The following is a 55300-nucleotide window of genomic DNA, read 5'->3' on the forward strand; positions in this document are numbered from 1 at the left end:
GACGCCGACGACGCCGCCGAGGACACCGGCGCGAACCCGCTGGTGTGGATCGTCCCCGCCGCGCTCGTCGTGCTCTTCGCGGCCGCCGCGATCACCGTCGCCCTCGTCCAGCGCGCCAAGCGCAACCGCGCCGCGCAGGGCGACCCCCAGACCACCGTCGAGGAGGCGAAGGCGACCGACAACGCCCCGGCCGACACGGCGGCACCCTCGGAGCCCACCCCCTCCGAGACCGAAGGCCCCGCAGACCAGGGGCCCGACCCCGCCGCGTCCTCCACTGAGGACCCGGAAGCAGACAAGGAGTCATAGCACCCATGAAGTCCCCCACCCGCAAGCGCCTCGCGGCCGCCGCCGCGCTCGCCCTGGGAGCCGGCGCCGCCGTGAGCCTCACCTCGCTGCCCGCGCAGGCCCAGGAAGTCGCCGCCTACCCCATCGTGGACGGCTCGATCACCTGGGGCGTCAAGGAGTCCTTCCGCTCCTACGTGACCGGCTCGTTCTCCCAGGGCACCATCTCGGTGCTCGACGGCGCGCAGCAGAACGACGACGGGACCTTCGAGTTCGGCTCCGCCACCGGCGTGAACGACCTCCCGAACCAGGCGCTCGACGCCGCGGCGGAGGGCGGCGTCAACTTCGCCGTCCCGATCCACGGCATCGACATCACCCTGGAGAACCTCTACGTCGAGATGGACCTCGCCGGGTACACCGGCACCCTCTTCGCCGACGTCGCCTACGGCACCACCGAAGCCGACGACGTCCCGATCGTCGACATCGACGCGGGCGGCCAGTGGACCCACGTCTCCGGGTTCATGACCCTCACCGACGCGCCCACCGCGCTCACCGCCGAAGCCGTCCCGATCTTCCAGAACTACGCCGCCGGCGCCGCCATGGACCCGATCACCATCGCCGTCAAGACGGACATGGCGAACCCGATCGACGACGAGCCCACCGACGACCCCACCAGCGACACGCCTTCGAGCGAGGCGCCCTCCGACGACCCGTCCAGTGAGGACCCGGCAGGGGACGCCACCGTGTACGCCGTGACCGGCGGCGCCGCCGACTGGGGCGTCAAGGAGTCCTACCGCCAGTACGTGGTCGGCCCGATCGCCAACGGCGAGATCACCCTCACCGACCCCGCCACCGAGAACGGCGACGGCACCTACCGCTTCCCCGAGGCCACGGGCACCTTCACCGCCGAGACCTGCGCCGTCGACGCCGCCTTCGCGGGCGGCGTCAACTTCTACGGCCACGAAGGCGAGATGGACCTCGACATCGCCGGGCTCAGCGTCAAGTCCACCGATGGGGCCCTCGCCCTCTACTCCGGCGGGACCCTCATCGCGAACGTCGCCGTCGCCGAACTCGCCGTCGAGGACGGAGCGATCACCGTGGACGGGGCCCCCGCCACCGTCAGCGCCGACGGCGTCGACTTCTTCGGCGGCTTCTACGAGGAAGGCGAAGCCCTCGACCCCGTCAGCTTCGACCTCGAACTCGCCGACGCACCCGACACCACCTGCGAACCCACCGGCAACGGCAACGGCGGCAACGGGAACGGTTCCGGCAGCTCCACGAGCACCCGCGCCGACGGCGCCGGAACGCCGAAACTCCCCAAGACCGGCAGCCCGCTGACGTTCGTGCTCGCCGCCGCCGCGGCGCTCCTGGCCGGCGGCATCGCGGTCACGGTCGTCGCCCGCCGCCGCGCGCTCCAGGCCGACGCCTAGCGAAGACTCCACTCCCAGCGAGGGGCCGCCCAGCCTGCAACCGGGGCGGCCCCTCATTTCGCGTTCCCAGGCGTCACACCCGGGCGGCGGCCCTCCCCCACGCCCGGTCGCCCATGAGCGACAGCGCCGCCGGGAGCAGCACCCCGCGCACCACGGTGGCGTCGATGAGGATCGCCAGCGCCATCCCGAGGCCGAGCATCTTGTACTCGATCGCCGAGAGGGTGACGAAGACGGAGAAGACGCCGGTCATGATGAGCGCCGCGCTGGACACGACGCCAGCGCTGGCGGCGATGCCGCCGACGATCGCGTCGCGGTTCCCGGCCCCGGCGAGGCGGCGTTCGGCGACGCGGGAGAGCACGAAGATGTGGTAGTCCATGCTCAGTCCGAACAGGATGATGAACATGAACAGGGGGATCCAGGAGACGACGCCGCCGTAGGAGGTGAAGCCGAGGAGGCCTTCGAGGTGGCCGCCTTGGAAGATCCAGGCGAGGGCGCCGCAGGCCGCGCCGATCGACAGGAGGTTGAGGACGATCGAGGCGAGCGGGATCGCCCAGGAGCGGAACGTGACGGCCAGGAGCGCGAAGGCGAGCAGCAGGATGAACCCCAGGACATAGGGGGTGCGGCTGAGCAGCTGATTTGTGAAGTCGTGCGGGAGCGCGGTCTTGCCGGTGACGGCTTGTGCGGTGTCGGTGCGGGCGAAGGCGTTCGGGAGGGCGTGGTCGCGGAGGTGGGCGAGGGCGGCGTCGGCTTCGGGGCCGGTGGTGGCTCCGGCGAGGGGGACGCGGACGACGAGGGCGTCGCCGACGGCGGTGGCGGTGATGGGTTCGAGGAGTCGGCCGTCGCTGGCGGCGGCTTCGCCGTGGAGGGCTTCGAGGGCGGTCTGCATGGCGGCCGGGTCGAGGGGTCCGTCGCCGTCGGGGGTGACGACGACGCGGGCGCTGGTGGCGGATCCGGGGAAGTGCTCGTGCATGGCGGTGGCGTTGTCGACGGCGGTGGAGGTGCCGGGCGGGAGGCTGTCGGTGACGGCGGCGTCTTGGAGGCGCATGCCGATGACGGGTGTGGCCGCGATGAGGAGGAGGACGGCGGCGAGGCCGCCGGTGGCGATGGGCCGCTTGACGACCGCGGCGGCGGTGCGGGCCCAGAAGCGGGAGGGTGCGGCGGTGGTGCGGCGTTTGCCGAGCCATGGGAGGCGGGCGGCGTCGACGCGGTGGCGGAGGGTGGCGAGGAGTGCGGGGAGGAAGGTCACGGAGCCGAGGACGGCGAGGGCGACGACGAGCGCGGTTCCGAGCGCGAGTCCTTTGAGGACGTCGATGCCGGTGATGAGGAGTCCGGCGGTGCAGACGACGACGGTGAGGCCGGAGGCGGCGACGACGTGCCCGGAGGTGCGGGCGGTGATGGCCAGCGCGGTGGCGCTGTCGTGGCCCGCGGCGCGTTCTTCGCGGTAGCGGCGCAGGTAGAACAGGGAGTAGTCGATGCCGACGGCCATGCCGATGAGGAGGACGATGGCGGAGCCGGCGCCGTTGAACGGGACCCAGTGGCCGAGGAGCTGGAGGAGGCCGAAGGCTCCGGCGACGCTGGTGGCGGCGAGGAGCAGCGGGAGTCCGGCGGCGACGAGGGAGCCGAAGACGGCGAGGAGGACGAGGACGGTGAGCGGCAGCGAGGTGGTCTCGGCGCGTTTCATGTCGTCTTTGATGCCGGCGTCGACGGCCCCGGAGAGGGTCGCGTCGCCCGCTTGGCGCAGTTCGGTTCCCGGGTGTCGGGCTTGGATCTCGGCGACGGTGTCGAGGACGGTGCCGTAATTGGCGTCGTAGGCGGCGTCGGGTCCGAGAACGGTGAAGGTGACGAGGGCGGCGTCGCCGCTGCGCCAGCGTTCGCCGTGTTCACTGAGCGGCGAGCCGATGTCGGCGACGGCGCCCGGGGCGTCGTGGAGCGCGGCGACGAGGTCGGTGACGGCGGCGTCGACTCCGGGGCCGGTGACGAGGACGTTCTCGCGGACGGCGTAGCCGCCTTCGGCGTCGATGCGGTGCTCGGCGACGCCCGCTTCGCCGGGGTCGGCGGCGCGGGCCTGTTCCCCGAGCGGGAGCGCGCCGGAGAGGACGGCGAGTGCGACGAGGGCGAGCCAGCCGCCGATGGCGAGGGCCCGGTGGCGGGCGGACCAGTCGGCGACGGCGGCTATGGCGCCGCGGCGGGTGTGCCGGGGGTCTTGGGTGCGGGGGTCTGCGGTGATGTCGTGCAGCACGGTCTGCTTTCCTCTTGGTACGGGGGCGTCCCTGCGGAACTCGCCGCGGCTTTGCGTGCGGCGAGGTGGTTCGTCTCCCTTGGGTGTGAAGCGCCGGGTTGCCGCCCGGCGATAGATGCCCGGGCCGGGGCCGTCGAGTTGCCGCTCGACGGCCCGGGCCGTTTCCGGGGCCTATTCCACGACTTTGAGGGTCTCCTCGATCGCGGCGTTGCTGGTCTCGATGCGGGCTATGCGCTCGTTGAGGGCGGCGAGCTGCTGCGCGAGCTCGGCCTGGTGGGCGTCGGCGCGTTCGGCGAGCTGCTTGTACCGGTCGTCCTGCCGGATCTGCATCTCGGCGCGCTTGAGGAACGCCTTGCGCCACAGGAGGGTGAGGACGACGGTGATGAGGAGGGTGAAGAGCCCGACGGTGCCGATGACTTCCTGCCAATCGTAGGGGCTGACCATGTGCGGTCCTTTCTAGAGGGTGAGCGTCGCCGAGGCGCGCTCGACGGTTTCGGGGGTGAGGTCGACCGCGAACGGGACGACCTCGTAGTAGTGCATGGCCTTGCCGTCCTCGGACACTTCGAGCGAGGAGGTGACCAGGCCGGATGCTTCCAGTTTCTTCAAGTGGACCTGGAGGAGCGCCCGGCTGATGCCGAGGTCCCGCGCCAGCTGGCTGACGTAGTTGCGCCCTCCCGCGAGGGCGGCCACGACGCGCAGCCGGTGCGGGCTGGCGAGCGCCGCCAGGAGCGCGACCAGGTCGTCCCCGGTCGGGATGCCTTCGTCCATACGGCCTCCAATACCTGCAAACAGATGTTAGCAGGTGCTGTCTGCAGTTTGCATGCCTTGGGCGGCGGGCACGCGAAAGGGCCGGTGGCGCTGCCACCGGCCCTTTTTCTGCGGGGGTCACCGCTCGTTCTTGAAGCCGTGCTTGAAGAACCGCGCCGTCTGGTACCGGCGGACCCACGCGACGCCCGCGAACAGGACGAGCAGGATCAGCGGGGTGACGACGGGGTAGTCGAGGATCGCGGCGTTGAAGATCGCGGCGCCGACCATGAGCAGGCCCAGGCCGGTCGCGGCCAGGCCGCAGACGCGCGGGATGAGCAGGCCGACGCCGCCCAGGACCTCCAGGGCCCCGATGGCGTACATGAACCAGTCGCCCCAGCCGATGGTGTCGAAACCGGAGGCGGCGGCCTCCACTGCGAACAGCTTCGGCACCCCCGAGGCGACGATCATGAACGCGCCCAGGAGGACCTGGAGCACCCAGGCGGTGACGTTCAGGGCCTTGCCGGGGCCTTCGGCGGTGGTGGTGAGGACGGTCTCGGTGCGGTCGTAGCTCGTCATGGCGGTGCCTCTTTCGGGGGAAGTATCGGGCTCTTGCCTGTACAGACGAGGTCCGCCGCGCGGATTCATCGCGCCCTCGGAGATTTCCCCAGACGATCGAACGGACCCCGCGTGTCGTACCCCGGCGCTACCGTGTGGGCATGATCGATCCCCAACAGGTCCGCCGCTACCGCGTCCGGACGCAGCAGCTCGACCGCGAGCGCGGCAGCGTCGCCGACACCGCGGTCCTCGACCTCGGCGTGCAGGACACCGGCCCCGACGGAGCCCTCTGGGCCCTCGAGGTGCGCGGCGTCGCCACCGCCGGGCTCGGGTCCGCCGCCGAGCACCACGACGACCTCGTGTGGCTGTGGACCCTGCGCGGCGCGCCCCACTGCTACCGGCGCACCGACGCCGCCCAGGTCGCCGCCGCCGTCGCGCCCTGGTCCGAGGCGGACGCGTCGAAGCGGATCTTCGACGCCTCCAAGCCGTTGAAGGACGCCGGCATCCCCGTCCTCGACGCATTGGACGCCGTCGCCGGGCAGATGCGCGCGATCGTCAAGGAGCCCATGGTCAAAGGCGAGATGTCGACCCGCCTCCACGAGGCCATGCCCGAGCCGTACCAGCGGTACTGCCGCTCCTGCGACGCCGTGCACCTCTACGAGATGCCGTTCCGGCTCTCCGCGGTGCAGGCCGGGCTCGAACTCGTGCCCGACACCTCCCCGCCCGTCCTCCGGCCCATGACCGGCTTCGCCGCCGCCGACGCCCACGAGGACCGGCTCGACCCCGTTCGCGCCTACCTGCACCTGCTCGGACCGGCCACCCACAAGCAGGTCGCCGAGTACGTCGACGCGCCCGTCCGCGAAGTCAAGGCCCACTGGCCCGAGGACGCCGTCGAGGTCGAAGTGGACGGCGAGACCCGGTGGATGCTCGCGGCCGACACCGAAGCGCTCCAGAGCGCCGAGGCCTCCGGGACGCGGCTCCTGGGCCCCTACGACCTGTACCTCCAGGCCCGCGACCGGGCCACGCTCGTCACCGACCCCGCCAAGGCCAAAGCGCTGTGGCCCGTCCTCGGCAGGCCCGGCGCCGTCCTCGTCGACGGCGAGGTCGCCGCGCTGTGGCGGCCCCGCAAGTCCGGGAAGAAGTTCACGGTCGCCGTCGAACCCTGGCGGGAGCTCCACGCGCCCGAGAAGAAGGCGATCGAAGCCGAGGCCGAGCGGCTCGCCGCGTTCCGCGGGATCGCCCTCACCGGCCTCGACTACGCCGCATAGGGGGTCAGCGGCTGCCGGCCGTCAGGTTGTCCACGAACAGGCCGTAGTCGCCGAACGCCTCGTCGATCATCGCCGGGTCCAGCCCGTAGTGCACCATCGAGTACTCGTGGCCGCGCTGGTCCCGGGGGCGGTGCAGCGCCTCGCCGAGGTTCCGCTCGTCGTCGTCCGTCCACTTCAGGTCGAGCTTCTCGAACAGCTCCGGCACGTACCGGTGCGGGTCGGCCATCATCGCGTGGTAGGCGACGTCCACTGTGGTCTCGCGCGGCATCTGGATCCGCTCGCGCCGGGCCCGCTCGACCATCTCCGGGAGGATCCGCAGCCACACCCGGCCGATCTCGTGCGGGTCCACCGCCTTCGCGTGGTTGTGCAGGTAGGCCAGCGACTCCGCCATCGAGCACATCGAGCCCATCACCGTGTGCGGGTCCCGGTGCGTCCACACGAACTTCGCGTCCGGGAACACGTGGTGGATCGCCGCCGTCTCCCCCAGGCAGTCCGGGTGCTTCAGCATCCAGCGCGGCGTCGGACGCCGGAACTGCAGGATCTGCAGCACGTCGCGGACGAACGCGTAGTCGGGCCGGGCGTCGTAGGAGCGCAGGAACTCCACGTACTTCGGCATGGGCGCCATCGTGTTGTGCAGGCGCGACTGGTTGAGCAGGAAGTAGATCTCCTCCACCCAGTCCGCGCGCACCGGGTGGATCCGCGACCACGACGGGCTCAGCAGGAGGACCTGGTCGAGCCGCTTCTGCGTCTGGCGGCGCAGCCTCGCCGACTCCTCGTCCGAGCGCGGCAGCCCGATGTTGTCCATCTCCCACATGTACGGCCCGCGCGCGCCCGTCGCGTTCGCCAGGATCTTGTGGGTCAGCGTGGTCGCCGTGCGCGGCAGGCCGATCACGAACACCGGCGCCTCGATCCGCTCCTCGCGGACCTCCGGGTGCTCGGCCTGCAGGCGGCGCACCAGGAACCGGTTGCGGATGCGGGTCTTCACCATGTCCTGCACCGAGAGCCAGCCGACCCCCGACAGGGACGGGACGTCCGCGATGAACCCGAGGAAGCGGCGCAGGTGCTGCAGCTCCGACTCGTCCACTTCGGTCAGCGACACGCCCGCGCTCGCGGCGCGCTGCGCGTCCAGGGCCCGGTCGAAGAACCGGTAGGGGTCGTGCCGCGCCCGCGCGGCGGGAGCGGTGAGGGCGTTGACAAGGCGCAGTCGTGCGGTGGTCCGGCGCATGAAAGGTCCTCTCTGCGTTGGCGTTCGGACGCCACAAGGGGTGACGCCCCCGGAGCGTAGCGCAACGGGCGCGTCCGCAGAAGGCCTGCGGGAGAACGGATCAGCGCCGCCAGGACAGCACGGCTGCGACCTCCATTTCAGACTGTTTCGGTCGGAATCGTCATTCGCCGGCTTCGCCGTCGATCGCCTCGCGGATGAGGTCGGCGTGGCCGTTGTGGCGCGCGTACTCCTCGATCATGTGGCACAGGATCCACCGCAGCGACGGACTGCGCCCGTCGGACCAGCCCCGCGCCGCCACCCGGCCCAGCCCGCCGTCCGCCAGCGCCTCGGCGGTGCAGGCGCGGGCGATCGCGATGCCGTTCTGCCACAGGGCGTGCAGGTCCTCCGGGGTGTCGTCGGCGGCGGAGTGCCACTCCCAGTCGCGGTCGGCGGTCCAGTCGACGGAGTCCCAGGGTTCGCCCATGGGGCGGCCGTGGAGGGATCGGGCGAACCAGCTGGTCTCCACATAGGCCATGTGCTTGAGGAGGCCGCCGAGGGTCATGGTGGACGCGGCGACGGTGCGGTCGAGGGCGGCGGCGTCGAGGCCGCGGGTCTTCCAGCCGAGGGTGGCGCGCTGGAAGTCGAGGAAGCCGATGAGGGTGGCGGCCTCGTCGCCGTCGTGGGGCGGTTCGGGGCGGCCTTGTGCGTCGATGACGGTCATAGCCGGACTGTACTCCGGCCCGGAAGTTCCGAGACCGTCCAGCCGAGGCATTTACAGGTGTCGATGTTTATCGATAACCTGTCCATGCGGTCACGATAATTCCGGAATCTCCTGAAACTTTCGGAATCCGGCGTGAGCGCCTTGTCCCCCAAGGAGAGAGACCATGAGCAATTCCATCCGAACACGGCTGCGGGCGGTGCGCGTCGCGCTGCTCGCCGTCGCGACGGCCGCCGCGATGACGTGGGGCCTCACGGCCCACGCCCAGGACGCGGAGGAGGACGCGGCCGCCCCGGTGCAGGCCGAAGCCCTCCCCGCGAGCTTCACGTGGAGCTCCAGCGGCATCCTCGCCGGGCCCAAACCCGATGCGGCGCACCCGAACATCGCCGGGCTCAAGGACCCGTCGGTGGTCTTCCACAACGGGAAGTGGCACGTGTTCGCGTCCATCGCCAGCTCGGCCGGGTACAACATGGTGTACTTCAACTTCACCGACTGGTCCCAGGCCGCGAGCGCGACCCACCACTTCCTCGACCGGTCCCCGATCGGCACCGGCTACCGGGCCGCGCCCGAAGTGTTCTACTACGAGCCGCAGGGCCTGTGGTACCTCGTCTACCAGGACGGCAACGCCGCCTACTCGACGAACGCCGACATCGCGAACCCGAACGGGTGGACCGCGCCGAAGCACTTCTACTCCGGGATGCCGCAGATCATCCAGGACAACATCGGCTCGGGCTACTGGGTCGACATGTGGGTCACCTGCGACGACGTCGACTGCCACCTGTTCTCCTCGGACGACAACGGGCACCTGTACCGGTCGCAGACGAGCGTGGCGAACTTCCCGAACGGCATGAGCGAACCCGTGATCGCCATGGAGGACGACGACAAGTACGCGCTGTGGGAGGCCAGCAACGTCTACAAGGTCAAGGGGAGCGACGAGTACCTGCTGCTCGTGGAGGCGTTCGGGACCGTGGGGCGGTACTTCCGCTCGTGGACCTCGACGAGCATCGCCGGACCGTGGACGCCCCTGGCGGACAGCAACGCCAACCCGTTCGCCGCGGCGTCCAACGTGACCTTCCCCGGCGGAGTGTGGACCGAGGACATCAGCCACGGCGAGATGATCCGGGCCGGAGTGAACCAGAAGCTCGAGATCGACCCGTGCAACCTGCGGTACCTGTACCAGGGCATGGACCCGAACGCCTCGGGCGACTACAACAGCCTGCCGTGGCGGCTCGGGCTGCTCACCCAGACCAACACCGGCCCCGGCTGCGGCACCCAGGAGCCGACCGACCCGCCGACCACGACCCCGCCGCCCGCGGGCGCGTGCACGGCGAAGATCACCGTGGTCGGCGACTGGGGCTCGGGCTGGCAGGGCCGCGTCGACATCACCGCCGGGAACGCCGCGATCAGCGGCTGGGACGTGCAGTGGACCTGGCCGGGCTCGCAGCGGATCACCTCCGCGTGGAACACGAGCTTCACGCAGGGCGGGGCGAACGTGACCGCCGGAGACGTGGGCTGGAACGGGACGGTCGCGGCCGGGCAGTCGCGGGAGGGATTCGGGTTCATCGCGTCCGGACCCGCCGCGACACCGCCGGTGACGTGCGGTTAGGAGCGGACGAGCCGGTGCCCGCTCCCCCGGATCTGGGGAGCGGGCACCGGAGTGTTCGGGGGACGGGGTCCAGTCGCGTTCACCGCGATGGTTTAACGCTATGGCCCCGTTCGGGACGCGGCAATACGTGCGCGGCAACGGTTTGGTAAATCAGCTGTTCAGTCGAGTCGGCCTGGCCCCATCGGCGGGCCCTGCCCCCGGGACCTGACCGCGACGATCGCGATGCGGATCCCGAACCAGGCCAGCGCGATCGAGCCGAGGACGACCACGGTCCGGTCGCTCACGTCGAGCAGGAGGAACGCGGCGGCGATGATCGCGAACGTCAGCGCCGCGACTGCGGCCTCGACCGGCCAGCGGGTGGGGAGCTTGGCGTAGAACATCGAGTTCTTGAACTCTTCGAAGGACATCGGATTCCCTTCTAGGCGCGGGGCTGCCAGCGGAACAGCCTGGCGGCCAGGAGCGCGGCGGCGGCGGCCACGGCGGTGGAGAGCAGGAGCGGTTCGAGGGCGGACGCGTAGGAGCCGCCGTCCCACGCCAGGCGGGTCAGCTCGGTCAGTCCGGCGCCGGGGACGGCCGACGCGAGGAGCGACTTGGGGCCCTCGAACTCGAAGAGCCCCAGGAAGACGCCGGCCATGAACAGGAACGTCCCGGGGATGACGGTGATCTGGGCGGCCTCGGGGGTCTTCGTGAAGGACGCGGTCAGGAAGCCCAGTGCGACCGACGTGACCGCGCCGTTCGCGAAGGCGAGCACGAGCAGTTCCGGGTGCGCGGGGCCCGCGCCGGTCTCCCACGCGGTGAAGGCGAGGACGACGACGGCTTGCACGGCGACGACGAGCACGAGCGGGCCGGTCAGCCCGGCCACGATCGACAGTGTGGACGCCGGGGAGCTGCGCAGGCGCTTGAGGTAGCGCTGCTGGCGGCGGGCGGCGAGGGTCATGGTGCTGGTCATGAGGACGCCGAAGATGAGCAGCATCGCGAGCTGCGTCGCGGCGAGTGCGCCGCCGGTGCCGGTCAGGGCGCCGATGTCGGAGCGGCTCAGGAAGAACGCCATGGCGATCGGGAGGATCGCGGCGGTCACGAGGACGGTGCGGTTGCGCAGGATCAGGCGGGTCTCGGCGACGGCGAGGGTCAGTGCGGTCATGTCAGGGCTCCGTTCGGGGAGGGGTTCAGGCGGCGGTCTGGGTCTCGAGTTCGGCGAAGATCTCGTCCAAGGTGGCGGGTCCGGCGGTGAGGTCGCCGAGGTCGACGCCGGTGCGCGCGGCCCAGTCGAGGAGTCGGTGCAGGTCGGCCTGGAGCTCGGTGGTGCGGATCGTCAGGCGCCCGTCCGCGACGGCGGTGCGGCCCGCGAGCACGGGCAGGGCGAGCGGGTCGAACGGCTTGGGGCCCACGGTGATCCGTGCTTCGTGGGAGGCGGTGATCTCCGCGACGGTGCCGAAGCGGGCGATGCGGCCCCGGTCCATGATCGCGACGTGGTCGGCGAGTTCGGCCGCTTCGTCGAGGTAGTGGGTGGTGAGCAGGACGGCCGTGCCCTGCGCGGTGAGCTCGCGCAGCAGCGCCCAGGTGCGCCGCCGCGAGGCCGGGTCCAGGCCGGTCGTGGGCTCGTCCGCGAACAGCACCGCCGGGTCGGTCGCGAGCGCGAGCGCGAGGTCGAGGCGGCGGCGCTCGCCGCCCGACAGCGCCGCGACGCGCACGTGGGCGCGGTGGGCGAGGTCGACGCGATCGACCAGTTCCGGGCGGGGCGGGAGGCGGTGCAGGTCGGTCCAGAGCCGCAGGGTCTCGGTGACGGTGAGGTCGTCGGCGAAGCCGGTCTCCTGGCCGATGACGGCGACGCGCCCGGCGAGCTCGCGGCGGTGCCGGTACGGGTCGAGGCCGCGCACCCGGACCGAGCCGGAGGCGGGGCGGCGCAGGCCGACGGCGGTCTCCACGGTCGTCGTCTTGCCCGCGCCGTTGGTGCCCAGGAGCGCGAACAGCTCCCCCGGGGCGATGGCGAAGGAGACGCCGTCGACGGCGGTGAAGGAGCCGTAGCGGCAGGCGAGGTCCCGGACCTCGACGGCGGGGCGGTCCCCGTGAGTAATCGCGTTCATGCCTCAATCCTGGGGTTTCCCAAGGGCCGCAGGTAGTGCCAAAGCCGCATCGGTCCAGGTGACGGACGTGTGGGGCCGGTCTGACAAATGTCATTTCGGACCGGGGTGGTTGAATCTCCACGTGCCCCCAGAACCTGAGTCCTCCGCGCGCGGCCTGCGTCGCCTGCGCACGTACACGTTCTTCACCGTGATCAGCTCCGGGCCTCTGGCGCTGCTCATGGGCGCGATGTTCCTCGCGAACTCGCCGCTCCCGTACGAGGACCTGCCGGTCGCGGCAGGGGCGATCACCGTCTCCGTCGCGCTGAGCACGGCGGCGCTCGCGCTGCACTGGCACGGCCAGGGCTACTGGAAGCGGCGGGTCCTGTGGAGCGTGGCGCTCCTGGTGCTCGTCGCCGGGGCGGCCTGGGAGGCCCAGGCCGGTCCCATCGGACCCGCTTGGGCTGCACCGGCGTCACTGCTGCTCACTGAGTCCGCGCTGTGGGCCCGTCCGGGCAGTCGCGCCAGGACGCTCGGGTTCGGGACGCTCGCGGTCGTGGCGGTCGTCATCGTCCTCGCGCAGACCGGGCTGATCGCTGCCCAGGCGGTCGTGATGACGATCGCCCTGGTGCCGACGATCGCGGTCGGGGTCGTCTGCCAGCTGTGGCACTTCCAGGTCGCGCAGGAGCTCGAGAAGGCCCGCGGGATCGCGGGCGACCTCGCCGTCGCGGAGGAGCGGCTGCGGTTCGCGGCCGAACTCCACGACGTCCAGGGCGGCAACCTCCAGGCGATCACGCTGAAGGCGCAGGTCGCGCGGCGGCTCGTCGCCGTCGACCCCGAACGCGCCGAAGCCGAGATGCGGGCCGTGGAGGACCTGGCCCGCGCCGCGCTCAAAGACACGCGCGAGGTCGTGGGCGGCTACCGGAAGGTCGCGCTCGCCGACGAGATCGACTCGGCCGCCAGGATCCTGAAGTCCGCGGGAGTGCAGGCCACCGTGCCGGACGCCGCGCCGACGCTCGACGAGGACACGGAGAAGCTCCTCGGCCTGCTCGTCCGGGAGGCGACGACGAACCTGATCCGGCACGCCGACCCGACCGCCGCCGACGTGCACATCGTCGAGGTCGACGCGGAGGTCACCGTCACGGTGACCAACAACGGCGCGGCCGCGCCGACGCCCGGAGGCAACGGCCTGGCGATGCTCAAGGACCGGTTCACCGAAGCGGGCGGGTCGGTCGAGCACGAGCACGACGGCGACCGGTTCGTCCTCAAGGGGACCGTGCCGAAACCCCGGGCGCCGCAGCCGCCGCAACGGCAGGCGGCGAAGCGGGTGCCGCCGGTCCGGCGGATCGCGGCGAAACGGGCCCGGCGGTGATCCGCCTCCTCGTCGCCGACGACGAGACCCTCGTGCGCGAAGCCCTCGCCGTGCTCCTCGGGCTCGAACCCGACATCACCGTCATCGCCCAGGCCGACAACGGGACCGACGCGGTCGCCCTCGCCGCGTCCCGCCTCCCCGACATCGCCGTCCTCGACCTCGAGATGCCGCCGCAGGACGGCCTCTGGGCCGCCGAGCGCATCCGCGAGGCGAACCCCGGCGTCAAGGTCATGCTCGTGACCCGGCACGCCAGGCCCGGCGTGCTGCGCCGGGCCCTCGCCGCGGGCGTCTCAGGGTTCGTCCCCAAGACCACCCCCGCCGAGCGGCTCGCACAGATCATCCGCGACATCGGCCAGGGCCGCCGCTACATCGACCCGGAGATCGCCGCGACGGCCCTCACCGAGGACCGCTCGCCCCTCACCGAACGCGAGCTCGACCTGCTCCGCGCGGCCAGGGGCGGCGGCACGATCGACGAGATCGCCGCCGAGCTCCACCTCGCCCCCGGCACCGTGCGGAACTACCTGTCGACCGCGATGCGCAAGCTGGACAAGAAGACCCGCCACGCCGCGGCCCAGCACGCCTGGGAGCAGGGCTGGATCTAGACCGGGACGGTGAACGACTCCAGGTGGTCCAAGAGCACCCACGCCGAATCCGGGCTGGCCGCGGCGACCAGCTCCTCCAGCTTCGCCGCGCCGAACAGGTCCACGGCCGGTTCGTCAAGGGGCGCTTCGTAGTCGTCCCAGTGGGTCGGGATGACGTACGGCGGGTACCCGGTCGCGGCGAGCATCCGCTCCGCGTAGTTCGGGTAGTTCGGGTTCGGGCCCTGCATGAACAGCACGGTCGGCGCGATCCCCGCGACCTCGCGCTCGTGGAACGACGGCACGCCGTTGAAGAACAGCGAGACCTCCCCGAAGGTGACGAGGTAGGCGAGGCTGCCGCCCTCCACGAGGTCCTTGATCGTCTCCGGCCGGGCCGGGACCCCGCCCGGCCGCGTGCCCGGGAACAGCAGGCTCTTGTGCTTGCCGGTGACGCCGTGCGAGGACCGGAAGACCTCCACGGTGTAGCCCTCGAACTGGTACAGCTCACCGCCGCCCACCTGCGACAGCTGCTCGGCCGGAGTGTCCATGGCGCGCAGCAGGTTCAGGTGCGACTCGGTGCCGAGCACCGTCGCGCCGGTCTTCCCGGCGATGTACGGGACGTCGGCGATGTGGTCGAAGTGCGCGTGCGTGATCAGGATCGAGTCGGCCGCGCCGATGTGCTCGTCGATCGCGGTCTCGTCGATGCTGATCGGCGTGTCCGGGTTGAACTCGCCCGGTTTCGTGGCACCGGTGTAGGTGCGCGAGAGGTACGGGTCGACGAGCACGGTGGTGCCGTCACAGACGATCTCCCAGGCGTTGGTGCCCAGCCAGCGGACGTGGACCTCAGAAGTCATGGCTCTCCAGGTGGTCGATGAGCAGGAACTCGGAATCGGGGCTCGCGGCGGCCACGCGGTCGCGCAGCGCCTCCACGTCGCCGCCGGGGACGGCCGGGTCGGTCAGCGGCTTGTCGAAGTCGTCCCAGTGCGTCGCGATCACGTACGGCGGGAAGCCCGTCGCCTCCAGGAGCCGCTCGACGTACGCGGGCGTGTAGCCGCCGCCGGGCTGCACGAACACGGCCGTCGGACGGATCCCGGCGATCTCCGGCTCGTGGAAGCTCGCCGAACCGGCGTTGAAGAACGAGACGCCGCCGAAGTCGACCAGGTAGGTCAGGCTGCCGCCCTCGACCAGGTCCTTGATCTTCTTGGGGCGCTTGGGCACCGACCCGGGCCGGGTGCCGCCGAACAGGATCTGCTTGTGCTCGCCGCTCGCCGAGTGCGAGGACCGGAACACCTCCACGGTGTAGCCGTCGAACTGGTACAGCTCGCCGCCCACCAGCTGCGAGAGCTGCTCGGCGGGGGCGTCCATGGCGCGCAGCAGGTTCAGGTGCGTCTCCGTGCCGAGCACCGTCGCGCCCGTGCGCTTCGCCAGGTAGGGGACGTCGGCGATGTGGTCCCAGTGGCCGTGCGTGACGAGGATGGTGTCGGCCCTCGGCAGGTGCTCGTCGATCACGTCCTCGTGGACCTCGATCTCCGTCTCCGGGTCGGCGCCCTCCTTCGTGTAGGCCCCGGTCGGGAAGCGGCTGACCCACGGGTCGATGAGCACCGTGGCCTTGTCGGTCGTGAACTCCCAGGCGTTCGTGCCCAGCCAGCGCAGCCGCACGGCGGGCGCGGCCGCGTCGTCCTCCTGTGCCGCGGCGATGCCGCCCGCGGTCGCGGTGGCCGCCAGCGCGGCCGCGCCGGTGCCGACGAGGAGGCCGCGGCGGCGGATCTTGGGATCGTTGGGTGTGGTCATGGCTGACATTCAAGCCGCCGTGTCCCGTTCCGTCCAATATCGACGCGCTAATGGGCCGATACGCGCGTTGATATCGTTGCCGCGTGGACATCATGCGGCACTTGGAGTGTTTCCTGGCGGTAGGTGAAGAACGTCACTTCGGGCGGGCCGCCGAGCGCCTCGGGATGGAGCAGCCGCCGCTGAGCCAGCGCATCCGGCGCCTGGAGAAGGAGCTGGGCGCGGACCTGTTCGACCGGGGCGGCGGGCAGGTGCAGCTGACGCCCGCGGGGCACGTGCTCATGCGGGAGGCGCCGGAGCTGCTGCGGGCGCATCAGCGGATGCGGACGCTGGTGCAGCGGGCGGCGGCGACCGATCCGGCGGACCCGCCGCGGCCGTGGTCGGCGCTCTACTGAGCGCCGCTGTCCTGAGCTGAGAGCGCTTCGGTGAGCGCGAGCGCGGCGCGGCTCATGGCGAGTTCGACTTCGCGGAAGTTGCCGCGCGTGACCTGGGCGAAGACGGCGATGGCGTGGCGGCGGCCGTCGGGCCACTCCCAGACGGCGACCTCGTTGAGCCAGCCGGGGAGCGAGCCGGAGCGGCCGAAGGGTTTGACGGCGCTGGGGGCGAGTCGCGAGAGGCGCCCGCCGGTGAGCTGGCGGCCCATCCAGTGGCGGACGTCGGCGGCGACGGGCGCGGGCCCGTCCCAGATCCGGCGCAGGAACGCGGTCATGTCGGCGGGTGTGGAGGCGTTGGTGCGCATGGGGTCCCAGGCGCTGGTGGCGCGGAGTTCGGCGGTGGTGACCGCGCCGCTCTGGAGGACGTGGGCGAGGGCTTCGAGGTCGGCGATGTCGAGGTCGCGGGCGACCTCCTCGAGGATGACGCGGGGCGAGCCGAGGAGGCGGGTGTCCTTGAGGCCGAGGCGGGTCGGGAGGCTGCGGAGCGCGCCCGCCCCCATGTGCTTGACGACGAGGTCGGCGGCGGAGTTGTCGGAGACCTCCATCATGAGCGCGGCGAGGTCGCCGACGGCGATCTGGGAGTCGTAGCGGAACCCGGCGACGCCGGTGCCGCCGAGGCGGTCGGCGGCGGTGACGCGGACGGGGGCGGCGGGGTCGATGCGGCCCGCTTCGACCTGGCAGCGGAACTCCCAGGCGATGAAGAGCTTCACGACGGAGACGAGGATGACCGGTTCGGTCTCGCGCACGCCGAGCCCGCGCCCGTCCGCGAGGTCGCGGATGTGGGCGGAGGCTCTGGCGCCCAAGGGCGCGAAGTACTGGTCGAGGTCCATTTCCTGGGCTCCTGGTCCGCCGGTCACGGGTGTCAAGGCTAGGCGGCCGCCGCCCGTGGAGCTCCGGGGGCCGCTCGCGCTGTGGCTAAGCTTGGCGCTCATGGAGGAGCATCCGCTGGTCCGGGAGGTCTATCCCGAACTCGTCGCCGAACTCGCGCGCCTGCTCGAGGACGAGGGCGAGCGGTTCCTGGCGATCCTGGCGCACGACCTCCGGATCGTCGCCGAGTGCGGGTGCGGGAGCGACACCTGCCAGAGCTTCCACACCTCCGGCGATTTCCCGCCTGGGACGAAGTACGGGCCGGGGCACCGCAACGTCATGCTCGACCCTGAGGAGGGCATGCTCATCCTCGATGTCGTCGAGGAGCGGATCGTCTACGTGGAGGTGCTCGACCGGGCCCGGATGGTCCGGCGGGACGTCACCGGCTGAGGACGGTCTCCAAGTGGGCCTTGAGTTCGGCGGCGACGTCGACCTCGTCGGGGTCGTAGAGCCACTGGACCTGGAGGCCGTCCCACAGGGCGACGAACCAGACGGCTTCGCGGCGCGGGTCGCGGTCGGGCGCGAGCTGGCCGCTGTCACGGAGCATCGCGAACACGCTGGTGAAGTGGTCGAGCGCCCAGCGGAAGCGCCGGGTGAAGTAGGCGTGCGCGGGGTGGTCGGCGGCCGTGGCCTCGTGGGAGAGCACGGTGTACAGCTCGATGAGGCCGGGGCGTTCGGCGTTGGAGCGGGCGCCTTCGACGAGGCCGCGGAGGAACGCGCGCGGCGGGAGGGGCGCGGGGATCTCGTAGGTGAGCTGGTCGTCGCGGCGGGAGAGGACGGCGGCCAGGAGCGCGTCCTTGGAGCCGAAGTGGTGCAGCAGTGAGGATTTCGAGGTGCCGACGCGTGTCGCGATGTCGCTGAGGCTGGTCGAGGTGAAGCCGCGCCCGGCGAACAGCCCGGTGGCGGTGGCGATGATGCGGGCCCGCTGCTCGCGGCCGCGCGCGTAGCCGGCGTCGTCGCCGGGCGGCGGGCCGGGGAGGGTCACGAGCGCGTCGCCGTCGGGGGCCTCGGCGTCGAGGTCGGCGCGGCCTTCGGGGACGCGGGCGAAGTGGTCGGTGAGCGAGTCGACGACGTCGACCTCGTCGAGGTAGAGGGACATGACCTGGAGGCCGTCCCAGGCGGAGGTGAGCCGGGTGCCGTCGGCGTCACCGATCTCGAAATGCCTGCGGCGCAGTTCTTCGTAGCGGCGCTTCATGTGCTCGTGGCCTGGGTGGGCCGGGGAGACGGCCTCGCCGGTGAGGGCGGCGAACAGCGGCACGTAGCCGGGGGTGGCGGCGTTGCGGCGGGCGAGGCCGAGGAGGACTTCGGGGCGCGGCAGGTCGGCGTGGGCGTCGAACCAGGCGAGGTTCGCGTCCTCCCAGCGCGACAGGAGCGCGAGCAGCAGTTCGTCCTTCGACTTGAAGTAGCGCAGGAGCGCGGCGTGGGAGAGCCCGGCCTTCGCCGCGATCGCGCGGAGCGAGACGCCGCTGAAGCCCTCGGCGCCGAAGAGCGCGTAGGCCGCGTCCAGGATCTCCTCCTGGCGGGCGAGACCGGTGGCGTTGCGGCGCTGGGTGGCGGCGGTCACCTGGGGTTCCTCACGGTCGGCGGGTCGGGTGCGGCGCTGGCCGCGGGGCCAATCCTAGCCGTTCGTTTCAAAATTGTGAGCCAAAGAAGCTAACCACTCGGTCAGTTTTGGGGCTACAGTCCATCGCAGGGCACCGTCGCCCCTGCTTGAAAGGTCAGTGCCATGACAGAGTTGTCAGCCCCCGTGGCCGCGCCCGCGGCTCCCGCCCGCGAACCGCGTTCCTACCCCTTCGCCCTCGCCGGAGCGAACTTCGGCATCTACGTCGCGATCCTCACCCCCGTCATGGTCTCCATGGCGTTCAAGGTCGACCACATCACCGCCACCCCCGAAGCCGCCGCCAGCGCCCTCGGCCTCGTGCTCGGCGTCGGCGCGCTCTTCGCCCTCATCGCCAATCCCCTGGTCGGGCGGCTGTCCGACCGCACCACCTCCGGCTTCGGCATGCGCCGGCCGTGGATCGTCGGCGGCGCCGTCACCGGGCTCCTCGCCCTCGCGCTCATCGGCGTCGCCGGGTCCGTGTGGCTCGTCCTCCTCGGCTGGTGCGTCGCCCAGACCGCGCTCAACGCCGTGATGGCCGCCGCCAACGCGACCCTGCCCGACCAGGTGCCCGCCGAGCGGCGCGGCAAGACCTCCGGGATCGTCGGCATCACCACGCCGCTGGGCATCCTCGGCGGCTCGTTCCTGGTGAACTTCATCGACGGCGACCTGCTGCGCTTCACCGTCCCCGGCGCGCTCGCCCTGCTGCTGTGCCTGCTCTTCGCGTTCAGCCTCAAGGACCGCGTCCTCGCCGAGAAGCCCGCCGAGCGGTTCACGGTCCGGCAGTTCCTCGGCTCGTTCGTGTTCAACCCGGTCAAGCACCCCGACTTCGGGTGGACCTGGCTCACGAAGTTCCTCGTCATGTTCGGGTACGCCGGGATCGCCTCGTACCTGCCGTACTACCTCACCGACAGGTTCCACCTGAACGAGCAGGACGCGATCGGCGTGATCCTCCTGGCGAACGTCGCCTCGATGGGGGCCATGGCCGCGTCGAGCCCGATCGGCGGGATCGTCTCCGACCGGCTCGGCAAGCGCCGCGCGCCCGTCGCGTTCGCCGGGCTCGTCATGGTCGCGGGCCTCGTGCTCCTCGCGTTCGCGCCGAGCACCGGGATGGTGATCGTCGCGCAGGGCGTCATCGGCCTCGGCGCGGGCGCGTTCTTCTCCGTGGACCTGGCGCTCGCGACGCAGGTGCTGCCCAACCCGGAGGACACCGCGAAGGACCTCGGGGTCCTCAACATGGCGAACGCGCTGCCGCAGTCGCTGGCCCCGGCGATCGCGCCCGCGATCCTCGCCCTGGGGAACGCGACGCCGCTCGGCGGCTACCCGCTCTGGTACCTCTTCGGCGCGCTCACCGCGCTCGCCGGGGCGGTCCTGGTCTACCGCATCAAATCCGTCAAGTAAGGGAGCACCGCATGAACGACGTCGACACCCGCTACCGCGACGCGTCGCTGCCGATCGAGGACCGCGTGGAGATCCTGCTCGGGCAGATGACGCTCGAGGAGAAGGCCGGGCTGTTCTTCCACACCATGATCACCGTGGGCGAGGACGGCGAACTGGCCGGGCCCGACCCGGTGTTCGGGCTGCCGTCGAACGAGGACTACGTCGACGGGAGGTTGATGAACCACTTCAACGTCCTAGGCGGGCTCCCGTCGGCCGAGGCGGCCGCGAAGTGGCACAACCGGCTCCAGGAGCTGGCCGCGTCCACGCGGCTGGGCATCCCCGTGACGCTCTCGACCGACCCGCGGCACTCCTTCAGCGACAACCCGCTCGCCGCGCTCAACACGCACGCGTTCTCCGAGTGGCCGGAGATGCTCGGCTTCGCGGCGCTGCGCGACGAGGCCCTGGTGGAGCGGTTCGGGGACATCGCCCGCCGCGAGTACACCGCGATCGGGCTGCGGGTCGCGCTGCACCCGCAGATCGACCTCGCGACCGAGCCCCGCTGGGCCCGCCAGCTGCCGACGTTCGGCGAGGACGCGGGCCTCGTCTCGCGCCTCGGCGCGGCCTACATCCGCGGGTTCCAGGGCGCCGAGCTCGGCCCGGAGTCGGTGGCGGCCATGGCGAAGCACTTCCCCGGCGGCGGCCCGCAGCTGGACGGCGAGGACCCGCACTTCGCGTACGGGCGCGAGCAGGTCTACCCGGGCGGGCGGTTCGAGCTGCACCTGGAGCCGTTCGCGGCGGCGTTCGCGGCCGGGGTCTCGCAGATCATGCCGTACTACGGGATGCCCGTGGGGACCGAGCACGAGGAGGTCGGGTTCGGGTTCAACAAGTCCGTGATCACCGGGCTGCTGCGCGAGCGCTTCGGGTTCGACGGCGTGGTCTGCACCGACTGGGGCCTGGTCAGCGACGGTGAGATCATGGGCCAGCCGTTCCCGGCCCGCGCGTGGGGCGTCGAGCACCTGACGCCGCGCGAAAGGATGGTCAAGATCCTGGACGCGGGCGCCGACCAGTTCGGCGGGGAGGCGATCCCCGAGCTGCTCGTCGACATCGTCCGGTCCGGCGAGGTCGGCGAAGACCGCCTCGACGTCTCGGCGCGGCGGCTGCTGCGCGAGAAGTTCGTGCTCGGCCTGTTCGACCGGCCGCTCGTCGACGTCGAGGCCGCCAAGGCGCTCGTCGGCTCGGCCGAGTTCCGCGCCGAAGGCGAAGCGGCCCAGCGCGCTTCGGTGACGCTCCTGAGCAACGACGGGACGCTGCCGCTCAAGGCGGGCCTGAAGCTGTACGTCGAAGGCGTCGACCCCGAGGTCGCGGCCGAGTACGGCCAGGTCGTCGCGACCCCCGAGGAGGCGGACGCGGCCGTGATCCGGCTCCAGGCGCCCTACGAGGAGCGCGGCACCATGTTCGAGAACTTCTTCCACGCCGGGTCGCTCGACTTCCCGGCCGAGGTGGTCGAGCACGTCGCAGCGGTCGCCGCGGCGGTGCCCACTGTGGTCGACGTGTTCCTGGACCGGCCCGCGATCCTCGGCCCGGTCGTCGAAGCGGCCGCGGCGGTCACCGGCAACTACGGGACCAACCCGCGCGCGCTCCTCGACGTGCTCACGGGCGCGGCCGAACCGAAGGGCAGGCTGCCGTTCGACATCCCGTCGAGCATGAAGGCCGTCGAGGCGAGCCGACCGGACGTCCCGTTCGACACCGCCGACCCGCTCTTCCCGTTCGGGCACGGCCTGTCGTACTGAAAGCGAGGACGGCGGGCCCCGCGCGGGCCCGCCGTCCCCTGTCACCGGGAGGCGGACATGGAGGCGAGCGCGGCGTCGCCGTCGCCCTCGACGACCGCGTTCGACACGGCCAGCGCGAAGTCCTGGCGCAGGCCGTCGTCCGGGGCCGCGCCGGGCGCGTGCCGCGTGACCGAGACGCCCCGCACGCGGACGGTGTAGACGCCGTCCTCGGGGGCGGCGACGGTGATCTGCTGGACGTTGTTCACGACCCGCGTGGCCGGGTTCGCGTCCCAGTTCACGATCTCGCCCGAGGGCGTCTCGAGTTGCAGGTACAGCTCGTTGACGAGGCCGCCGAGGCCTTCGAGCGACGGCGCGTCCGTCCACACGAGCGTGATCTTCAGCGGCTGCGCCGGGTCAGCGGCCTCGACCCGGTAGCGGCGGATCTCCCCGGTCGCGACCGCGTCGGCGGGCGCGTCCGCGAAGCGGCTGCGGTGCGCCGAGCCGACGGCGCGGGCCACGTCCACTCTGCCGAAGCCGCTCACCGGGTTCGGGCCCTCGGGGACCTCGCCGGGGAACTGGCCGGGCATCGCGACCGCGCCGTTCACCAAGAGCGCCTTGAGGAGGGCCGCCGAGGGGCGGCGGCCGTCCTCCACGTGGCCCTGCGCCGTGAGGTGCTGCCGGACCAGGGCCGCCGCGCCCGCTACCAGCGGCGTGGCCATGCTCGTGCCGCCGCTCCAGCAGTAGCGTTCGCGCAGCGGGTGGCCCTCGGGCAGGCGGCCCCACAGCGGCTCGCCGTCCCCGGCGTACACCGAGGTGAGCATGGACAGGACGTTCGTGCCCGGCGCGACCACGTCGGGTTTGATCCGCAGGTCGTCGGTGGGGCCGCGCGAGGAGAACGCGGCCATGCCGTCGGCGTCGTCCGAGACGTGCCCGGCTTCGCCGAGCTTCGGGTAGCGGCCGAGCTGGCTCCAGTTGCGGTCGATGCCCGGCGGCGGTTCGGAGCCGCTGGGGCGCAGGTTCTCGCTGGCGCCCACGGTGAGGCAGTTCTTGGCGGTGCCGGGCGAGCCCATCGAGTCGGGGTCGATCAGGCCGTCGCTGTCGGCGTCCTGGCCATCGTTCCCGGCCGCGAAGAGCACCAGCATGTCCGGGTGGGTCCACATGAACTCGTCGACGGCGCGGGCGTTCTGCCCGTACTCCCCCGCGAGCGGCGCGCCCCACGAGTTGGTGTGGACGCGCGCGCCCGCCTCGTAGGCCTCGGCGAACAGCTCGCCGATGTCGCCGGGGATGCCGTACAGGCCCGACTCGGGCGGTGGCCAGGGGAACGTGAACGGCTGGAGGCCCGCCGCGGCGAGCTCGGCGCGGGTCTTCCAGCGGATGCGCTGATTGACGGCCTGGAAGAAGAGCGTGGCCTCGGGGGCGATGCCGGACGGGACGGGCCCGGACCCGGCCTGGCGGGCGGCCGCGCCGTCGCCGAGGACCGAGCCGGTGACGTGCGTGCCGTGCCCGGAGTCGGTGTCGGCCGGGCCGTCGTCGTGGCCGGGCGGGTCGTTCGTGAAGGGCGCCAGGACCTTCCGGGTCGGCCACGACGTGATCGCCTTGATCCTGCCGCGCACGTCGGGGTGGACGGTCTCGATGTCGCCCTTGTCGAGCCCGGAGTCGGCGACGGCCACGATCTGCCCGGTCCCCGCGAGCGGCAGGTCCCCGAAGCGATGGTCCGCCGGGACGCCCATGATGGCTGCGGCCTGGTCGTTGCTGGTCTGGGAGAACGCGTACGGCATGATCGCCTGCACGCCTTCGCGGTCGGCGAGTTCGGCGATGAGCGGGCGCGGGACGCTCGCCACGAGGGACTTCGGGAGCGCGGTGAGCACCGCGCCGCCCGCGTCCCGGATGCGGCGTGCCAGCGCGGCGGTGTCCTCGCCGGGGAAGACGGCGACCTCGATCATCTGCGGGCCGTCCTCGGCGAAGTCGTCGGGGTCCACAGTGGCGAGGGAGGCGGCGTCGAGGTCCCGGCGGGGCGCGGGGTGGAGTTTCGGGGAGACTTTCATGGCCGGGCGGTAGGGGGTGACCTCCTCGACGTGCGGGAGGGCCCGGATCGCTTGGGCGCGTTCGGGAAGGAACCCGGCGAGGAGGGTGAAGCCGGAGAGGCTGCCGTGGAGGTCGGCTCCTGCTTCGGCGAGGTCGTCGAGCCAGGCGGCGGTGGGCGGGCCGATGAGTTTCACGAGCCAGTAGGCGGTGCGGCCGGGTTCGGGGTCGATGGCGACGGCGGCCTGGGCGTCGAGCGCGGCGGCGAACTGGAAGCTGGCCCCGGCGGTCTGGACGGGCTGCTCGGGCAGGGGCGTGGTCTCCAGGCCCCGGGACGCGAGGTCCCGGGCCTGGCGGGGACTGCCTTCGATGAGGATCTGGTCGGGGTATTCGGCGAGGATCTCCACGCCGGTGTCGAGGGCGGTGTCGCGGTCGTCAGTGTGCCGAAGGGTCACGAGGAGTCTGGACATGAGGGCCTTCTTCGGGAGGGGAGGACTGCCGCTTGCACCGGGCGGCTGCCCTCTAGGCTACGCCTCGATCACGGTGCGTAGGGTCCCGTAGGTTCAGGCGGCGAGGACGGATTCGGGCGCGGGCCGCACGGGGGCCCTGTCGGCGCGCAGCAGCATCGCCCCTCCGATGAGGACGGAGGCGCTGAGGGCGGCCCAGAGCTGCCAGGTCCCGGCGTCGAGGAGGAGGCCCAGGAGCATCGGGGCGAGGGTGCGGCACAGGGACCAGGAGAGCTGGTAGAAGGACAGGTAGCGGCCGCGCAGGTGGTCTGGGGCGGCGTGGACGGCGAGGCTTTCCGACGGCGCGGAGTGGATGAGCTCGCCCGCGGTGTAGAGGACGGCGGTGGCGAGGACCGCGACGACGGCGGCGGTGCCGTCTAGGGCTGGCAGGAACGCGAAGGCCGCGAAGGAGACCGCGAAGACGGCCGTGCCGAGCGCCGCGCCCGAGCCCCGGCGGAAGCGGGCCATGAGGCGGCCGACGGGGACGCCGAGCCCGGCGACGAGCGCGGTGTTGACGGCGAAGACGACCCCGGCGAGGGCGTCGGGCAGGTCGGCGTCCCTGGTGAGGAAGACCGGCAGGGCGATGGCCTGCGCGGAGTAGCCGAAGGCGATCAGGAAGTTCGCGGCGGTCAGGCGACGGTAGCGGCGGTCGGCGAGGACGGTGCGGTAGCCCGATGCGGGCCGCTCGATGGCCTTGGGCGTCTTGGCGGTGACGGGCATGAGGGCGACGAGGACGGCCGCGACCGCGAAGGCCCCGGCGAGTGCGAGCGCCGAGGCGAGGTAGCCGCCGTCGCCGACCGCGAGCATCGCGGCGGCGGCGAGCGCGCCGAATCCCATGCCGCCGTTGCGGAGGCTGCGGTTCCAGGCGAGGAGGCGGTCGCGATCGGCGCCTTCGGCCATGTCGCCGATGAGCGCCTGCTGGCTCGGAGCCGAGGCCCACATGGCGACGGCGACGGTGAGCGCGACGCCGAGGAACGCGGGGTAGCTCGTGGCGAGCGGGTAGAGCGCGAACGCTATGGCGCGCAGGGCGAGCGCCCCGGTGTAGACGTGCTTGCCGCCATGGCGGTCGATGAGGACGCCGACTGCGGGCACGGCCGCGAGTGCGCCGATCCCCGCGAGGGTGAGGCCGGTGCCGACCGCGGTGAGCGACTGGCCGGTCAGGGCGTGCACGAACAGCATGGTGAGGGGCACGTAGATGCCGTTGCCGACGGCGTCGACGAGGCTGGCGGCGATGAACCTGCGGCGGGCGTCAGGCGAGTTCGAGCGCATTGCGGCTCCGCTTCAGTTCGGCGAACGCGTCGAGGCGCGCGATGGTCGAGAGGGCCTTGAAGAGGCCTTCGGCGTCGCGGCCTTCGGGGACCGCGGAGAGCACGGGTCCGAAGTAGCCGGTGCCGTCGACGACGGTGAGCGGTGTGCCCGCCTCCTCCCCCACGGCGTCCTGCCCGGCCCGGTGGCTGGCGCGCAGCGCGGCGTCGAACTCGGTGCTGCGGGCGGCTTCCGCGAGGCTCGTCGGGAGGCCGGTCTCGGCGAGAGCGGCGGCGATGACGCGGTCGTAGTCCTTGTCGCGGCCCTGGTGGATGCGGGTGCCGAGGGCGGTGTAGAGGTCGCGCAGGATCCCGGCGCCGGCGTGCTCCTCGGCGGCGGCGCAGACGCGGGCGGGGCCCCAGGCGCGGTCGTTGAACTCGCGGTACCAGGGTTCGAGCTCGCGGTGCTCGTTGAGGACGGCGAGGCTCATGATCCGGAATCGCAGCGTGATCGGTTGCAGGCGTTCGACTTCGAGAAGCCAGCGAGAGGTGATCCAGGCGAAGGGGCAGGCCGGGTCGAAGTAGCAGTCGACCGTCGGCGCGAAATAATCTTCCATGGAAGACATATTATCTTCCACGGAAGGTAGAATGCAAGTATGGATCTTGACGAGACTGGCGACGCGGTCGCGGTGATGGTCGAACAGTGGCGGCGCGAACGCCCTGACCTGGATGCTTCCCCGATGCTCGTGGTGGGCAGGATGTTCCGCACCGTCGGCGCGTGGGACCGCGCGCTGCGCGGACCGTTCGCCGAAGCGGGCCTCGGCAACGGCGACTTCGACGTCCTCGCTGCACTGCGCCGGAGCGGCGACCCCTACGAGCTTTCAGCGGGCGAACTGAGCCGCACGGTGCTCGTGACCACCGGCGCGATCACGAAGCGGGTCGACCGGCTCGAAGCGGCGGGCTGGGTCACCCGATCGGTCGCCGAGGAGGACTCGCGCGGCCGCCGGATCGCCCTCACCGAAGCCGGACGCCGACTGACCGACGAGCTGATGGAAGCCCACCTCGCCAACCAACGCGAGCTCTTGCGAGGACTCGACGACGGCGAGCGGGCCGCGCTGGCGAGGCTCCTCGCGAAGCTCGGCGACGACCTCCACTGACCTTCAAGCGAGGCGCCGAACGAAGCCGGACCCGGCGATGTGACGATCACCCCGGGCCCGGCTCGCTGTAGGTCCTACTTGGACCAAGCTCCCTCTTCGGCCGCCCGGCGAGCCCAGTCGGCGAAGGCGACCGGCTTGCGTCCGAGCACCTGCTCCACCCCGTCTGCGACATCGCCGATCTTGCCCTCGCGCATGACGCGGTACATCGCATCGAGGAAGAACACCAGGTCCTCCGGCAGTCCCTCGGCCCGAAGCGCACCGGCGTAGTCCTCGGGGCTCACGTCCTGGAACACGATGGACCGGCCGGTCGCCCGCGCGATCGCCCCGACCGCCGCCGGGAACGTGAGCGATTCGGGACCGCTCAGCTCGTAGACCTTCCCGCCGTGCCCGCCCTCGGTCAGCACCGCAGCGGCGACCGCGGCGATGTCCTCCACGTCGATGAACGGCTCCACAGTGTCTTCCACCGGCAAGAAGAGCTCGCCGGCGAGGATGGCCTCGAGCATGTCTCCCTCACTGAAGTTCTGGTTGAAGTTGTTGGCCTGCAGCACCGTCCACTCGACCCCGGAGGCCTGTACGGCTTCCTGGATCGCGTACATGCCGATCGCTTCGGGGCCGACTCCGACCGCCTCGGCGAGGACATGGATGCGGCGACCCGACTGCGCGACCAGGCGACGCACGCCCGCCTTCTCAGCTGCGGCGACGACCGCTGCGGCGAGGAAGGGCTCGTCCGGCGGGATCAGGTAGACAGCGGCGACCCCTTCGAAGGCAGCAGCCCAAGTGGACTCGTCGTGCCAGTCGAACCGGATCGCAGTGCTCCGCGAAACGGCGCGCACGTTGTGCCCGGCTTCGCTCAGGTTCGCGGTGAGGCGGCGGCCGACCTTGCCAGTCGCGCCGGTGACCAGGATGATTTCGTTCTCGTTGCTCATGCGCCCAGTCAAGCCGACGGACGACTCGGTTCCCATCGCTCAGACGCCACGATCCATGTGCGTCCGTCTAACCTCCTTCCCGATGTCGTTGTCCTCCACACCGCCCCTTGCGCACGCTGACGCCGGAGGGTGTGCCGATTGATTGCTCGCACGTCTCGCCGTGGTCTGCCCGGGTCCTCTGATGCCCGGCCAGCCGGCGTCGATCGCGCTGGCGGTCTTGCGCTGATGTGCCTCGTTCAGTCGACACTGCCTCTGGCCCAGGTGATCCGAACCAGCGATCTTCCACCCAGTACGACCCCGCTCAAAGAGGTCGTAGTCAGCTGCGGAACGCGATGGCATGACAAGGGTGAGATCGGACGCCCCCAATCATCGGAGGGAACCCCAGCTCGCGGGGCCGTCGCCTCGGAAGGAAATCCGGTTTGCCTGTAGGCCAGAGGCTTGGCTTAGTCTGCTTGCACCTACACGACACCTGGACGTCTATCCTTCCCTGCCCTTGATGCGTACCTCAATTATCGCTCACCTGTACCAAGACCGTCATCACCCACAGGTGTACAGAACTCTCATGTTTTGCACCGGGATCTCCTGGGCCGCAATAGAAAGCGGCCGCCCCGCCTCCAAGCCCGCCCCCGGGACACGCTCCGAGGCCGCACCGTCCGCGATCTGCCTCTCGAGCCCCTAGCCCGAGACCCGCCTCTCGGCCCCGCCTCCTGGGGCCCGAGTCCTGCCCCACCCCGAATCCCAGCTCTTCGTCGCTGCCCGCTTGAACCTCAGCCCAGGTCCGACCCGGCCCCGCCGACGGCCGCTGCGTAGCGGGCGGCGAGCGCCCGGAGGTGGTCCCGAAGCGCTTCCGGGGCTTCGACCTTGAAGGGCAGGCCGAGCCCGGTGATGAAGCTCGTGAGATCCCGCAGCGAATCGCTCCCGGTGCGCCACAGGCACTCCGCGTCGCCCGCCGGTTCCAGGAGCCCGCTCCCCGGCGGGAGCATTGCGGCGACGCGCTCCACGGGCGCGCCCACCCGGATCACCGCCTGGTGCTTCCAGGCGCTCTGGCCGAGGCCGCGCAGGACGTGGGCGACCGCCTCCTCCGGCGGGTCCTTCGGGGTGAACCTGGGGCCATTGGGGATCCGCGGGCGGATCCGGTCGGCGCGGAAGGTGCGCCAGTCCGCGCGGTCCACGTCCCAGGCCAGGAGGTACCAGCGCCGCTCGGTGTAGACCAGGCGGTGCGGCTCGGCCCGGCGGCGCGACTCCTCCCCCGCCCTGTCGCGGTAGTCGAACCGCAGCTGCTCGCACCGGTACACCGCCTCCGCGATGAGCGTCAGCACCTCGGCGTCCACAGTGGGCCCCGCCCCGGCCGCCGACACGGTGGCCGACCTGAGCATGTCGATGCGGCGGCGCAACCGCGAGGGCATCGTCTGCTCCAGCTTCGCCAGCGCCCGCAGCGAGGTCTCCTCGATCCCGGCCACCGAGCCCGACGCGGCCGCCCGCAGCCCCAGCGCGACCGCGACGGCCTCCTCGTCGTCGAGGAGCAGGGGCGGCATGGCGTTCCCGGCCTCCAGGCGGTAGCCGCCGGCGCTGCCGGTGGTCGAGTGCACCCGGTAGCCGAGCTGCCGCAGCCGGTCGATGTCGCTGCGCACGGTCCTGGTCGTGACGTCGAGGCGTTCGGCGAGCGCAGCGCCCGTCCAGTCGCGCTGGGCCTGCAGCAGTCCGAGCACCCGGAGCAGGCGGGCGGAGGTCTCCAACATTTTCCGATTCTCGCACGCATTGCGGAAGCGAATCTTCCGCAATGGGCCATAGCTTGGTCTTCAACGACAACGAAGGAGACAGACCATGTTGCGAGGGTTCAGCACCATCAGCTTTTTCGCCGAGGACCTCGAGGCCGCGAAGGCCTGGTACACCGAACTGCTCGGCGTCGAGCCGTACTTCGGGGTGCCCGGGTACATCGAGTTCCGCGTGGGCGACTACCAGCACGAGATCGGGATCGCGCAGGCCGAGTGGGCGCCGCACGACATGTCCGCCGGGCCCGGCGGCGCGATCGCGTACTGGCAGGTGGACGACCTGGACGCGACCATCGAGCGGCTGACGGCCATGGGCGCCAAGGAGTACGAGCCGAAGATCGTGCGCGGGGAGGGGTTCGAGACGGCGTCGTTCGTCGACCCGTTCGGGAACGTCCTGGCCGTCATGTACAACCAGCACTACGTCGACATGCTCGCGGCGAGGTCCTGACTGTGGAGTACCTCGATCTCGCCGACCGCGCCGAGTGGGAGGCCTGGCTCCAGGCCCACCACCGGGACGAGGGGTCGGTGTGGCTGCGGATCGGCAAGGAGCGCTCGCCCGAGGGGCGGCTGCGGATCGGGCCCGCGCTCGAGGCGGCCCTGTGCTTCGGGTGGATCGACGGGCACCGCAAGAGCCTCGACGGCGACTCGTTCCTGCAGCGCTACTCGCCGCGCACGAAGCGCAGCCCGTGGTCGAAGCGGAACCGGGGCATCGCCGAGGCGCTGATCGCGGCGGGCCGGATGCGGCCCGCCGGGCTCGCCGAGATCGAGCGCGCGAAGGCCGAGGGCCGCTGGCCCGAGGCGGACTGATGGGATGATGGCCGGGTTCTTCGAGGAGGCACCATGAACGGACCCGGCCGTCGGCCCCAGACCACGATCTTCACCCAGATGTCGGCGCTCGCGCAGCGCCACGGCGCGGTCAACCTCGGGCAGGGCTTCCCCGACGAGTCCGGGCCCGCGCACGTGGTCGAGGCCGCCGCCGCCGCGATGCGGGCCGGGCACAACCAGTACCCGCCGCTCGCGGGCATTCCGGAACTGCGCCATGCGATCGCGCAGCACCAGCGGCACTGGTACGGGCTCGCGCCGGACCCGGACGAGGGGGTCACGGTGACCGCCGGGGCGACCGAGGCGCTGACGGCCGCGATCCTCGCGCTCGTCGAGCCCGGCGACGAGGTGATCGCGCTCGAACCGAGCTACGACTCTTATAAGGCCGCCGTGGCGATGGCGGGCGGGACGCTCGTGCCGGTGCGGCTCGAAGCGCCCGACTACAGGCTCGACAGTGAGCACCTCAAGGCCGCCGTCACCGAGCGCACCAAGCTGTTGCTGGTCAACTCGCCGCACAACCCGACCGGGACGGTCCTGCACCGGGACGAGCTCGCGGCGATCGCCGCGCTCGCGGTCGAGCGGGATCTCCTCGTGGTCACCGACGAGGTGTACGAGCACCTGGTGTTCGACGGCCGCGAGCACGTGCCGCTCGCGTCGCTGCCGGGCATGTGGGACCGGACGGTGAGCATCGGCTCGGCCGGGAAGACGTTCTCGGTGACCGGCTGGAAGATCGGGTGGGCGACAGGCCCGGCCGATCTCGTCGCGCGGGTGAAGGACGTCAAGCAGTGGCTGTCGTTCGCGTCCGGGACCCCGTTCCAGTACGGGATCGCGGCTGCGCTGTCCTCAGGGGACGGCTTCTACCGCGACTACGTGGCGGGCTACCAGGAGCGGCGCGACCTCATGGTGGCCGGGCTCAAGGGCATCGGCTTCGACGTGTACGAGCCGGAGGGCACCTACTTCGTGACCACGGGCATCGAGGCGTTCGGGTACGAGGACGGCCTGCGGTTCTGCCTCGAACTGCCCGAGCGGTGCGGGGTCGTCGCGATCCCGAACCAGGTGTTCTACCTCGACCAGGCGCCGCGCCCGGAGGTGCGGTTCGCGTTCTGCAAGCGGCTCGACGTGATCGAGGAAGGGCTCCGGCGGCTGGCGTCGGGCCTGGCCTGACCGGTAGGGTGGCGTCCATGCGTCACGGCATCTCCCCGCCCGCCGCCTGAGGCGGGCACCTGAGCCATTGCCGCGCACGGCGTTCTGAGCCGATGCGCTGATTCGGGCATGTCCGCAGACGAGAGCATCCGACCATTCGCTCCCTGCTGGAGAAACGCATGTCCGCACTCACCGCCGTCCGCCCTGCCGTGCCCGCCGCCAGGCGCGGCCTCGGCTACCTCACCGTCACCGGCCTCGCCTGGGGCACCACCGGCGCCGCCGCCGAACTCGTCTACCGCGCAGGCGATCTCGGCCCTTCGGCCGTCTCGTTCTGGCGCCACCTCGGCGGCCTGGTGCTGCTGCTCGCGTTCGCCGCGATCCGGCCCAGGCGGCCCCGCGTCAGGCCCGCCGCGCCGCTGCGGCGGCGCGCGGCGCTCCTGACGGGCGTCGGGACCGGCATGGCGGTCTTCCAGACCGCGTACTTCGCCGCAGTGGAGGCCACGGGCGTCGCGGCGGCCACGCTGCTCACACTCGGGTCCGGCCCGATCCTCACCGCGATTGGCAGCCGCGTGCTGCTCGGGGAGCGCCTCGGGCGCGGCGGCGCGCTCGCCGTCGCGGGGGCGGTCACCGGCCTCGGCGTGCTCGTCCTCGGCAACGGCGGCGGCGTCGTGACCCCGGCCGGGGTCGCGCTCTCGCTGCTCTCGGCCGCCGGGTACGCGGCCGTGACGCTCCTGGGCCGGGCCACCGGCCGCCGCAGCGACGGCGAGGACCCGTTCACGCTCACCATGTGGTCCTTCGGCATCGGGGCGGCACTGCTGCTCGTCCCGGCCTGGTTCGAGGGCCTGACGCCGACCACGGGCGGCACGGCGCTGACGTTCGTGATCGTCGGCTACCTGGCGGCCTTCACCACCGCCCTGGCGTACCCGCTGTACTTCGCGGGCGCCGCCCGCGTCCGCGCCACGACCGCTTCGGTGATGATGCTCATCGAGCCGGTCACGGCCGCGTTCCTCGCCGTGGCGGTCCTGCGTGAGCCGCTCACGCCCGCCACGGTGGCGGGCGCGGTGGTGCTCCTCGGGTCGATCACGGCGCTCGCGCTGGCCGAGTCCCGCCGGTAGGGACGCGAACAGGGCCGGTCGGAGGACCGGCCCTGTTTCGCTTGCGTCGCTAGGTCGCTGAGAGGAAGCCCGTCTCCAGCATGATGATGACGATGACGCCGAGGATGCAGCGGTACCAGACAAAGATGAACACGCTGTGCTTGGCGACCCACTTGAGCATCCAGTGGATGGCCGCCAGGCCGACGCCGAACGCGACGATCGTCGCCACGAGCATCTGCGCGCCGCTCGGCACCGAGCCCTCGGTGGCCGGGTCGAACACGTCGCCGAGGCTGAGGACGCCCGCGCCGAACACGGCCGGGATCGCGAGCATGAACGAGTACCGGGCCGCGACCTCGCGGTCGAGGTTGATGAACAGGCCCGCCGTCATCGTCGCGCCCGAGCGCGAGACGCCGGGGATGAGCGCGCCCGCCTGCGCGAAGCCGAGGATGAGGCCGTCCTTCATGCGGAAGTCGTCCCAGGTGCGGGTCTTGCGGCCCACGAGCTCGGCGAGGGCGAGCAGCAGGCCGAAGAAGATGAGGCTGAAGGAGACGAGCCACAGGTTGCGGGCGCCGTCGCGGATCGCGTCCTGGAAGATCAGGCCGAAGAACACGATCGGGAGCGTGCCGATGATGACGTACCAGCCGAGCCGGTAGTCGGTCTCGCCGCGCAGCTCCTTGTCCCACAGACCCTTCCACCAGGCCACGAGGATCCGGACGATGTCCTTCCAGAAGTAGAGGAGGACGGCGGTCTCGGTGCCGAGCTGGGTCACCGCCGTGAACGACGCGCCCGCGTCCTCCTCGAAGAACAGCGCCGAGGTGAGGCGCAGGTGCGCGGAGGAGGAGACCGGCAGCATCTCGGTCAGGCCCTGGACGACCCCGAGCACGATGGCCTCGAACCAGGTCATGTCGACCACGGGGCGACCGCCTTCCGGGCACGGGACCTGCAGGGGGAAGTGTGCATTGGCGCTTCTTTCGTCACATCGACGGTCAGGCGTCGCACGGGCCGTCTGGCGGCTCCCGGAGCGACGGGGACATCTTGCCAGACGCGGTCTGTGACCGGTCGGCACACGTGTCGGGGAGTGAGACGCGCCGGGGCCCGCGCCCTAAGAGGACGCGGGCCCGTCAGTGGTGGCGCTAACCGAGTTCCTGCGGGCACTTCAGGCCGTCCTCGGGGACGTCGAGGTCCACCAGGTAGGCCGTGACCGGGTCGTCGATGCAGGTGTGGCCCAAGGCGTACGCGGTGTGGCCGCTGCCTTCGTAGGTGAGCAGGACGTCGTTGTCGAGCTCCTTCGACACCGACTCGGCCCAGTCGTAGGGCGTGGCCGGGTCGCCGACGTTGCCGACGAGCACGACCTCCGGGGAGCCCTTGCCGTTCACCGAGTCCGGGCCGGGCTCGGAGGCCGACCAGGACGCGCACGGCAGGTAGCTCCAGGCGATGCTCGCGCCGAACAGGCCCGAGTTGCCGTACGCGGTCTCGGCGCCGTCCTGGTAGTCGTCGAACCGGTCCGGGTTGTCGCGGTCGACGCACTGGACGCCGTAGAAGTTCGCCTCGCTGTCCCGGCGCGGCAGCGGCAGCGGCGGGAAGCGCCGGGGCTGGAAGCGGGACGCGCCGTCGGAGTCGGCGAGGTCTTCGAGCTGCTGCAGCCACTCGCGGATCGTGCCCGCGTCGACCGCGGCGAGGATCTTCTCCAGCGCGGGCCATTTCGCCTCGCTGTAGAGGCTCTCGGCGATCATGCTCAGCATGTCCCCCACGGTGAGCTCGTCGTTCACCCCCGCCTGGGCCTGCGTGAGCATCGCCTCCAGTTCCTCGTCGGAGGCGTCGGCGCTGGTGAACGGGCAGCCGTCCACGGTCAGGCAGTACTCGACGAAGTCGTGCCAGGCGGTCTCGAACCCGGTGGCCTGACCTTCGGCGAGGTCGAGCACGGACCCGGAGGTGCGCATGACGCCGTCGAGGACCATCGCGCGGACCTTGTCGGGGTAGAGGTACAGGTACATCTGCCCGATGTAGGTGCCGTACGAGTAGCCGAGGTAGGTGAGCTTGTCGTCCCCGAGGGCGTCGCGCATGACCTCCATGTCGCGGGCGACGTTCTCGGTGCCCATGTTGGCCAGGAAGTTCGCCTTCACCTGCTGCGTGCAGCCTTCAGAGAGGGTCTCGGCGCCGTTGTCGAGCTCCGTGGCCTGGGCGCTCGTGATCTGCGACGGGTCCAGTGTGTACACCTCGGTGAGCGCGGCGTCCAGCTGGTCGTCGCTGCCGCACGTGAGGTTGCTGCTCGCGCCGACCCCGCGCGGGTCGAAGCCGACCACGTCGAACGCGGCGGTCACGTCGGCGGGCAGGAACGGGGACATGGCGAGTTCGACGCCCGAGCCGCCGGGCCCGCCCGGGTTGATCAGGAGCGAGCCGGTGCGGTCGCCCGTGGCGGGATGGCGGACCATCGCGAGGGCGACGCTGTCGCCGCCGGTGTCCTCGTAGTCGACCGGGACGGTGATCGACCCGCATTCGAGGGCCTCGGCCCATGCGGCCTGGGCCGGGCCGAGGTCGGCGTCGCCGTACATCGCCTCGAGGTCGCAAGCGCCCCAGTCGACTTCGGAGATCTCGTCCTGGACGGTGGTGACGCCGCTGCGGGCCTTCGACGAGCCGTTGCCGTCGTAGTCCTCGCCGCAGGCGGCCAGCGCCGCCGCCGCGAGGACCGCGGCGGCGGCGGTGAGCGTGGCCGTTCGCTTCATGCCGACTCCTTGTGCGCGCGCGGCGGGGCCGCGTCCGGTGGGGCTGCTCGCACTCTAAGGCCGTGTCGTCCAGTTCGGCATGGATTCAGGTGATTGCGGCCTTTCGGGTCAGCCTTTGACGGCGCCGCCGAGGCTCGCGCCGTTGAGGAAGAGCCGCTGGAAGACCAGGAACAGTCCGATGGGGATGAGCGAGGAGATCGCCAGCGCCGCGAGGAAGACGTCGAGTTCGACGAACTGCTGGAGGATCGGCAGGCGCACCGAGAGGGGCTGGAGGGCGGGGTCGGGGAGGACGAGCATGGGCCAGAGGAAGTCCTTCCAGGAGGCGATGACGGCGAAGACGGAGACGACGCCGATGATCGGGCGGGACATGGGCAGGACGATGGACCAGAACAGGCGGTAGGGTCCGGCGCCGTCGACGCGGGCGGCCTCGAAGATCTCGCGCGGGAGGTTCGCGAAGAACCGCTGCATGAGCAGGACGTTGAAGGCGTTGGCTCCGGCGGGGAGCCAGACGGCCCAGAACGTGTTGAGCATGGAGGCGCCGACGAGGGGCGGGTCGAGGACGGTGAGGTAGAGCGGGACGAGGAGTACGACGCTGGGGACGAACAGGGTCGCCAGGACCGCGCCGGATATGTAGCGGCCGATGCGGGGGCGCAGGACGGCGAGGGCGTAGCCGCCGGTGGCGGCGACGACGAGCTGGACGGCCCAGGATCCGGCGGCGAGGGCGACGGTGTTGAGGAAGTACTTGTCGATCTCGACGCGGGTCCAGGCTTCGGCGAGGTTGGCGAGGTCGATGCCGTTGGGCCAGAGCGCCATGGGGTTGCGGAGGGTGTCCTGTGTGGGGGTGGTGGCGGCTTTGAGGAGCCAGAGCATGGGGCCGAGTCCGGCGACGGCGAGGCAGGCGAGGAGCGCGCCGTGGGCGATGCGGGCGGTCCACTTGACGCTGGGGCGCTTCAGGTCGGTGGGGGCGAGGAGGCCCCGGTCGTTGCTCATGTGCCGCTCCAGGATCGGGTGAGGCGGAAGTAGAGGGCGGAGAAGGCGGTGAGGACGAGGGCGAGGAGGAGGCTGAGGGCCGCCGCCGCGCCGTAGTCGCCGCCGAGGGAGTTGGTGAAGGCGTAGCGGTAGATGAGGAGCAGGAGGGTGAGGGTGCGGTTGGCGGGGCCGCCGTCGGTGAACAGGAAGGGTTCGAGGAAGACCTGGGCGGTGCCGATGATCTGGAGGATGAAGGTGATGAGGAGGATGCCGCGCAGTTGCGGGAGGGTGATGTGCCAGAGCTTGTGCCACACGCCCGCGCCGTCGATCTCGGCGGCCTCGTAGAGGCTCGGGTCGACGCCGGTGAGGGCGGCGAGGTAGATGATGACGGTGCCTCCGGCGGCGGCCCAGGTCGCTTCGAGGACGAGGGCGGGCATGACGACGTCGGCGTCCTGGAGCCAGGCGACGGGGCCGATGCCGATCCAGCCGAGGACGGTGTTGAAGACGCCGTCGTCGCCGGCGTCGTAGAAGAGCTTCCAGAGGAGGACGGCGACGACGGGCGGGACGACTACGGGCAGGTAGGCGAGGGCGGAGAAGAGGCCGCGCATGCGGCGGACCTCGCTCATGAGGATCGCGGCGACGAGCGGGACGGGGTAGCCGAAGAGGAGGGCGAGGAGCGCGAAGTATCCGGTGTTCTGGACGGCCGTCCACAGTTGCGGGTCGGCGAAGACCTGCTGGAAGTTCGCGAACCCGACCCAGGCGGGGTCGGCGACGAGGTTGGTGCGCTGGAAGCTCATGAGGACCGCGCGGCCGATGGGGAGCCAGGAGAAGACGCCGAAGACGAGGAGCATCGGCGCGAGGAACACGAGTGTGGGGAGGCCGCCGCGGGCGCGGGCCAGTGGCCCGCGGCGTCCGGGCCGGGCCGCGGTGCGCGGCCCGGTCCGGACGCCGGTGACACCGGCGGGGCGAGTGTCGTGGGTGGTCATGTCGGTCTTTCGCTATGCGGCCGCGTCGATCGCGGCCTGGGCGTCGGTCTGGGCCTGGGCGAGGAGCGCGTCGATGTCGGCGTTCTCGTCGGTGAGGACGGTCTGCACGACGGTGTCGAGCACGGCGTAGACCTCCTGGGTGGCGTGGACGGGTTCGGTCAGGAGCGGCTGGTCGAACACCTGGCTGGTGTAGGGCGCCATCTGCTCGACGGGGACGTTCACGAACTCGGCGATCCAGGTCTGGGCCTCGTCGTAGGTCGCCTTGTCGAACACGGGGAGCTCGGGGGCGCCGACGGGCTGGCCGGACTCGGCCTTCACTTCGGCGTCGGCGACGGCGGCGGCCTGGTCGGTGAGCTTCTCCATGTAGTAGAAGTCGATCCATTCGACGGCGGCGGCCTGCTCGTCGGGTTCGGCGTTGGGGCTGACGGCGGCGAGGGTGCCGCCGCCGAGGACGCCCGCGTCGGCGCCGGCGAGCGGCAGCACCGTGAGGCCGTAGTCGTCGGGGTTGAGGGCGTTCTGGGTGAAGAGGTTCCCGTAGTTGCCGCCGCCGGAGACGTACATGCCGATGCGGCCGGAGGCGAAGGCCTGGTTGATGGTGGCCCAGTCGTACAGGAAGTCGTCGCCCATGGACTGGTCGTCCCAGCGCATGTCCTGGAGCCGGGTCAGGGCCTCGCGCATGGCGGGCGTGTCGATGGTGGCCTTCCCGTCGGCTTCGGTGCGGCCGCCGAGGGCGTTGACGACGGTGGTGAGGATCCAGCCGCCGGTGTTGTCGTTGGTCATGACGGCGTATCCGGCCTCGCCGGTCGCGTCGGTGATGGCCTTGGCGGCGGTCTGGATCTCGTCCCAGGTGGTCGGGGGCGCGTCGGGGTCGAGCCCGGCGGCTTCGAAGAGGGTCCGGTTGTAGTGCAGCCCTTGGCCGTAGGCGGAGATCGGGACGGCCCACAAGTCGCCTTCGGCGTCTTCACCGGCGGCGGCGATGTTCGGGTTGTAGCTGTCGCGGTAGGGCAGCGCACTTGTGAGGTCGCCGATGTCGGCGATCTGGCCGCGCTCGATGAGGCCGCGCCCGTCGGTGAAGGGGACGGTGAACACGTCGGGGAGGGTGCCGCCCGCGAGCTGGGCGGTGAAGGTCCCGGCGGTCCAGGTGTACTCCTGGGTCTCGACGGCGATGTCCGGGTGGGCTTCCTCGAACTGGTCGATGCGGGCGTTGAACGCGTCGATCGCGGCCTGTTCGAGCCCGGCGTCGATGGTGACGGTGATGTGGGTGCGGCCGTCGTCGGGTTCGTCGTCCGAGCAGGCGGCGAGGCCGAGCGCGAGGACGGCGGCCGCGACTGCGGCGAGGGGACGTGAGGGTTGCATCGTTGCTCTCCTAATCGGTTCTTATTCAGGCGTTGAGGGATTGGTGCGCAGCCACACGGCGGTGTCCTGTGGCAGGCGGCCGCCGGTGAGCGGCGCGCTGGCGAGGAGGACCGCCGTGTGGTCGGGCAGTTCGGCGGGTGCGTCGCCGAGGTTGACGACGCAGGCGAGGTCGTCGCCGCGCCGGAAGGCGAGCACGCCGGGGGTGGCGGCGGTCCAGGCGAAGGCGTCGCCCCGCAGTGCGGGTTCGCTGCGGCGCAGTCGGATCGCCTGGCGGTAGAGGTTGAGGAACGAGTCGGGGTCGTCCCGCTGGGCGTCGGCGGCGTAGTCGCCCCAGCCGTCGGGCTGGGGCAGCCAGGTCCGGGCGCCGGTGGTGTTGAAGCCGTAGGCGGGGCCGGTCGCGTTCCAGGGCAGGGGGACGCGGCAGCCGTCGCGGCCGGGGTCGGTGCCGCCGGAGCGGAAGTGCATGGGGTCCTGGAGGGACGCGAGCGGCAGGTCCTCCACTTCGGGCAGTCCGAGCTCGTCGCCCTGGTAGACGTAGAGGACGCCGGGGAGCGCGGCGGTGAGCAGTGCGGCGGCGCGGGCGCGGCGGGCGCCGAGCGCGAGGTCGGTGGGGGTGCCGAAGCGCTTGGCGCTGAACGCGAACGCGGAGTCCTCGCGGCCGTAGCGGGTGACCGGGCGGGTCACGTCGTGGTTGGACAGGACCCAGGTGGGCGGTGCGGCGACCGCGGCGTGGGCCGCGAGGGTCGACCGGATCGACTCGGCCAGCGCTTCCGCGTCCCAGGGGCGAGACATGAAGTCGAAGTTGAAGGCCATGTGCATCTCGTCGTCGCGGAGGTAGCGCACGAACCGGTCGGTGTCCTCGAGCCAGACCTCGCCGATGAGGATCCTCGGTTCGGCGTAGGAGTCGGCGGTCTTGCGCCAGCGGCGGTAGACGTCGTGGACCTCGTCGCGGTCGAAGTGGGGGTGGGCGCCGGGTGCGGGGTGCTCGGGGACTTCGGGGAGGGCGGGGTCCTTGGCGAGCATGGAGGCGGAGTCGATGCGGATGCCCGCCGCGCCGCGGTCGTACCAGAAGCGGAGCACCGCTTCGTGTTCGGCGGCGACGTCGGGGTGGGCCCAGTTGAGGTCGGGCTGTTCGGGGGCGAAGAGGTGGAGGTACCACTGGCCTGGTTTCCCGTCGGGGCCGGTGGTGCGGGTCCAGGTGTCGCCGCCGAAGCTGGAGGTCCAGTCGGTGGGCCGCTCGGCGCCTCCGGGGCCGCGGCCGTCGTGGAACCAGAAGCGGTCGCGGGCGGGGTGGCCGGGGGGTGCGGCCAGGGCCTCCTGGAACCAGGCGTGCTGTGAGGAGACGTGGTTGGGGACGATGTCGACGACGGTGCGGATGCCGAGTCCGAGGGCGGCGGCGATGAGCTCCTCGGCGTCGGCGAGGGTGCCGTAGGCGGGGTCGATCTCGCGGTAGTCGGCGACGTCGTAGCCGCCGTCGGCCTGCGGCGAGCGGTACCAGGGGGTGAACCAGAGGGCGTCGACGCCGAGGTCGGCGAGGTAGGGGAGGCGGTCGCGGACGCCGGCGAGGTCGCCGGTGCCGTCGCCGTCGGCGTCCGCGAAGCTGCGCGGGTAGACCTGGTAGATCACGGCGTTCCGCCACCAGTCGGGGGCGGAGGTGTTGGGGCTGGCCGGGTGCAATGCGGCTCCGTTCCTTGTTCGAGCGCGGCCCGAGGCATGCCACAGGGAGGGTGTAAGCCCTGCACATGATAGGTTTAGCGCTATACCTAGCTCGGTAGCTTAGACCCGGGTGGAACACTTGTCAACGGCGGGAGCCCGGCTCCCGCCGCGAGAACGATTGCCGATCCTGGAGGAGCACCCTTGGCCGTCACGCTGAAGGACATCGCCGCCGAAGCGGGCGTCAGCCTCATGACCGTGTCCAACGTGGTCAACGGCAAGCAGGCCCGCGTCTCGGCGGCCACCCGCGAGCGCATCATGCGCATCGTCGAGGAGCGCGGCTACGTGCCCAGCGCCTCCGCCCGCAGCCTCGCCGCCAAGTCCTCCCGCCTCGTCGGCCTCCTCGTGCCCGCCGAGGACAAGGCCAGCCTGACCATCAGCCCCCACACCGTCGAGGTCATCGGCATGCTCGAACGCGAGCTGCGCCGCCTCGACTACCACCTCATGCTCCGCGGCATCGCCCACCGCGCCGAGATCACCGAGGCCCTGCGCTCCTGGCACCTCGACGGCGCGGTCCTCCTCGGGTTCCAGGACGCCGAGGTCGACCGCCTCACCGCGCGCACCGTGGGCGGCGTCGCGCTCGTCGCCATGGACTGCTACTCCGAGAACCCGCTCGCGCTCGGCGTCCGCTCCGACGACTTCGGCGGCGCCGCCCTCGCCACCGAGCACCTCGTGCGGCAGGGGCACCGGCGCATCGCCTTCGCCGGGCCCGCGTTCTCCCCCACCGGCGTCGTCCGCCAGCGCTTCGAGGGCTACCGGCACGTCCTGGCCGAACACGGCATCGAGTACGACCCCGGCCTCGTCTCGGCCGTCGAGATCACCCGCGAGGAAGGCGCCGCGTACGGGAGAAGGCTCGCCCGCGAGCGGCCCGACGTCACGGCCGTCGTCACCACCGCCGACCTCCTCGCCATCGGCGTCGTCGAAGGCCTCCGCGCCGAAGGCCGCTCCGTCCCCGGCGACGTCTCGGTCACCGGCTTCGACGACGCCGACATCGCCGCGTACGTCACCCCGAAGCTCACCACCGTCGCCCAGGACCTGCCCGGGAAGGCCGCCGAAGCCGTCAGGCTCATCATGGGCTGCCTCGCCGGAGACGACCGGCCCGAGGCCGCGACCACGCTCGGCGTGCGCCTGGTCGAACGCGAGACGACCGCCGCGCCGCGAACTTGACCACCTTTGACGCATTCTTGATGGCCGACTTCCCCGGCGCGGGGAATGATGGGTCCGTGTCACGTGGACAACTGCGGATCTACCTCGGCGCGGCCCCGGGGGTCGGCAAGACCTTCGCCGCGCTCGAAGAGGCCCGCAGGCGCCGCGAGCGCGGCACCGACGTCGTCGTCGGCCTCGTCGAGACCCACGGCCGACGCCAGACCGCCGCGCTCCTCGACGGCCTCGAGACCGTCCCCCGCCGGACCCAGGGCGGGGTCGCCGAACTCGACGTGGACGCCGTCCTCGCCCGGTCCCCGGCGGTCGCGATCGTCGACGAGCTCGCCCACGCCAACGCCCCCGGCTCGCGCAACGCCGAACGCTGGCAGGACATCGACGAACTGCTCGACGCCGGGATCGACGTCATCTCCACGGTGAACGTCCAGGACCTCGCGTCGCTCAACGACGTCGTCGCCCAGATCACCGGGGTGCACCAGGAGCAGACCGTCCCCGACGCCGTGGTCCGCCGCGCCGACCAGGTCGAACTCGCCGACATCACCCCCGAGGCGCTGCGGCGGCGCATGGTCCACGGGAACGTCTACCCGCCGGAGAAGGTGGGGCCCGCGCTCGCGAACTACTTCCGCGTCGGGAACCTGACCGCGCTGCGCGAGATCGCGCTGCTGTGGCTGGCCGACAAGGTCGAGGACCAGCTGGAGCAGTACCGCGAGGACCAGCACATCACCGCGACCTGGGAGTCGAAGGAACGCGTCGTCGTCGCCCTGTCGGGCGGCGACGAGGGCGACACGCTCATCCGGCGGGCCGCGCGCATCGCCGCGCGCTCGGGCGGGGCCGACCTCAAGGCCGTGTACGTCGCGTCCGGCGACGGCCTGACCAGCGCCCGGTCGGCGCGGAACCTCGCCCGGCAGCGGAACCTCGTCGAAGACCTCGGCGGCTCCTACCACCAGGTGGTGGGGCACGCGATCCCCAACGCGCTCTTGGAGTTCGCGCGAGGCGTCAACGCCACGCAGCTCGTGCTCGGGGCCTCCCGGCGCGGCCGGTTCGCGCAGATGCTCTCCCGGGGCGTCGGCGTCACGACCACGGCGAACTCGGGGAAGATCGACGTCCACCTTGTCAGCCACGAGCAGGTCGCCACCGTCAAGCGCGCGCGGGCCGGGCGCGGCGTCATCGGCGGCGGCCGCAGGCGGCTCGGCATCGCGCTCGCGCTGGTCGGCATCCCGGCCCTGTGCTTCTCGCTGCTGCCGCTCCACGAGGAGCTGTCGCTCACGACGATGATGCTCATCGTCCTGACTGCGGTCATGGGCCTGACGCTCACCGGCGGCATGTGGCCCGCGCTGCTCGGCGCGCTCTCGGGCAGCCTCCTGCTCAACTACTTCTTCACCACGCCCTACAACACGTTCAAGGTCCACGACCAGGAGCAGCTGATCTCCCTGGGGATCTTCATCGCCCTCGCGCTCGGCGGCGCGAGCGTCGTGAACCTCTCGGCGGCGCGGGCCCGGCTCGCCGCGCGCGCCAGCGCAGAGGCGCAGACCCTCGCGACGCTCGCGGGCACGGTGCTGCGCGGCGGCAACCGGGTCGAAGACCTGCTCGAGCGGCTGCGGGAGACGTTCGCGCTCGAATCGGCGACGCTGCTGGAGCGGATCGAGCCGGGCGCGGGCCCGGCCGAGCGGCAGGACGCGAAGCTGTGGCGCGTGGTCGCGTGCGCGGGCGAGGGGTGCGCGAGTCCCGGCGCGGCCGAGAACGACCTGCCGATCAACGACGACCTGGCGCTGGCGCTGCGCGGGCACATCCTCGAGGCGGGCGACCGGCGGATCGCGCAGGCGTTCGCGATGCACGCCGCGGCCGCGCTGGAGCGCGAACGCCTTGAGCGCCAGGCCGAAGCGGTGCAGCGGCTCACCGACACGGACAAGCTGCGCACGGCCCTGCTCGCGGCCGTCTCGCACGACCTGCGCACGCCGCTGGCGTCCGCGCGGGTGGCGGTGTCGAGCCTGCGGTCCACCGGCGACCTGTTCACGCCCGAGGAGCGCGACGAGCTGCTGGAGGCCGCCGAGACCTCGCTCGCGCGGCTGACGAGCCTCGTGGACAACCTCCTCGACATGTCGCGGCTCCAGGCCGGGGTGCTCGGCGCGAACCCGGTGCCGGTGGCCTTGGACGACGCGGTGCCATGGGCGCTCGACGAGATCGGCGACGCCGCGGCGGCCGTCGGGCTCGACGTGGCCCCGGACCTTCCTGAAGTGCAGGCCGACCCCGGTCTGCTGCAGCGCATCCTCGTCAACGTCGTCGCGAACGCGCTGCGGTTCAGCCCGAACGGCGTGCCGCCGCTCGTGATCGCGGGCGAGCACGGCGGCAACGTCGAGCTGCGCGTGGTCGACCGCGGGCCGGGCGTCCCCGACGAGAGCCGCGAGCTCATGTTCACACCGTTCCAGCGGCTCGGCGACAGGGACAACACGAGCGGCGTCGGACTCGGCCTCGCGCTCTCGCGCGGCCTCGCCGAGGCGATGGGCGGCTCGCTCGTCGCCGAGGCGACCCCGGGCGGCGGACTGACGATGGTGCTGGCACTGCCGCAAGTGAACGAGAAGGGCACGGAGTGATCAAGATCCTGGTCGTGGACGACGAACCGCAGATCGCGAGGGCGCTGCGCATCAACCTGAGCGCGCACGGGTACGAGGTGACGACCGCGCCTGACGGGGCGCAGGCGCTGCGCGCGGCCGCCGCCGTCGTCCCCGACCTCGTCGTGCTCGACCTCGGGCTGCCCGACATGGACGGCACCGAGGTGATCGCGGGCCTGCGCGGGTGGACGAGCGCGCCGATCCTGGTGCTCTCGGGCCGCGCCGCCAGCGCCGAGAAGATCGCCGCGCTCGACGCGGGCGCCGACGACTACGTGACGAAGCCCTTCGACATCGGCGAACTCCTCGCCCGTGTCCGCGCCGCGACCAGGCGCGGCAACGCCGCGAGCGAATCGCCGGTCACCGAGATCGGTTCGGCCACAGTCGACCTCGCGGCCCGGGAGGTCGTGCGCGACGGCGAGAAGGTCCGCCTCACCAAGACCGAGTGGCAGCTGCTCGAAGTGCTGCTGCGCAACCCGGGCAAGCTCGTCGGCCAGCGCGAGCTGCTCCACCGCGTCTGGGGCCCGAACTACGACCGCGAGACGAACTACCTGCGCCAGTACATGGCCCAGCTGCGCCGCAAGCTCGAAGCCGACCCGGCCCGCCCGGTCCACCTCCTCACCGAGCCGGGCATGGGCTACCGCTTCCGTCCGTGACGTGCCGTCCCCGCGGGCTTGCGCAGGGTCCCTACTATGTGGTCAATCGATCACGCGGGAGGCGTCATGGGCGGCAATGCGACAGCGGTGAGGCCGCGCGCGCTCGGCATCGCGGGCGCGATCCTGTGGGCCGTGACCGGGGCGCTCGCGGCGGGGGCGGTCGTGAGGGTCGCGACGTACGGCCGGTTCATGGAGGTCTCGGACCAGGCGTGCCAGGCCGTGATGAGCCTGGAGCCGCCCGGCGGCTGGAGCGACAACTCGTTCCCCTGCGAGCAGCTCGGGCCCTTGTCGTGGTTCCTGCCGTACTGGGCGGCGGTGGCGGCCTACGCGGTCTTCGCGACGCTGTTCCTGGTCGCGGCGGTCCTCACGGTGCGGTCCCGCCCTGCGGCGCAGGGGTTCACGCTGTGGACCGCGATCACGGCCGTGGCGCTGCTGGCGGTCCCGGGCCTGTTCGACCTCGGCCGCGTCTTCGCGGAGACGGGCGCGAACCAGGCCGACACGCTGGTGGCCGAACGGGTCCACGACACGTTCCCCGCCTGGGTCGAGACCGTGGACACCGTGGTGCAGGCACTGCTCGTCGCGGGAGCCGTTGCGGCCGTGTGGCTGCTGCGGCGGCCCGAGGCCCGGGCGTTCCTCAAGCGCTGATTCAGCGCAGCCGGGCGGTGTGTGTCGCGCCGAGCGAGCCTTCGGTGCGGACGGTGAGCCTGGGGCGGTCGCCGGTCTGGACCTCGACGGTGTCGTCGGCCTCGACGACCTCGTTCGCCGAATACGGCAGTTCGATCGTGACTTCGCCGGTTGACCGACCGGGGTCGGCGACCGCGATGGAAACCCCCTCTTCGGTGCGCTCGACCAGGACCGAAGCCGGGCCGTCGCAGGAGAGGCCTCCGGCCTCGGCCGCCTGCCAGAAGTGCGCGGCGAGCAGGTCGCCGTCGGCGACCGCTTGCACTGCGGCGGTGTTCGCGAGCACCTTCACGCGGTCGCTTCCCGCGGCGGTGGCGGTCGCTGCTTCGTCGGCGGCCGGGAGCAGCACGTAGGCGTAGGTTCCGGCGGCAGGCGAGACACCGTGGTCGAACCACAGTGTGGCGTACCTCCGCGAGTGGACTTCGAGGTCGCCGCCTCCGGTGGTCGGCCCCTGCTCGATGTCGTTCCACGTTCCCGATCGTGTCTCTCTGAGACCACGGAGTCCGGCTGCGCCCGAAGGGAAGACGTAGCCGCCGACGCCCTCGAGGTGGATCCAGCGGGCATCGTCGAGCTCGGCGGACCAGTCCGGATCGTTCGGCTGTTCATCGCCGTTGACGCTGAGGCGCGGGGCGCCGTCGGCGCCGAGGTTCCGGTGTTCGACGGTGGTGACGACGGCGCGTCCGTCGGCGGCCGTGATGTCGGCGCCGAGCGCGACCACGGCGTCGTCGAGGATGAACCAGGACTTCTTGGCGCGCAAGCTGGAGCCGTCCGCGACGAGGTCCATCGCGGCGACGGCGTACCGGTCGCCGAGCGCCGCGCCGCCCGCGACGTCGTTCTCCGGCAGGTGCTTCACCATGCCCTCCGCGGCGGCGATCACCTCGCGCTCTCGTGTGTCGACCGTGGTGCCGGGCAGGCGATAGGGGTTCGCGGTGGGCCAGAACTCGTCGCTGAACTGCTTCGGATCCGTCGGAAGGTAGAGGTAGGTCATGCCGTCGCCGAGGTACCAGCCGTGCAGGTTCTCCCAGTTGCCCATCTCGTAGGCCGCAACCCTGTTCGAGGACATCGACAGCGCCCAGGACCAGCCGGCCCGGCGGGCCACCGCCCGGTCCATCCCCGCGTAGACACGGCTGTACTCGGGGCGCGGCGCGGGTTCGATCGCGTCGTCCTCCAGGATCGCCTTCACCCGGCTCATCCCCGCGATACCGGCCTGCGCACCGTAGGGAACGGTCTCCTGCGAGCGCTCGACCCAGCCCTTCACCTCCGCGTACCAGCGCTCCCGGTACTCCTCCGGTGCGCCTATCGCCAACTGCGTGAGAGCGGTGATGAACCCGGAGCCGTTGTTGAAGTCGCGCTGCTGGGGCCTGGAGATGCCGCGACCGTAGAGGAAGTCCATGAACAGGCCGTCCTCGACGAACGGCGCGAAGCTCAACTCGACGGAGTCGTAGAGGACCGGGAGGTTCTCGTCGGTGACCGCGCCCGCCGAACCGGCCAGCAGCGACACGGCCAGTCCGGCCGAGGAAAGGAGTGTGGTGCCGTATGCGGCGGCGTAGGGCACGTTGTCGTGCTGGATGAGCGAGCCGTCGCGGTAGAAGCCGTCGTCTTCGGTGACGTACTGGAAGAGGCTGTGCCGGCCTTCGTCGGTGGTGGTGCCGGAGAGGCCGTCGCGGGCGATCCGCAGCTTCTCATCGTCCTCGCCGAGGATGCCCCGCAGCGCGAGGATCACCGCCTTGTCGGCGCGGTTCGCCCCGACTTCGTGGATGTTGGGGTTCACCACTCGCATGTCGGCGTCCGGGCACCAGCGGTCGACGGCCGCGAAGTACTGCTGCAGCCGCTCGGCGGAGATGTGGTCGTAGAGGATCACACAGGTCTTGAGCAGCGCGGTCGGAGAGCCGATCTCCCACCAGTACCAGTTGTCGACCTGTTCGACCCGCTCGTTGTAGCCGCCGTCGTAGAGGACTGCGAGAGCGTCGGCGACGGCTGCGGCGACCGCGTCGTCGCCGTGCTGAGCGGTGCCGGGAGTGGCCCAGGCCGTCGCGATCCGGTAGAGCTGGCGGTAGGAGTTGTTGAAGTTCGCGGCCTTCGAGACGGGGGCGAGGTCCGGCCAGACGGCTGCGCCGGTGTCCATGGCGTCCAGCAGTTCGGCGGCCTCGGATTCGATCCGTGCGATCGCGGGCCCGTACTCGGGATCGCCCGGGTCGATCTCGCCGCCGACGAGGAGTTCGGCCGCGCGGAGCCGAAGCCCTTCGAAGTCGAGCGCAGGGAGCTCGGATCCTTCAACGGGATCGATGGACCCGGATTCGTCCAAGCGGACGTACAGCGCCGCTCCACCGATTCCCGCACCGATGCCGACGGCCCCGAGTGCTCCTCCGAGCAGCAGACGGCGGTTCAGGGAGGAGGGCGGGTTCGGCATCGAGCGTCCTTATCAGGGCGGCGGGATGGAGGTCAGCACCATATTAGCCGCTCGAGAGTACGAATCCGAGCAGGGATTGACCAGGGTGTTCGCCTTCGGTTGAGCACCACAGTGAACTCGTGGCGAGCGGTCAGGCGGTTGTGGCGATGAGGTCGTCCGCGCGGGTGCGGCCTCGGGCGACGTAGGTGTCGGTGAAACGGTCGAGGAGCGCGGCGACGGCGGGGTCGGGTTGGGCCGCGCGGGCGGCGTCGAAGCAGGCCGTGGCGGCACGGAAGAGCGCGTCGTCGCGGAGGGCGGCGGTGGCGGCGCGGAAGTAGAGCTCGGCGGGAGCGGCCCGGTGCCAGAGCGGTTCGAGGGCCGCGCGGGCGCGTCCGGCCGCGATCGGGTCGTCGAAGAGGGCGGCGACGAGGGCGACGGGGACGATCCAGTCGGGGCCGGGCTGGGCGTCGATCATGCGCAGTTCGAGGTAGGCGCCGCGCGGGCGGACGGGCGGGAACAGGGTCGAGAGGTGGAAGTCGAGGTCGTCGAGGGTGGGGGCTTGGTGGTAGTCGCCGTTGATCCAGTCGCGGAAGGTGAGGCCGCGCGGGACGGTCCAGCGGCCGGGGCCGCGCACGGCCATGACGCGGGCGTCGAGGGCGTACCGGGCCCAGCACTCGCGCGGGTCGCCTTGGGCGACAGGGCGGGAGCGGGTGCGGTCGATCGCGGCCCACACGTGCTGGCGGGTGGAGCGCCACAGGCTCGGCTCGCCCCGGCGCAGCGGCGAGTTCGCGAACGCGGCGATGAGGACGGGAGCGAGCCGGTGGGCGAGGTCCCAGCGGTCGGCGATGCCCTGGGGTCCGGGGCCGTCGTCGCCGATGTCGATACAGACCTGGACGGAGGCGGTGTTCGACATCATCCAGCGCCCGGCGCGGCCGTCCTGGTCGAACAGCTCCTCCATGGCCTGGTAGCGCGGGGTGCGAAGAACCCTGCGGGGCAGGCGGACCGGGTCGAGGCCGAGCCCGAGGAGCTCGTGGCCTTCGGCGCTCAGGGCGGCGGCGGCGCGGAGGCGGTCGGCCTCGAGGTCGGCGAAGCACTCCCCCGCCGAGGCGACGGGACGGGAGCTGAGCTCGAGGGCGCCTCCGGGCTCGAAGCTGAGGCGGGTGCGGCGCGGCAGGGCGTCGCGGACGGCGAGCAGGGCCTTGAGGGATTCGGGGTCGAGGCGGCGGCGCCGGTCGGCCGCGCTGGTCACGAGGGATTCGACCTCGGCCCCGATCCGGGACGGGAGGGCGGGCCGGAAACTCTGGGCCGCAATGTGGTCGAAGGCCGCGTCCACGGTGAGGGGCGGAGCCGAGACGAAGAGCGAGGCGTCGGACATGGGTGACCTCCGAGCGGTGATAATTATCCTATCGATTCGATAGGATATATAGATTTTAAGGGTCCGGGGCAGTTCGCGCAAGCGACTCGGTCGCCGCCGACTTGATCCCCATTGCATTGGTAGGATATGCTCCCCTTGGTGCCGCCCGCTCCGATTCCGTCTCGCACAACCGAACCAGAAGGCGCCGCCATGACTCCCGTCCAGACCCGCACCCGCCCGCAGACCCACCGTCGCGCGAGCGCGCCCACGCTCACCGTGACCATCGAGATCCCCGCCGACGACCCTCGGCTCGTCCGCCGCCTCACCGCCGCGCTCGCCGGGATCGGCCAGAGCCGCGTCACGTTCGCGGGCGACGACATCCCCGCCGCACCCCAGCCCGAGACGAAGGAGCGGCCCGCGCTCGTCATCGACGTGCCCGGCCGCGAAGTGCTCCTGCGCGGCGAGGCGGTCGCGCTGACCCGCTTGGAGTTCGAGCTCCTGGCGTTCCTCGCGCGCTACCCCGGGATGGTCCACACCCGGGCCGAGCTGCTCCAGTACGTCTGGGAGACACCGGACACCGGCATCCCCGGGCGCACCGTGGACGTCCACGTGCGGCGCCTGCGCGCCAAGCTCGGGGAGTTCGACGAGCTCGTGGGTACCGTGCGCGGCGTCGGCTACCGGTTCGCGCGCAGCCGGGACGTGGAGTACCGCACCGGATCAGCCTCTCCGGCCGCGGACCGGTTCTCAGCATCTAAGAATTCCTAGTAATTCGATAGGAGTACTGGTATCGTTCTGGACATGAAGTCCGCCAGTGTCCTCACGCGGCGGCGCGAGATCGACCAGATGCGCGCCGCAAGCGCCCTGTGTCAGCCGCGAATGCGTTAGAGCGCAGCCATTCTGCGGGCAGCACCTCGGCTGCGCTCCCTTATCTGCGATCCCTTCACGGGCCCTCCGGCCCGGTTCTCGGCACGCCTGCAAGTGCCACGCCTCCCATCGTTAGGACTCCGACGTGACCGTCGACATCTCGCTGACCACTGTGGTCGGCAACCCGAAGCGCCTCTCGCGCACCCTCACCGCCGCCGAGGCGTTCGCCGCGGCGATCGGCTCCGACCTGCGGGCCGTGCCCCGCACCGCCTCGATCGACCTCGCCGAGCTGTACCTGGACGGCATCGAGCCGCCGGACGGCGGGTTCGAGCACGCCGTCTCGCAGATCCGCTCGGGCCATGTGCTCATCGTGGGCACGCCCGTCTACAAGGCCAGCTACACGGGGCTGCTGAAGCTCTTCCTCGACCAGCTGGCGCCGCACGCGCTCGAAGGGGTCGTGGCCGTGCCGGTCACCATCGCCGCCTCGGCCGAGCACCGGCTGCTCGCCGACCTCCACCTGCGGCCCGTGCTGGCCGAGCTCGGCGCGCGGCTGCCGGTGCCGTCGCTGACGCTGCGCGAGAGCGAGCTGCCGGAACTGCCCGAGCACATCGGGGCCTGGGTCGAGGCGCACGCCCCGGCGCTGGAGGCCTCGCTCGCATTGGGACGCAGGCCGATCGGGGCGGCGGCATGAGCGCGCGCCTCGCGGCCCCGGCGGGCGTCGCCCCCGATGCGTTCCGGTCCCTGTTCCGGGCCCACCCCGCCGGGGTGACCGTGGTGTGCGCCGACGCCGGGTCCGGTCCGGCCGGGTTCACCGCCACCTCGCTCACGTCGGTGTCGATCGACCCGCCGCTCGTGTCGTTCGCGATCGCCACAGGTTCGTCGGCCTGGCCGGCGGTCCGGGACGCCTCGAGCCTCACCGTCAACTTCCTGTCCTCGGGGCAGCACGAGATCGCGACCCGGTTCGCCACCAGCGGCATCGACCGCTTCGGCCGACCGACCCTGTGGTCGCGGCTGGAGACCGGCGAGCCGGTGCTGGACGACGCGCCGTCGTTCCTGCGCGCGGTCGTCACCGACCGCATCGAGGCCGGGGACCACCACGTGGTCCTGGCCCTGGTGGTCGACGCCGAGACCGGCGGCGACCACGACCCGCTGGTCTACCACGCGGGCGGCTACTGCGCCGCCGCTCCCCTCGAATAGCCCCGCTTCCCGTACTTCTTGAAAGGCCAATCCCCATGCCATCCAACGTGACCCGCAGAACCCTCGTGGCCGGCGCGCCCGCCGTCGCGGCGCTGGCGCTCGCCGCTTGCTCCGAGGAGCCGAGCGGCCCGGTGCTCGCCGCCGACGCCGCGCTGCCCACCGAAGTCCCCGAGGGGACCGTCCTGGTCGTCGGCGACCCGCAGAACCAGATCGCCTACGAGCTGTCCGGGCTGGTGAAGGAGCTGCCGTTCACCGTGGAGTGGGCGAACATCTCCGGCGGCCCCAAGACCGCAGAGGCGTTCCGCGCCAAATCCCTCGACATCGGCTCGGTCGCCGACATCCCGCCGATCCACACGAACTGGACGGGGCTGCCGACGAAGATCGTCGCGGCCTCGTACCGGGTCGACCCGCTGGAGCACCCGATCTACGACCTCGGAGTCGCCCCGGGAGTCGACGTGAAGTCCCTGGAGGACCTGGCGGGCAAGCGGATCGCCTACTCCCCCGGGCAGGCGCAGGGGGCGTTGATCCTGCGGGTGCTCGACGCGGCCGGGCTCGCCCAGGACGACGTCGAGCTGGTGGAGCTGCCGAGCACCGGCGACACCTACTCGAACGCGCTCGCCGGAGGCGAGGTCGACATCGCGCCGATCGGCGACTCGCAGGTCAAGTCGTACCTGAACAAGTACGGGCCCGACGGCGGGACGACGATCCCGCACGGCATCCGCGACGACCCGTGGCTGCTGTACGCGCCCACCGAGGTGCTGGAGGACGCCGACAAGGCCGCCGCCATCGCCGCGTACGTGAAGCTGTGGGGCGCGGCCCGGCTGTGGACCCGCGCGAACAAGGACGCGTGGATCAACGCCTGGTTCGTCGAGCACGAAGGACTGTCCTACGAAGACGGCGAGTACCTGTTCGACAGGCAGGGCGAGCCGGACTTCCCCGCCGACTGGACCGAGGGCATCGAACGCCACCAGGAGACCATCGAGATCGTGGCCGAAGGCACCGGGAACGAAGTACTGGACGCCGAGGACCTGTACGACCGGCGCTTCGAGCCGCTCGTCGCCGAAGGCGTCGAAGAGTACGGAGAGGCGGGCGCGCCGTGACCGCCGTCGAAGCGAAACCCCGCGAAGCCGCACTGCCGCATGACGACTCGGCGGGCGGGCGGGCCTCGCGGCCGCGAGGGAAACGCCGCCTCGGCCCCGGCAAAGCCATCCCGTTCGGGTACCTCATCGGCCCGCTCCTGCTCCTGGGCGTCTGGTTCTGGGGCTCGGCGGCCGGCTGGATCGACCCGCGCGTGCTGACCGCCCCGTGGACCGTGGCGACCACCGCGTGGGACCTGTGGGAGTCCGGGCGGCTCGGCCCCGACCTGCTCGTCTCGGCCAGGCGCTTCGCGCTCGGCCTCGCGTTCGGCGTCGCCGCCGGGCTCGTCCTCGCGGTCGTCTCCGGCCTCAGCCGCTGGGGCGAGGCCATCGTGGACGGCCCGGTGCAGCTCAAGCGCTCCATCCCGAACCTCGCGCTGCTGCCGCTGCTGCTCCTGTGGTTCGGCATCGACGAGCGGATGAAGATCATCACGATCGCGCTCGGCGTCCTCATCCCGATCTACCTGCACACCCACAACGGCCTGCGCTCGATCGACGGGCGCTACGCCGAACTCGCCGAGACGCTGCGCCTCGGGCCCGCCGCGTTCATCGGCCGCGTCGTCCTGCCGGGCGCGCTGCCCGGGTTCTTCCTGGGGCTGCGCTTCGCCGTCACGGCCTCGTGGCTCTCGCTGGTCGTGGTCGAGCAGGTCAACGCCACCAGCGGCATCGGCTACATGATGCTGCTGGCCGGGACGTACGGGCAGACCGACGTCATCATCGTCGGCCTCGTCCTCTACGGCCTCCTCGGCCTCGGCTCCGACGCCATCGTCCGCATCGCACAGAGGAGGGTCCTGTCATGGCGACGCACACTGGAGGACTGACCGCGACCACGGCGGTCCGCATCCGCGACCTCCACCGCTCCTTCACCGACGACCGGCCGGTCCTGGCCGGGCTCGACCTCGACATCGGCGCGGGCGAGTTCGTCGCGCTCCTGGGCCGCTCCGGCTCGGGCAAGTCGACGCTCCTGCGGGCCCTCGCGGGCCTGGACCAGGACGCGGGCGGCAGCGGCGACATCGAAGTGCCCGAACAGGTCTCGGTCGTGTTCCAGGACTCGCGGCTGCTGCCGTGGCAGCGGGTCCTGCGCAACGTCACGATCGGACTCAAAGGCGCGGACGCGAAAGCGCGCGGCAAGGAGGCCCTGGCGGAAGTGGGCCTGGCCGGACGCGAACGGGCCTGGCCCCGGGAGCTCTCCGGCGGCGAGCAGCAGCGCGTGGCGCTGGCCCGCTCGCTCGTGCGGGAACCGCAACTGCTCCTGGCCGACGAGCCCTTCGGGGCCCTCGACGCCTTGACGCGCATCAAGATGCACGGGCTCCTGCGGGCCCTCTACGCGCGGCACAAGCCCGCCGTCCTGCTCGTCACCCACGACGTGGACGAGGCGATCGCCCTCGCCGACCGGGTGCTGGTCCTGGACTCCGGGCACGTGCGGACTGAGCGGCGCGTCGACCTCGAAGGCACCCGCGACCCCTCGGACCCGCGCTTCGCCGCGATCCGCACCGACCTGCTCGCCGCGCTCGGCCTGGGCGCCGACCACAAGGAGGCCTCGTGAGCAAGCTCCTGCACCTCAACGCGTTCCTGATGAACACCGGCCACCACGAGGCGTCCTGGCGGCTCCCGGAGTCGGACCCGTTCTCCTCCACGAAGATCGGGCACTACGCGAACCTCGCCCGGATCGCCGAGCGCGGCAGGCTCGACTCGGTGTTCTTCGCCGACTCGCCGTCCCTGTGGGGCGACATCGGCAGGCGCCCTTCGGGATCGCTGGAGCCCACGGTCGTTCTCGCGGCCCTCGCCGCCGTGACCGAGCACATCGGGCTCATCGCGACCGCGTCGACGACGTACAACGAGCCGTACAACCTCGCCAGGCGCTTCGCCTCGGTCGACCACCTCTCCGGCGGCCGCGCAGGGTGGAACATCGTCACCACCGCGACGTTGGACGCGGCCCGGAACTTCAACCTCGACGCACTGCCGAGTCACGCCGCGAGGTACGAGCGGGCCGAGGAGTTCCTGCGGGTCGCCAAGCGGCTCTGGGACTCCTGGGACGACGCCGCGATCCTGGGCGACAAGGAGACCGGGCTCTGGGGCGACCAGCGGCTGGTCTACCCGGCCGAGCACGCGGGCGAGCACTTCCAGGTGGCGGGCGCGCTCAACGTGCCGCGCTCGCCGCAGGGGCATCCGCTGCTCGTCCAGGCCGGGTCCTCCGAGAGCGGCCGGGCCTTCGCGGCCGCGCACGCCGAGGCGGTGTTCACCGCGCAGCAGACATTGGAAGAGGCGCAGGCGTTCTACGCGGACCTGAAGCGCCGGGCCGCCGCCTTCGGGCGCGACCCGGACCACGTGCTGGTGCTGCCGGGGATCGTGCCGGTCCTCGGCGACACCGAGGCCGAGGCGCGAGAGCTGGAGGCCGAGCTCGACCGGCTCATCGTCGCCGAGTACGCGCGCGACAACCTCGCCGGGCTCCTCGGGGTCGCGCCCGAGGAGCTGGAGCTGGACGCAGAGCTGCCGGGGAACCTGCGCGACGAGTCCGAGATCGAGGGCATGAAGAGCCGGTACACGCTCGTCGTGGAACTGGCCCGGCGCGAGCGGCTCACCGTGCGCCAACTCATCGGCCGCCTCGGCGGCGGGCGCGGGCACCGCACGTTCAGCGGCACCGCCGAGCAGGTCGCGGACGCGATCGTCGACTGGGCCGACAACGGCGCGGCGGACGGGTTCAACATCATGCCCGCCGTCATGCCCTCGGGCCTGGAGGCGTTCGTCGACAAGGTGGTCCCGATCCTGCAGGAGCGCGGCCGGTTCCGCACCGAGTACACCGGCACCAGCTTGCGTGACCACTACGGTCTGCCCCGCCCGGCGAACCCGCGGCGGCGCGAGGCCCTCGAATCGGCGGTGAAGGGCGTCCTCGCCCACTCCCGCTGACAGGACTCCCGGCGGGGCGTCC

Annotated in this window: 52 protein-coding genes and 1 pseudogene (1 of these 53 only partly in view); 27 read left to right on the top strand and 26 right to left on the bottom strand. The window is 71.6% G+C overall.

Annotation, left to right across the window (positions count from 1 at the left end):
- Window positions 1-306, top strand: partial view of an HtaA domain-containing protein gene (locus ACGGCP_RS20880; protein WP_392968535.1) — the 3' end only. The gene continues 1146 nt to the left of window position 1, outside the view; only the last 306 of its 1452 coding nucleotides appear in the window; its start codon lies beyond the left edge, outside the window; it ends in the stop codon at window positions 304-306.
- A 5-nt stretch (window positions 307-311) separates the two neighbouring features.
- Entirely contained in the window at window positions 312-1712 is a 1401-nt protein-coding gene (locus tag ACGGCP_RS20885; RefSeq protein WP_392968537.1) for an HtaA domain-containing protein, read from the top strand.
- Window positions 1713-1785: 73 nt separating this feature from the next.
- On the opposite strand, the gene ACGGCP_RS20890 is transcribed toward ACGGCP_RS20885, so the two are convergent.
- The 4 genes from ACGGCP_RS20890 to ACGGCP_RS20905 form a co-directional block, all read right to left on the bottom strand.
- Complete coding sequence (locus ACGGCP_RS20890) at window positions 1786-3951, bottom strand: MMPL family transporter (protein ID WP_392968539.1); 2166 nt, start codon at window positions 3949-3951, stop codon at window positions 1786-1788.
- A 171-nt stretch (window positions 3952-4122) separates the two neighbouring features.
- On the bottom strand, window positions 4123-4395 hold the full coding sequence (locus ACGGCP_RS20895; RefSeq protein ID WP_392968541.1) for a hypothetical protein: 273 nt from the start codon (window positions 4393-4395) through the stop codon (window positions 4123-4125).
- Window positions 4396-4407: 12 nt separating this feature from the next.
- Window positions 4408-4719 carry an ArsR/SmtB family transcription factor gene (locus ACGGCP_RS20900; RefSeq protein ID WP_392968543.1) on the bottom strand — a complete coding sequence of 104 codons (312 nt, stop codon included), beginning with the start codon at window positions 4717-4719 and terminating at the stop codon, window positions 4408-4410.
- Between the two features lie 117 nt (window positions 4720-4836).
- Complete coding sequence (locus ACGGCP_RS20905) at window positions 4837-5274, bottom strand: DoxX family protein (protein WP_392968545.1); 438 nt, start codon at window positions 5272-5274, stop codon at window positions 4837-4839.
- A 140-nt stretch (window positions 5275-5414) separates the two neighbouring features.
- Here ACGGCP_RS20905 and ACGGCP_RS20910 point away from each other — a divergent pair, with 140 nt between their 5' ends.
- Window positions 5415-6521 carry a winged helix DNA-binding domain-containing protein gene (locus tag ACGGCP_RS20910; protein WP_392968547.1) on the top strand — a complete coding sequence of 369 codons (1107 nt, stop codon included), beginning with the start codon at window positions 5415-5417 and terminating at the stop codon, window positions 6519-6521.
- Between the two features lie 4 nt (window positions 6522-6525).
- Here the strand turns inward: ACGGCP_RS20910 and ACGGCP_RS20915 are convergent, their stop codons facing one another.
- On the bottom strand, window positions 6526-7746 hold the full coding sequence (locus tag ACGGCP_RS20915) for a sulfotransferase family protein (protein WP_392968549.1): 1221 nt from the start codon (window positions 7744-7746) through the stop codon (window positions 6526-6528).
- A 160-nt stretch (window positions 7747-7906) separates the two neighbouring features.
- Window positions 7907-8446, bottom strand: a complete 540-nt coding sequence (locus tag ACGGCP_RS20920) for a DinB family protein (RefSeq protein ID WP_392968551.1) — start codon at window positions 8444-8446, stop codon at window positions 7907-7909.
- Window positions 8447-8744: 298 nt separating this feature from the next.
- Between ACGGCP_RS20920 and ACGGCP_RS20925 the strand changes: the two are divergent.
- Window positions 8745-9698: pseudogene (locus tag ACGGCP_RS20925) on the top strand (non-reducing end alpha-L-arabinofuranosidase family hydrolase); the annotation flags it as partial.
- A gap of 78 nt (window positions 9699-9776) precedes the next feature.
- A complete protein-coding gene (locus tag ACGGCP_RS20930; protein WP_392968705.1) occupies window positions 9777-10049 on the top strand; it encodes a cellulose binding domain-containing protein in 273 nt (90 codons plus the stop codon).
- 158 nt (window positions 10050-10207) lie between these two features.
- On the opposite strand, the gene ACGGCP_RS20935 is transcribed toward ACGGCP_RS20930, so the two are convergent.
- From ACGGCP_RS20935 to ACGGCP_RS20945, 3 genes are read right to left on the bottom strand one after another with little or no spacing between them, the layout of a single operon-like run.
- Entirely contained in the window at window positions 10208-10456 is a 249-nt protein-coding gene (locus ACGGCP_RS20935; protein WP_392968553.1) for a hypothetical protein, read from the bottom strand.
- An 11-nt stretch (window positions 10457-10467) separates the two neighbouring features.
- On the bottom strand, window positions 10468-11190 hold the full coding sequence (locus ACGGCP_RS20940; RefSeq protein WP_392968555.1) for an ABC transporter permease: 723 nt from the start codon (window positions 11188-11190) through the stop codon (window positions 10468-10470).
- A gap of 25 nt (window positions 11191-11215) precedes the next feature.
- Window positions 11216-12133, bottom strand: coding sequence for an ABC transporter ATP-binding protein (locus tag ACGGCP_RS20945; protein WP_392968557.1), 918 nt, complete (start codon window positions 12131-12133; stop codon window positions 11216-11218).
- A gap of 121 nt (window positions 12134-12254) precedes the next feature.
- On the opposite strand from ACGGCP_RS20945, the gene ACGGCP_RS20950 reads away from it, so the two are divergent.
- Both ACGGCP_RS20950 and ACGGCP_RS20955 read left to right on the top strand, forming a co-directional pair.
- On the top strand, window positions 12255-13481 hold the full coding sequence (locus ACGGCP_RS20950; protein ID WP_392968559.1) for a sensor histidine kinase: 1227 nt from the start codon (window positions 12255-12257) through the stop codon (window positions 13479-13481).
- On the top strand, window positions 13478-14083 hold the full coding sequence (locus ACGGCP_RS20955; protein WP_392968561.1) for a DNA-binding response regulator: 606 nt from the start codon (window positions 13478-13480) through the stop codon (window positions 14081-14083). Before ACGGCP_RS20950 ends, ACGGCP_RS20955 begins: the two co-directional genes overlap by 4 nt.
- Here ACGGCP_RS20955 and ACGGCP_RS20960 read toward each other — a convergent pair.
- On the bottom strand, window positions 14080-14913 hold the full coding sequence (locus tag ACGGCP_RS20960; RefSeq protein ID WP_392968563.1) for an MBL fold metallo-hydrolase: 834 nt from the start codon (window positions 14911-14913) through the stop codon (window positions 14080-14082). The genes ACGGCP_RS20955 and ACGGCP_RS20960 overlap by 4 nt on opposite strands.
- Window positions 14903-15850 (bottom strand): MBL fold metallo-hydrolase, encoded by a 948-nt coding sequence (locus ACGGCP_RS20965; protein WP_392968564.1) that lies wholly within the window; start codon window positions 15848-15850, stop codon window positions 14903-14905. Before ACGGCP_RS20965 ends, ACGGCP_RS20960 begins: the two co-directional genes overlap by 11 nt.
- Window positions 15851-15942: 92 nt before the next feature.
- On the opposite strand from ACGGCP_RS20965, the gene ACGGCP_RS20970 reads away from it, so the two are divergent.
- On the top strand, window positions 15943-16242 hold the full coding sequence (locus ACGGCP_RS20970) for a LysR family transcriptional regulator (RefSeq protein ID WP_392968708.1): 300 nt from the start codon (window positions 15943-15945) through the stop codon (window positions 16240-16242).
- Here ACGGCP_RS20970 and ACGGCP_RS20975 read toward each other — a convergent pair.
- Entirely contained in the window at window positions 16236-17111 is an 876-nt protein-coding gene (locus tag ACGGCP_RS20975; RefSeq protein ID WP_392968566.1) for a serine hydrolase, read from the bottom strand. The genes ACGGCP_RS20970 and ACGGCP_RS20975 overlap by 7 nt on opposite strands.
- A gap of 100 nt (window positions 17112-17211) precedes the next feature.
- Here ACGGCP_RS20975 and ACGGCP_RS20980 point away from each other — a divergent pair, with 100 nt between their 5' ends.
- Entirely contained in the window at window positions 17212-17538 is a 327-nt protein-coding gene (locus ACGGCP_RS20980; protein WP_392968568.1) for a hypothetical protein, read from the top strand.
- On the opposite strand, the gene ACGGCP_RS20985 is transcribed toward ACGGCP_RS20980, so the two are convergent.
- Window positions 17528-18712, bottom strand: coding sequence for a TetR/AcrR family transcriptional regulator (locus tag ACGGCP_RS20985; RefSeq protein ID WP_392968570.1), 1185 nt, complete (start codon window positions 18710-18712; stop codon window positions 17528-17530). The two genes, ACGGCP_RS20980 and ACGGCP_RS20985, sit on opposite strands and share 11 nt — an antisense overlap.
- A gap of 162 nt (window positions 18713-18874) precedes the next feature.
- Between ACGGCP_RS20985 and ACGGCP_RS20990 the strand changes: the two genes are divergently transcribed.
- Window positions 18875-20146 (top strand): MFS transporter, encoded by a 1272-nt coding sequence (locus ACGGCP_RS20990; protein WP_392968572.1) that lies wholly within the window; start codon window positions 18875-18877, stop codon window positions 20144-20146.
- A gap of 11 nt (window positions 20147-20157) precedes the next feature.
- A complete protein-coding gene (locus tag ACGGCP_RS20995) occupies window positions 20158-21915 on the top strand; it encodes a glycoside hydrolase family 3 N-terminal domain-containing protein (RefSeq protein ID WP_392968574.1) in 1758 nt (585 codons plus the stop codon).
- Between the two features lie 41 nt (window positions 21916-21956).
- On the opposite strand, the gene ACGGCP_RS21000 is transcribed toward ACGGCP_RS20995, so the two are convergent.
- The 3 genes from ACGGCP_RS21000 to ACGGCP_RS21010 all read right to left on the bottom strand — a co-directional run bounded on the left by ACGGCP_RS21000 (window position 21957) and on the right by ACGGCP_RS21010 (window position 26283).
- Window positions 21957-24386, bottom strand: a complete 2430-nt coding sequence (locus tag ACGGCP_RS21000; RefSeq protein WP_392968576.1) for a S8 family serine peptidase — start codon at window positions 24384-24386, stop codon at window positions 21957-21959.
- A 93-nt stretch (window positions 24387-24479) separates the two neighbouring features.
- Window positions 24480-25691: an MFS transporter gene (locus tag ACGGCP_RS21005; RefSeq protein ID WP_392968578.1), complete on the bottom strand. Its 1212-nt coding sequence runs from the start codon at window positions 25689-25691 to the stop codon at window positions 24480-24482.
- The gene (locus ACGGCP_RS21010) at window positions 25672-26283 is read right to left on the bottom strand and encodes a DsbA family protein (protein WP_392968580.1); all 612 of its coding nucleotides are present in this window, start codon (window positions 26281-26283) and stop codon (window positions 25672-25674) included. Before ACGGCP_RS21010 ends, ACGGCP_RS21005 begins: the two co-directional genes overlap by 20 nt.
- 39 nt (window positions 26284-26322) lie before the next feature.
- Here ACGGCP_RS21010 and ACGGCP_RS21015 point away from each other — a divergent pair, with 39 nt between their 5' ends.
- Complete coding sequence (locus tag ACGGCP_RS21015) at window positions 26323-26823, top strand: MarR family winged helix-turn-helix transcriptional regulator (RefSeq protein WP_392968582.1); 501 nt, start codon at window positions 26323-26325, stop codon at window positions 26821-26823.
- A 74-nt stretch (window positions 26824-26897) separates the two neighbouring features.
- On the opposite strand, the gene ACGGCP_RS21020 is transcribed toward ACGGCP_RS21015, so the two are convergent.
- Window positions 26898-27749, bottom strand: a complete 852-nt coding sequence (locus tag ACGGCP_RS21020; RefSeq protein WP_392968584.1) for an NAD(P)H-binding protein — start codon at window positions 27747-27749, stop codon at window positions 26898-26900.
- Window positions 27750-28516: 767 nt separating this feature from the next.
- Complete coding sequence (locus ACGGCP_RS21025; RefSeq protein ID WP_392968586.1) at window positions 28517-29488, bottom strand: helix-turn-helix transcriptional regulator; 972 nt, start codon at window positions 29486-29488, stop codon at window positions 28517-28519.
- Between the two features lie 85 nt (window positions 29489-29573).
- Between ACGGCP_RS21025 and ACGGCP_RS21030 the strand changes: the two genes are divergently transcribed.
- The 4 genes from ACGGCP_RS21030 (at window position 29574) to ACGGCP_RS21045 (ending at window position 32601) form a co-directional block, all read left to right on the top strand.
- Complete coding sequence (locus ACGGCP_RS21030; protein WP_392968588.1) at window positions 29574-29969, top strand: VOC family protein; 396 nt, start codon at window positions 29574-29576, stop codon at window positions 29967-29969.
- A 2-nt stretch (window positions 29970-29971) separates the two neighbouring features.
- Window positions 29972-30328: a YdeI family protein gene (locus tag ACGGCP_RS21035; protein ID WP_392968590.1), complete on the top strand. Its 357-nt coding sequence runs from the start codon at window positions 29972-29974 to the stop codon at window positions 30326-30328.
- Window positions 30329-30361: 33 nt separating this feature from the next.
- On the top strand, window positions 30362-31507 hold the full coding sequence (locus ACGGCP_RS21040; protein WP_392968592.1) for a pyridoxal phosphate-dependent aminotransferase: 1146 nt from the start codon (window positions 30362-30364) through the stop codon (window positions 31505-31507).
- A gap of 158 nt (window positions 31508-31665) precedes the next feature.
- Window positions 31666-32601: a DMT family transporter gene (locus ACGGCP_RS21045; protein ID WP_392968593.1), complete on the top strand. Its 936-nt coding sequence runs from the start codon at window positions 31666-31668 to the stop codon at window positions 32599-32601.
- Between the two features lie 49 nt (window positions 32602-32650).
- Here the strand turns inward: ACGGCP_RS21045 and ACGGCP_RS21050 are convergent, their stop codons facing one another.
- The 6 genes from ACGGCP_RS21050 to ACGGCP_RS21075 all read right to left on the bottom strand — a co-directional run bounded on the left by ACGGCP_RS21050 (window position 32651) and on the right by ACGGCP_RS21075 (window position 40291).
- Window positions 32651-33484, bottom strand: coding sequence for an undecaprenyl-diphosphate phosphatase (locus ACGGCP_RS21050; protein ID WP_392968711.1), 834 nt, complete (start codon window positions 33482-33484; stop codon window positions 32651-32653).
- Window positions 33485-33713: 229 nt separating this feature from the next.
- Window positions 33714-35303, bottom strand: coding sequence for an alpha/beta hydrolase (locus ACGGCP_RS21055; RefSeq protein ID WP_392968595.1), 1590 nt, complete (start codon window positions 35301-35303; stop codon window positions 33714-33716).
- Between the two features lie 108 nt (window positions 35304-35411).
- A complete protein-coding gene (locus ACGGCP_RS21060; protein WP_392968597.1) occupies window positions 35412-36293 on the bottom strand; it encodes a carbohydrate ABC transporter permease in 882 nt (293 codons plus the stop codon).
- Complete coding sequence (locus tag ACGGCP_RS21065) at window positions 36290-37258, bottom strand: carbohydrate ABC transporter permease (protein WP_392968599.1); 969 nt, start codon at window positions 37256-37258, stop codon at window positions 36290-36292. Before ACGGCP_RS21065 ends, ACGGCP_RS21060 begins: the two co-directional genes overlap by 4 nt.
- 12 nt (window positions 37259-37270) lie before the next feature.
- Window positions 37271-38614, bottom strand: a complete 1344-nt coding sequence (locus ACGGCP_RS21070; RefSeq protein WP_392968601.1) for an ABC transporter substrate-binding protein — start codon at window positions 38612-38614, stop codon at window positions 37271-37273.
- A 21-nt stretch (window positions 38615-38635) separates the two neighbouring features.
- On the bottom strand, window positions 38636-40291 hold the full coding sequence (locus ACGGCP_RS21075) for a glycoside hydrolase family 13 protein (RefSeq protein WP_392968603.1): 1656 nt from the start codon (window positions 40289-40291) through the stop codon (window positions 38636-38638).
- A 180-nt stretch (window positions 40292-40471) separates the two neighbouring features.
- On the opposite strand from ACGGCP_RS21075, the gene ACGGCP_RS21080 reads away from it, so the two are divergent.
- The 4 genes from ACGGCP_RS21080 to ACGGCP_RS21095 are packed head-to-tail and all read left to right on the top strand — an operon-like array spanning window position 40472 to window position 45395.
- Complete coding sequence (locus ACGGCP_RS21080; protein WP_392968605.1) at window positions 40472-41494, top strand: LacI family DNA-binding transcriptional regulator; 1023 nt, start codon at window positions 40472-40474, stop codon at window positions 41492-41494.
- Window positions 41495-41550: 56 nt separating this feature from the next.
- Window positions 41551-44079, top strand: coding sequence for an ATP-binding protein (locus ACGGCP_RS21085; RefSeq protein WP_392968607.1), 2529 nt, complete (start codon window positions 41551-41553; stop codon window positions 44077-44079).
- Window positions 44076-44750 carry a response regulator gene (locus ACGGCP_RS21090; protein WP_392968609.1) on the top strand — a complete coding sequence of 225 codons (675 nt, stop codon included), beginning with the start codon at window positions 44076-44078 and terminating at the stop codon, window positions 44748-44750. The genes ACGGCP_RS21085 and ACGGCP_RS21090 overlap by 4 nt, the downstream gene beginning before the upstream one ends.
- A gap of 36 nt (window positions 44751-44786) precedes the next feature.
- On the top strand, window positions 44787-45395 hold the full coding sequence (locus ACGGCP_RS21095; protein ID WP_392968611.1) for a hypothetical protein: 609 nt from the start codon (window positions 44787-44789) through the stop codon (window positions 45393-45395).
- A 1-nt stretch (window position 45396) separates the two neighbouring features.
- On the opposite strand, the gene ACGGCP_RS21100 is transcribed toward ACGGCP_RS21095, so the two are convergent.
- Together ACGGCP_RS21100 and ACGGCP_RS21105 are read right to left on the bottom strand one after the other, a co-directional pair.
- Window positions 45397-47841 (bottom strand): polysaccharide lyase 8 family protein, encoded by a 2445-nt coding sequence (locus ACGGCP_RS21100; RefSeq protein ID WP_392968613.1) that lies wholly within the window; start codon window positions 47839-47841, stop codon window positions 45397-45399.
- Window positions 47842-47971: 130 nt separating this feature from the next.
- A complete protein-coding gene (locus ACGGCP_RS21105) occupies window positions 47972-49195 on the bottom strand; it encodes a glutamate-cysteine ligase family protein (protein ID WP_392968615.1) in 1224 nt (407 codons plus the stop codon).
- A gap of 189 nt (window positions 49196-49384) precedes the next feature.
- Here ACGGCP_RS21105 and ACGGCP_RS21110 point away from each other — a divergent pair, with 189 nt between their 5' ends.
- The 7 genes from ACGGCP_RS21110 (at window position 49385) to ACGGCP_RS21140 (ending at window position 55278) form a co-directional block, all read left to right on the top strand.
- Window positions 49385-49939: a winged helix-turn-helix domain-containing protein gene (locus tag ACGGCP_RS21110; RefSeq protein ID WP_392968617.1), complete on the top strand. Its 555-nt coding sequence runs from the start codon at window positions 49385-49387 to the stop codon at window positions 49937-49939.
- 244 nt (window positions 49940-50183) lie between these two features.
- A complete protein-coding gene (locus ACGGCP_RS21115) occupies window positions 50184-50729 on the top strand; it encodes an NADPH-dependent FMN reductase (RefSeq protein ID WP_392968619.1) in 546 nt (181 codons plus the stop codon).
- A complete protein-coding gene (locus tag ACGGCP_RS21120) occupies window positions 50726-51235 on the top strand; it encodes a flavin reductase family protein (protein ID WP_392968621.1) in 510 nt (169 codons plus the stop codon). The genes ACGGCP_RS21115 and ACGGCP_RS21120 overlap by 4 nt, the downstream gene beginning before the upstream one ends.
- Before the next feature lie 47 nt (window positions 51236-51282).
- Entirely contained in the window at window positions 51283-52335 is a 1053-nt protein-coding gene (locus ACGGCP_RS21125; protein ID WP_392968623.1) for an ABC transporter substrate-binding protein, read from the top strand.
- A 32-nt stretch (window positions 52336-52367) separates the two neighbouring features.
- Window positions 52368-53192, top strand: coding sequence for an ABC transporter permease (locus ACGGCP_RS21130; protein ID WP_392968714.1), 825 nt, complete (start codon window positions 52368-52370; stop codon window positions 53190-53192).
- Window positions 53168-53917, top strand: a complete 750-nt coding sequence (locus ACGGCP_RS21135; protein ID WP_392968625.1) for an ABC transporter ATP-binding protein — start codon at window positions 53168-53170, stop codon at window positions 53915-53917. Before ACGGCP_RS21130 ends, ACGGCP_RS21135 begins: the two co-directional genes overlap by 25 nt.
- Window positions 53914-55278: an LLM class flavin-dependent oxidoreductase gene (locus ACGGCP_RS21140; RefSeq protein WP_392968627.1), complete on the top strand. Its 1365-nt coding sequence runs from the start codon at window positions 53914-53916 to the stop codon at window positions 55276-55278. Before ACGGCP_RS21135 ends, ACGGCP_RS21140 begins: the two co-directional genes overlap by 4 nt.
- Window positions 55279-55300: the final 22 nt, after the last annotated feature.

The sequence above is a fragment of the Glycomyces sp. NPDC048151 genome (assembly GCF_043202775.1).
GTDB lineage: Bacteria > Actinomycetota > Actinomycetes > Mycobacteriales > Micromonosporaceae > Glycomyces.

Coding starts and splice junctions, on each gene's coding strand:
- ACGGCP_RS20885 (WP_392968537.1), top strand. CDS start 312: ATGAAGTCCCCCACCCGCAAGCGCCTCGCGGCCGCCGCCGCGCTCGCC.
- ACGGCP_RS20895 (WP_392968541.1), bottom strand. CDS start 4,395: ATGGTCAGCCCCTACGATTGGCAGGAAGTCATCGGCACCGTCGGGCTC.
- ACGGCP_RS20900 (WP_392968543.1), bottom strand. CDS start 4,719: ATGGACGAAGGCATCCCGACCGGGGACGACCTGGTCGCGCTCCTGGCG.
- ACGGCP_RS20905 (WP_392968545.1), bottom strand. CDS start 5,274: ATGACGAGCTACGACCGCACCGAGACCGTCCTCACCACCACCGCCGAA.
- ACGGCP_RS20910 (WP_392968547.1), top strand. CDS start 5,415: ATGATCGATCCCCAACAGGTCCGCCGCTACCGCGTCCGGACGCAGCAG.
- ACGGCP_RS20915 (WP_392968549.1), bottom strand. CDS start 7,746: ATGCGCCGGACCACCGCACGACTGCGCCTTGTCAACGCCCTCACCGCT.
- ACGGCP_RS20920 (WP_392968551.1), bottom strand. CDS start 8,446: ATGACCGTCATCGACGCACAAGGCCGCCCCGAACCGCCCCACGACGGC.
- ACGGCP_RS20935 (WP_392968553.1), bottom strand. CDS start 10,456: ATGTCCTTCGAAGAGTTCAAGAACTCGATGTTCTACGCCAAGCTCCCC.
- ACGGCP_RS20940 (WP_392968555.1), bottom strand. CDS start 11,190: ATGACCGCACTGACCCTCGCCGTCGCCGAGACCCGCCTGATCCTGCGC.
- ACGGCP_RS20945 (WP_392968557.1), bottom strand. CDS start 12,133: ATGAACGCGATTACTCACGGGGACCGCCCCGCCGTCGAGGTCCGGGAC.
- ACGGCP_RS20960 (WP_392968563.1), bottom strand. CDS start 14,913: ATGACTTCTGAGGTCCACGTCCGCTGGCTGGGCACCAACGCCTGGGAG.
- ACGGCP_RS20965 (WP_392968564.1), bottom strand. CDS start 15,850: ATGACCACACCCAACGATCCCAAGATCCGCCGCCGCGGCCTCCTCGTC.
- ACGGCP_RS20970 (WP_392968708.1), top strand. CDS start 15,943: ATGCGGCACTTGGAGTGTTTCCTGGCGGTAGGTGAAGAACGTCACTTC.
- ACGGCP_RS20975 (WP_392968566.1), bottom strand. CDS start 17,111: ATGGACCTCGACCAGTACTTCGCGCCCTTGGGCGCCAGAGCCTCCGCC.
- ACGGCP_RS20980 (WP_392968568.1), top strand. CDS start 17,212: ATGGAGGAGCATCCGCTGGTCCGGGAGGTCTATCCCGAACTCGTCGCC.
- ACGGCP_RS20990 (WP_392968572.1), top strand. CDS start 18,875: ATGACAGAGTTGTCAGCCCCCGTGGCCGCGCCCGCGGCTCCCGCCCGC.
- ACGGCP_RS20995 (WP_392968574.1), top strand. CDS start 20,158: ATGAACGACGTCGACACCCGCTACCGCGACGCGTCGCTGCCGATCGAG.
- ACGGCP_RS21000 (WP_392968576.1), bottom strand. CDS start 24,386: ATGTCCAGACTCCTCGTGACCCTTCGGCACACTGACGACCGCGACACC.
- ACGGCP_RS21005 (WP_392968578.1), bottom strand. CDS start 25,691: ATGCGCTCGAACTCGCCTGACGCCCGCCGCAGGTTCATCGCCGCCAGC.
- ACGGCP_RS21010 (WP_392968580.1), bottom strand. CDS start 26,283: ATGGAAGATTATTTCGCGCCGACGGTCGACTGCTACTTCGACCCGGCC.
- ACGGCP_RS21015 (WP_392968582.1), top strand. CDS start 26,323: ATGGATCTTGACGAGACTGGCGACGCGGTCGCGGTGATGGTCGAACAG.
- ACGGCP_RS21020 (WP_392968584.1), bottom strand. CDS start 27,749: ATGAGCAACGAGAACGAAATCATCCTGGTCACCGGCGCGACTGGCAAG.
- ACGGCP_RS21025 (WP_392968586.1), bottom strand. CDS start 29,488: ATGTTGGAGACCTCCGCCCGCCTGCTCCGGGTGCTCGGACTGCTGCAG.
- ACGGCP_RS21030 (WP_392968588.1), top strand. CDS start 29,574: ATGTTGCGAGGGTTCAGCACCATCAGCTTTTTCGCCGAGGACCTCGAG.
- ACGGCP_RS21040 (WP_392968592.1), top strand. CDS start 30,362: ATGAACGGACCCGGCCGTCGGCCCCAGACCACGATCTTCACCCAGATG.
- ACGGCP_RS21045 (WP_392968593.1), top strand. CDS start 31,666: ATGTCCGCACTCACCGCCGTCCGCCCTGCCGTGCCCGCCGCCAGGCGC.
- ACGGCP_RS21050 (WP_392968711.1), bottom strand. CDS start 33,484: ATGACCTGGTTCGAGGCCATCGTGCTCGGGGTCGTCCAGGGCCTGACC.
- ACGGCP_RS21055 (WP_392968595.1), bottom strand. CDS start 35,303: ATGAAGCGAACGGCCACGCTCACCGCCGCCGCCGCGGTCCTCGCGGCG.
- ACGGCP_RS21060 (WP_392968597.1), bottom strand. CDS start 36,293: ATGAGCAACGACCGGGGCCTCCTCGCCCCCACCGACCTGAAGCGCCCC.
- ACGGCP_RS21065 (WP_392968599.1), bottom strand. CDS start 37,258: ATGACCACCCACGACACTCGCCCCGCCGGTGTCACCGGCGTCCGGACC.
- ACGGCP_RS21070 (WP_392968601.1), bottom strand. CDS start 38,614: ATGCAACCCTCACGTCCCCTCGCCGCAGTCGCGGCCGCCGTCCTCGCG.
- ACGGCP_RS21095 (WP_392968611.1), top strand. CDS start 44,787: ATGTGGTCAATCGATCACGCGGGAGGCGTCATGGGCGGCAATGCGACA.
- ACGGCP_RS21100 (WP_392968613.1), bottom strand. CDS start 47,841: ATGCCGAACCCGCCCTCCTCCCTGAACCGCCGTCTGCTGCTCGGAGGA.
- ACGGCP_RS21105 (WP_392968615.1), bottom strand. CDS start 49,195: ATGTCCGACGCCTCGCTCTTCGTCTCGGCTCCGCCCCTCACCGTGGAC.
- ACGGCP_RS21110 (WP_392968617.1), top strand. CDS start 49,385: ATGACTCCCGTCCAGACCCGCACCCGCCCGCAGACCCACCGTCGCGCG.
- ACGGCP_RS21120 (WP_392968621.1), top strand. CDS start 50,726: ATGAGCGCGCGCCTCGCGGCCCCGGCGGGCGTCGCCCCCGATGCGTTC.
- ACGGCP_RS21135 (WP_392968625.1), top strand. CDS start 53,168: ATGGCGACGCACACTGGAGGACTGACCGCGACCACGGCGGTCCGCATC.